This is a genomic window from Chitinivibrionales bacterium (genome assembly GCA_035516255.1).
Taxonomy (GTDB): Bacteria; Fibrobacterota; Chitinivibrionia; order Chitinivibrionales; family FEN-1185; genus FEN-1185.
Map to the genome: position 1 here is coordinate 1 of DATJAL010000010.1, position 54,195 is coordinate 54,195.

The 54,195-nt window shown below is 55.4% G+C and carries 53 protein-coding genes; 35 read left to right on the plus strand and 18 right to left on the minus strand.

Features of this window, described 5'->3' with window-relative positions:
• Window positions 1-213 precede the first annotated feature (213 nt).
• Together pyrH and frr are read left to right on the plus strand one after the other, a co-directional pair.
• On the plus strand, window positions 214-930 hold the full coding sequence (gene pyrH / locus VLX68_03625; protein ID HUI91317.1) for a UMP kinase: 717 nt from the start codon (window positions 214-216) through the stop codon (window positions 928-930).
• A 2-nt stretch (window positions 931-932) separates the two neighbouring features.
• Window positions 933-1,496, plus strand: coding sequence for a ribosome recycling factor (gene frr, locus VLX68_03630; GenBank protein HUI91318.1), 564 nt, complete (start codon window positions 933-935; stop codon window positions 1,494-1,496).
• Window positions 1,497-1,551: 55 nt separating this feature from the next.
• On the opposite strand, the gene VLX68_03635 is transcribed toward frr, so the two are convergent.
• Window positions 1,552-2,331 (minus strand): inositol monophosphatase family protein, encoded by a 780-nt coding sequence (locus tag VLX68_03635; GenBank protein ID HUI91319.1) that lies wholly within the window; start codon window positions 2,329-2,331, stop codon window positions 1,552-1,554.
• Between the two features lie 161 nt (window positions 2,332-2,492).
• On the opposite strand from VLX68_03635, the gene VLX68_03640 reads away from it, so the two are divergent.
• From VLX68_03640 to VLX68_03710, 15 genes are all read left to right on the plus strand, one after another.
• The gene (locus VLX68_03640) at window positions 2,493-3,482 is read left to right on the plus strand and encodes a sugar phosphate nucleotidyltransferase (GenBank protein HUI91320.1); all 990 of its coding nucleotides are present in this window, start codon (window positions 2,493-2,495) and stop codon (window positions 3,480-3,482) included.
• Between the two features lie 40 nt (window positions 3,483-3,522).
• Window positions 3,523-4,152, plus strand: a complete 630-nt coding sequence (locus tag VLX68_03645) for a Maf family protein (protein HUI91321.1) — start codon at window positions 3,523-3,525, stop codon at window positions 4,150-4,152.
• Window positions 4,145-5,089, plus strand: a complete 945-nt coding sequence (locus tag VLX68_03650; protein ID HUI91322.1) for a RodZ domain-containing protein — start codon at window positions 4,145-4,147, stop codon at window positions 5,087-5,089. Before VLX68_03645 ends, VLX68_03650 begins: the two co-directional genes overlap by 8 nt.
• A 66-nt stretch (window positions 5,090-5,155) precedes the next feature.
• On the plus strand, window positions 5,156-5,950 hold the full coding sequence (locus VLX68_03655) for a TatD family hydrolase (protein ID HUI91323.1): 795 nt from the start codon (window positions 5,156-5,158) through the stop codon (window positions 5,948-5,950).
• A gap of 93 nt (window positions 5,951-6,043) precedes the next feature.
• Window positions 6,044-6,352, plus strand: coding sequence for a carboxymuconolactone decarboxylase family protein (locus tag VLX68_03660; GenBank protein ID HUI91324.1), 309 nt, complete (start codon window positions 6,044-6,046; stop codon window positions 6,350-6,352).
• 110 nt (window positions 6,353-6,462) lie between these two features.
• Window positions 6,463-7,185, plus strand: a complete 723-nt coding sequence (locus VLX68_03665; protein HUI91325.1) for an MBL fold metallo-hydrolase — start codon at window positions 6,463-6,465, stop codon at window positions 7,183-7,185.
• A gap of 519 nt (window positions 7,186-7,704) precedes the next feature.
• A complete protein-coding gene (gene hisC, locus VLX68_03670; GenBank protein HUI91326.1) occupies window positions 7,705-8,787 on the plus strand; it encodes a histidinol-phosphate transaminase in 1,083 nt (360 codons plus the stop codon).
• Window positions 8,788-8,823: 36 nt separating this feature from the next.
• Window positions 8,824-9,414 (plus strand): imidazoleglycerol-phosphate dehydratase HisB, encoded by a 591-nt coding sequence (gene hisB / locus VLX68_03675; GenBank protein ID HUI91327.1) that lies wholly within the window; start codon window positions 8,824-8,826, stop codon window positions 9,412-9,414.
• A complete protein-coding gene (locus tag VLX68_03680) occupies window positions 9,414-10,556 on the plus strand; it encodes a hypothetical protein (GenBank protein ID HUI91328.1) in 1,143 nt (380 codons plus the stop codon). Before hisB ends, VLX68_03680 begins: the two co-directional genes overlap by 1 nt.
• Before the next feature lie 100 nt (window positions 10,557-10,656).
• Window positions 10,657-11,700 (plus strand): SPOR domain-containing protein, encoded by a 1,044-nt coding sequence (locus tag VLX68_03685; GenBank protein HUI91329.1) that lies wholly within the window; start codon window positions 10,657-10,659, stop codon window positions 11,698-11,700.
• Window positions 11,701-12,020: 320 nt separating this feature from the next.
• Window positions 12,021-13,313, plus strand: a complete 1,293-nt coding sequence (rimO, locus tag VLX68_03690; protein HUI91330.1) for a 30S ribosomal protein S12 methylthiotransferase RimO — start codon at window positions 12,021-12,023, stop codon at window positions 13,311-13,313.
• Between the two features lie 113 nt (window positions 13,314-13,426).
• A complete protein-coding gene (locus VLX68_03695; GenBank protein HUI91331.1) occupies window positions 13,427-13,723 on the plus strand; it encodes a zinc ribbon domain-containing protein in 297 nt (98 codons plus the stop codon).
• Between the two features lie 81 nt (window positions 13,724-13,804).
• Window positions 13,805-14,791: a GTPase ObgE gene (gene obgE / locus VLX68_03700; protein HUI91332.1), complete on the plus strand. Its 987-nt coding sequence runs from the start codon at window positions 13,805-13,807 to the stop codon at window positions 14,789-14,791.
• Window positions 14,792-14,793: 2 nt separating this feature from the next.
• Window positions 14,794-15,255 carry a ribosomal protein S18-alanine N-acetyltransferase gene (gene rimI, locus VLX68_03705; GenBank protein ID HUI91333.1) on the plus strand — a complete coding sequence of 154 codons (462 nt, stop codon included), beginning with the start codon at window positions 14,794-14,796 and terminating at the stop codon, window positions 15,253-15,255.
• Between the two features lie 193 nt (window positions 15,256-15,448).
• A complete protein-coding gene (locus tag VLX68_03710; GenBank protein HUI91334.1) occupies window positions 15,449-16,033 on the plus strand; it encodes a CDP-alcohol phosphatidyltransferase family protein in 585 nt (194 codons plus the stop codon).
• A 466-nt stretch (window positions 16,034-16,499) separates the two neighbouring features.
• Here the strand turns inward: VLX68_03710 and VLX68_03715 are convergent, their stop codons facing one another.
• The 3 genes from VLX68_03715 to VLX68_03725 all read right to left on the minus strand — a co-directional run bounded on the left by VLX68_03715 (window position 16,500) and on the right by VLX68_03725 (window position 21,390).
• Entirely contained in the window at window positions 16,500-17,399 is a 900-nt protein-coding gene (locus VLX68_03715; protein HUI91335.1) for a hypothetical protein, read from the minus strand.
• Window positions 17,400-17,883: 484 nt separating this feature from the next.
• Window positions 17,884-19,470, minus strand: coding sequence for a DegQ family serine endoprotease (locus tag VLX68_03720; GenBank protein HUI91336.1), 1,587 nt, complete (start codon window positions 19,468-19,470; stop codon window positions 17,884-17,886).
• A 384-nt stretch (window positions 19,471-19,854) separates the two neighbouring features.
• On the minus strand, window positions 19,855-21,390 hold the full coding sequence (locus VLX68_03725; GenBank protein ID HUI91337.1) for an IMP dehydrogenase: 1,536 nt from the start codon (window positions 21,388-21,390) through the stop codon (window positions 19,855-19,857).
• A gap of 886 nt (window positions 21,391-22,276) precedes the next feature.
• Here VLX68_03725 and VLX68_03730 point away from each other — a divergent pair.
• From VLX68_03730 to VLX68_03765, 8 genes are all read left to right on the plus strand, one after another.
• Window positions 22,277-23,188: a methyltransferase domain-containing protein gene (locus VLX68_03730; protein ID HUI91338.1), complete on the plus strand. Its 912-nt coding sequence runs from the start codon at window positions 22,277-22,279 to the stop codon at window positions 23,186-23,188.
• A 132-nt stretch (window positions 23,189-23,320) separates the two neighbouring features.
• Entirely contained in the window at window positions 23,321-25,486 is a 2,166-nt protein-coding gene (gene tssI, locus VLX68_03735) for a type VI secretion system tip protein TssI/VgrG (protein HUI91339.1), read from the plus strand.
• Between the two features lie 89 nt (window positions 25,487-25,575).
• Entirely contained in the window at window positions 25,576-26,619 is a 1,044-nt protein-coding gene (locus VLX68_03740) for a hypothetical protein (GenBank protein HUI91340.1), read from the plus strand.
• A 504-nt stretch (window positions 26,620-27,123) separates the two neighbouring features.
• The gene (locus VLX68_03745; protein HUI91341.1) at window positions 27,124-28,212 is read left to right on the plus strand and encodes a PAAR domain-containing protein; all 1,089 of its coding nucleotides are present in this window, start codon (window positions 27,124-27,126) and stop codon (window positions 28,210-28,212) included.
• A gap of 49 nt (window positions 28,213-28,261) precedes the next feature.
• Entirely contained in the window at window positions 28,262-28,960 is a 699-nt protein-coding gene (locus VLX68_03750; GenBank protein HUI91342.1) for a hypothetical protein, read from the plus strand.
• 172 nt (window positions 28,961-29,132) lie between these two features.
• Complete coding sequence (locus VLX68_03755) at window positions 29,133-30,317, plus strand: hypothetical protein (GenBank protein HUI91343.1); 1,185 nt, start codon at window positions 29,133-29,135, stop codon at window positions 30,315-30,317.
• Between the two features lie 136 nt (window positions 30,318-30,453).
• The gene (locus tag VLX68_03760; GenBank protein HUI91344.1) at window positions 30,454-31,644 is read left to right on the plus strand and encodes a hypothetical protein; all 1,191 of its coding nucleotides are present in this window, start codon (window positions 30,454-30,456) and stop codon (window positions 31,642-31,644) included.
• Between the two features lie 6 nt (window positions 31,645-31,650).
• Window positions 31,651-32,088 (plus strand): DcrB-related protein, encoded by a 438-nt coding sequence (locus VLX68_03765; GenBank protein ID HUI91345.1) that lies wholly within the window; start codon window positions 31,651-31,653, stop codon window positions 32,086-32,088.
• Between the two features lie 38 nt (window positions 32,089-32,126).
• On the opposite strand, the gene VLX68_03770 is transcribed toward VLX68_03765, so the two are convergent.
• The 5 genes from VLX68_03770 to VLX68_03790 form a co-directional block, all read right to left on the minus strand.
• Window positions 32,127-32,519 carry a hypothetical protein gene (locus tag VLX68_03770; protein HUI91346.1) on the minus strand — a complete coding sequence of 131 codons (393 nt, stop codon included), beginning with the start codon at window positions 32,517-32,519 and terminating at the stop codon, window positions 32,127-32,129.
• Between the two features lie 54 nt (window positions 32,520-32,573).
• The gene (locus VLX68_03775; protein HUI91347.1) at window positions 32,574-32,876 is read right to left on the minus strand and encodes a hypothetical protein; all 303 of its coding nucleotides are present in this window, start codon (window positions 32,874-32,876) and stop codon (window positions 32,574-32,576) included.
• Between the two features lie 162 nt (window positions 32,877-33,038).
• Window positions 33,039-33,818, minus strand: a complete 780-nt coding sequence (gene mazG / locus VLX68_03780; protein ID HUI91348.1) for a nucleoside triphosphate pyrophosphohydrolase — start codon at window positions 33,816-33,818, stop codon at window positions 33,039-33,041.
• 68 nt (window positions 33,819-33,886) lie between these two features.
• On the minus strand, window positions 33,887-34,495 hold the full coding sequence (locus VLX68_03785; protein HUI91349.1) for an L-threonylcarbamoyladenylate synthase: 609 nt from the start codon (window positions 34,493-34,495) through the stop codon (window positions 33,887-33,889).
• A gap of 10 nt (window positions 34,496-34,505) precedes the next feature.
• Window positions 34,506-34,739 (minus strand): SelT/SelW/SelH family (seleno)protein, encoded by a 234-nt coding sequence (locus VLX68_03790; protein ID HUI91350.1) that lies wholly within the window; start codon window positions 34,737-34,739, stop codon window positions 34,506-34,508.
• Window positions 34,740-35,008: 269 nt separating this feature from the next.
• On the opposite strand from VLX68_03790, the gene VLX68_03795 reads away from it, so the two are divergent.
• Window positions 35,009-35,188, plus strand: a complete 180-nt coding sequence (locus VLX68_03795) for a hypothetical protein (protein ID HUI91351.1) — start codon at window positions 35,009-35,011, stop codon at window positions 35,186-35,188.
• 51 nt (window positions 35,189-35,239) lie between these two features.
• On the opposite strand, the gene aroB is transcribed toward VLX68_03795, so the two are convergent.
• The 4 genes from aroB to VLX68_03815 are packed head-to-tail and all read right to left on the minus strand — an operon-like array spanning window position 35,240 to window position 39,437.
• Window positions 35,240-36,319 carry a 3-dehydroquinate synthase gene (aroB, locus tag VLX68_03800; protein ID HUI91352.1) on the minus strand — a complete coding sequence of 360 codons (1,080 nt, stop codon included), beginning with the start codon at window positions 36,317-36,319 and terminating at the stop codon, window positions 35,240-35,242.
• An 18-nt stretch (window positions 36,320-36,337) separates the two neighbouring features.
• Entirely contained in the window at window positions 36,338-37,615 is a 1,278-nt protein-coding gene (aroA, locus tag VLX68_03805; GenBank protein HUI91353.1) for a 3-phosphoshikimate 1-carboxyvinyltransferase, read from the minus strand.
• Entirely contained in the window at window positions 37,612-38,508 is an 897-nt protein-coding gene (gene aroE, locus VLX68_03810; protein HUI91354.1) for a shikimate dehydrogenase, read from the minus strand. Before aroE ends, aroA begins: the two co-directional genes overlap by 4 nt.
• Window positions 38,505-39,437 (minus strand): GGDEF domain-containing protein, encoded by a 933-nt coding sequence (locus VLX68_03815; GenBank protein ID HUI91355.1) that lies wholly within the window; start codon window positions 39,435-39,437, stop codon window positions 38,505-38,507. The genes aroE and VLX68_03815 overlap by 4 nt, the downstream gene beginning before the upstream one ends.
• A 114-nt stretch (window positions 39,438-39,551) precedes the next feature.
• On the opposite strand from VLX68_03815, the gene VLX68_03820 reads away from it, so the two are divergent.
• The 9 genes from VLX68_03820 to VLX68_03860 all read left to right on the plus strand — a co-directional run bounded on the left by VLX68_03820 (window position 39,552) and on the right by VLX68_03860 (window position 48,323).
• Window positions 39,552-40,145 carry a cupin domain-containing protein gene (locus tag VLX68_03820; GenBank protein HUI91356.1) on the plus strand — a complete coding sequence of 198 codons (594 nt, stop codon included), beginning with the start codon at window positions 39,552-39,554 and terminating at the stop codon, window positions 40,143-40,145.
• A 315-nt stretch (window positions 40,146-40,460) separates the two neighbouring features.
• Entirely contained in the window at window positions 40,461-41,759 is a 1,299-nt protein-coding gene (locus tag VLX68_03825) for a 3-isopropylmalate dehydratase large subunit (protein HUI91357.1), read from the plus strand.
• Window positions 41,760-41,761: 2 nt separating this feature from the next.
• Window positions 41,762-42,292 (plus strand): hypothetical protein, encoded by a 531-nt coding sequence (locus VLX68_03830; protein ID HUI91358.1) that lies wholly within the window; start codon window positions 41,762-41,764, stop codon window positions 42,290-42,292.
• A gap of 191 nt (window positions 42,293-42,483) precedes the next feature.
• Complete coding sequence (locus tag VLX68_03835) at window positions 42,484-43,581, plus strand: AgmX/PglI C-terminal domain-containing protein (GenBank protein ID HUI91359.1); 1,098 nt, start codon at window positions 42,484-42,486, stop codon at window positions 43,579-43,581.
• A 282-nt stretch (window positions 43,582-43,863) separates the two neighbouring features.
• Window positions 43,864-44,349: a sigma-70 family RNA polymerase sigma factor gene (locus VLX68_03840; protein ID HUI91360.1), complete on the plus strand. Its 486-nt coding sequence runs from the start codon at window positions 43,864-43,866 to the stop codon at window positions 44,347-44,349.
• Window positions 44,342-44,683: a hypothetical protein gene (locus VLX68_03845; GenBank protein ID HUI91361.1), complete on the plus strand. Its 342-nt coding sequence runs from the start codon at window positions 44,342-44,344 to the stop codon at window positions 44,681-44,683. The genes VLX68_03840 and VLX68_03845 overlap by 8 nt, the downstream gene beginning before the upstream one ends.
• A 334-nt stretch (window positions 44,684-45,017) precedes the next feature.
• On the plus strand, window positions 45,018-46,946 hold the full coding sequence (locus VLX68_03850) for an alpha-amylase/4-alpha-glucanotransferase domain-containing protein (protein ID HUI91362.1): 1,929 nt from the start codon (window positions 45,018-45,020) through the stop codon (window positions 46,944-46,946).
• Window positions 46,936-47,565 carry an STAS domain-containing protein gene (locus tag VLX68_03855; protein HUI91363.1) on the plus strand — a complete coding sequence of 210 codons (630 nt, stop codon included), beginning with the start codon at window positions 46,936-46,938 and terminating at the stop codon, window positions 47,563-47,565. The genes VLX68_03850 and VLX68_03855 overlap by 11 nt, the downstream gene beginning before the upstream one ends.
• Window positions 47,562-48,323: a transglycosylase SLT domain-containing protein gene (locus VLX68_03860; GenBank protein HUI91364.1), complete on the plus strand. Its 762-nt coding sequence runs from the start codon at window positions 47,562-47,564 to the stop codon at window positions 48,321-48,323. Before VLX68_03855 ends, VLX68_03860 begins: the two co-directional genes overlap by 4 nt.
• Window positions 48,324-48,690: 367 nt before the next feature.
• Here VLX68_03860 and VLX68_03865 read toward each other — a convergent pair whose 3' ends face one another.
• The 5 genes from VLX68_03865 to VLX68_03885 form a co-directional block, all read right to left on the minus strand.
• A complete protein-coding gene (locus VLX68_03865) occupies window positions 48,691-50,628 on the minus strand; it encodes a hypothetical protein (protein HUI91365.1) in 1,938 nt (645 codons plus the stop codon).
• Window positions 50,603-51,295, minus strand: a complete 693-nt coding sequence (gene amrA, locus VLX68_03870) for an AmmeMemoRadiSam system protein A (GenBank protein ID HUI91366.1) — start codon at window positions 51,293-51,295, stop codon at window positions 50,603-50,605. The genes VLX68_03865 and amrA overlap by 26 nt, the downstream gene beginning before the upstream one ends.
• Window positions 51,296-51,736: 441 nt before the next feature.
• The gene (gene amrB / locus VLX68_03875; GenBank protein ID HUI91367.1) at window positions 51,737-52,564 is read right to left on the minus strand and encodes an AmmeMemoRadiSam system protein B; all 828 of its coding nucleotides are present in this window, start codon (window positions 52,562-52,564) and stop codon (window positions 51,737-51,739) included.
• A gap of 290 nt (window positions 52,565-52,854) precedes the next feature.
• Window positions 52,855-53,952, minus strand: a complete 1,098-nt coding sequence (amrS, locus tag VLX68_03880; GenBank protein ID HUI91368.1) for an AmmeMemoRadiSam system radical SAM enzyme — start codon at window positions 53,950-53,952, stop codon at window positions 52,855-52,857.
• Window positions 53,953-54,084: 132 nt separating this feature from the next.
• A partial coding sequence (locus VLX68_03885) for an IS3 family transposase (protein ID HUI91369.1) occupies window positions 54,085-54,195 on the minus strand: 111 nt, incomplete at its 5' end.

Consider the following 54,195-nt stretch of genomic DNA (forward strand, 5'->3'; position numbering starts at 1 on the left):
TCTTTCCTGAGGTTGCCAACAACTGGACTGCTTCCCGTTTGAACGCATCGTCATACTTCTTACGTGACGTAGACATACACACCTCCAAGAACAAAGATAAATTTGGTTCTCGGAGTGTCCAAATTCAGGAGTACACCTCAATAAGCATAGCTCCCCATCCCCATTTGCAAGGGGGATGAGGGTCGGTTTTACCGGCAACCACGTCAACGTTCTATGCTGAAACCTGTTTACAAAAGAATACTCCTCAAACTTTCCGGTGAAGCGCTTGCCGGCACCAAGGGCTTTGGCGTTGACCAAGGCGTGATCAGCCAAATCGCAGGCGAAATCAAGGAAATCACCAAGGCCGGCGTCCAAACCGGCATTGTGATCGGCGCCGGAAACATCTTCCGCGGCGCCGCTGCCGAAGACCTCGACCGCACTGCCGCCGATACCATCGGCATGATCGCCACCATCATCAATTCCCTCTTTCTTAAGCAATATTTGGAAAAAGCAGGGCTTAGCGCCTGCGTCATGAGCGCTATTCCCATCCCCAAGGCCGCTGAATACTACGTTGCCGAGACCGCAATTCGGCACCTTGAAAACGGCAGCGTGGTGATCGTCGCGGGCGGCACCGGAAATCCTTTCTTTACAACCGACACTGCGGCCGCGTTGCGCTGCGCGGAAATAAAAGCCGACGTGCTGCTCAAGGCCACGAAAGTGGACGGCGTGTACGACAGCGATCCGGTCAAAAACAAAAAGGCGAAGAAATTCGACACCATCTCGCACGCGGAGGCGCTCGCGAAAAACCTCAAGGTCATGGATGCTGCCGCCCTGTCGCTGTGCATGGAGAACAACATCCCGATCATCGTTTTCAAACTGCTCGAACGCGGCAACCTCCGCAAATGCGTGGAGGGCTCGCCGATTGGAACCATTGTCAAAAAGGGAGAATGACCATGGGATTAAGCGCAACCATTTACGCTGAAACCGACCAACGCATGAAGAAGACCATCGAAAACCTCAAGAAGGACTTTTCGCGCATCCGCACCGGCCGCGCGAGCGCAACGCTGCTCGACGGCATCACGGTCGACTACTACGGCTCACCCATGCCCGTGAGCCAGACCGCAGCCATCTCCATCCCTGACGCGCGCATGATCATGATCCAGCCGTGGGAAAAAAGCATGCTCGGCCCGATCGAAAAGGCGATCCAGGCCTCCGACCTCGGCCTCAACCCGCTCAACGACGGCAACGTGATCCGGCTGCCCATTCCGCCGCTGTCCGAGGAGCGCAGAGCCGAGCTCTTCAAGCACTGCAAGAAAATCAGCGAGGACTGCAAAGTGGCGGTGCGCAACATCAGACGCGACTCGAACGAAAAACTCAAAAAGGCCGAGAAAGACAAGCAGGTGACGCAGGATGAGGGCAAGAAGGGGCAGGATGAAATACAGAAATTGACGGATAAGCACATTAAGTCGGTTGATGAGATGCTGGTGGTGAAGGAGAAGGAGATAATGGAGCTGTAAGGTATTTATTTGATGATTGATATATAAAAAAGGGCCCGCTGAGGCGGGCCCTTTTTTATTCCTTCCAGCTTGCTATCCGTAAGAAATCATCATGAATCCTTCCATTCGATACTATCGTACTTTTTGAGGTCAAGCTCAAATCTCTTCCATCCCTGTCGCTGCATTTTCCCCCCGCCTCCTTTATTATAAGCATGCCGGCGGCGAAATCCCACGGTGACAGTTTGTACTCGAAATGCCCGTCGAACCTTCCGCATGCCACCCAGCACAAATCGAGCGCGGCGCTGCCGAGCCGCCGTATGCCGCGAATGTCGGCTTTGAACAGCGACCGGACCGTATCAATGGTTTTTTCCATGAGGGCACCGCGGTCGTAGTAGAAACCGGTGGTGATGATGGATTCGGAAAGCCTGGCGGTGTTCGAAACGGCGATTTTTTTATCGTTGAGAAAGGCTCCTTTTCCCTTTTCCGCACAAAAAAGTTCGTTGCGCACGGGATCGTAAATCACGCCCGCCATCACCTCGCCTTTTTCCGCATAGGCGATGGAGACGCAGAAATGGGGGATGCCGTGCGCGTAGTTGTTGGTGCCGTCGAGCGGATCGACGATCCAGAGATGACCGGCAAGCGTGTCCGTGTTTTCGCGGCGCTCCTCGGCAAGCACTTGATGCAGGGGAAATTTTTTTTCAATCAGGGCGACAATCGCCTCCTCGGCCTCAAGGTCCGCTTCGGTCACAAGGTTGTTCTTCGTCTTCTCATACGAGCCGCCTTTTCCGAATTTTTTCATTATGATATCAGCAGCTGCGCTGGCGGCTTGGCCGGCAGTTGAAATGATCTCGTTCATGGAAAATACCTTTGGTAAACTTTTTATTTATTCTTGCCTAGTAACCCGTTCCCAGTCTTATTTTATTTAAATAATTGCTTTTTTTCCACATCTTCGGAAAAATCAACGTTGTTTTTATTTAACCATAATAGTATAAATCAGGCATCAAATCAAGGACAGGTATGAAAGTTGTCATTCCGGTAGCAGGCATGGGAACGCGGCTCCAACCGCATACGTTCAGCACTCCCAAGTCCCTGATGCACGTGGCGGGAAAACCGATTCTGGGGCATATCCTTGACAGCATCAAGGGCGTCGCCGCAGAGGAAGTCATATTCGTAACGGGCCCGATGGGCAACAAGATACGCTCTTATGTCAAGGCCCATTACAATTTGAAAACCAAGTTCATTGACCAGAAGGAGCCTTTGGGACTGGGACATGCCATCAGCTGCGCCGCGCCGTTTTTCGGCCCCTCTGCCGTGCTCATCGTGCTCGGCGACACCATTCTCGATTTTGACATCAAAAAATTCGTGAACTCGGAAACGTCGGTGCTCGGCGTGAAATACGTTGAAAGCGGTGCCCGGCAGTTCGGCATCGCGTTCACGGCGAAAAACGGGGTGGTGAAAAAGCTCGTTGAAAAACCGGATCTGGAATCCGGGCTTGCGGTCGTGGGGCTGTACTTCGTGCGCGACGGCAGGCTCCTTGCCGCCACCCTCGCCACCATGGTGAAAAACGGCGAAAAGACGACGGCGGAATACCAGCTCACCGACGCGCTCCAGCGCATGATTGACAAAGGGCATATTTTCTCGACGGCCGAGATCCAGGGATGGTTCGACTGCGGCGGCATGAAGGCGCTTCTGGCCACCAACCGGTACCTGCTCCCCCGCAACTCGAACGCCCAGACGCCCCGCCGCGTGCTCAACAGCAACATCGTGGTGCCGCCGGTCAACATCCATGAATCTTGCGAGATCGACCAGTCCATCATCGGGCCGTTCGTGACCATCGCCGAAGGCGCGAAAATCAACCGCTGCCAGATCGCGGACAGCATCATCGAGAGCAACGCGTCGGTGAGCCAGTGCGTCCTCGAAAACTCGATCATCGGCGCCAACGCGGTGCTCAAGGGAAAAAAGATCAACCTCAATCTCGGCGATTCCTCGATCGTCGAGCTCGGGTGAGCCGCCGGCGCGGCGTGCGGGACGTTGCAGGGCTCGGCGAATGACAAGTATATTTACCTCCGTGTGGAGAAACCCTGACCGGCCCGTTATTCTCGCCTCGCAATCTCCCCGGCGGCGCGACATCATGTCCCTCATGGGGTTCGACTTTGAGGTGATGGCGCCCTCGGTGGAAGACGAGAATGTTTTTTTCAACGGCGGGACCATCGGGGAATCGCTGGAGGCGCTCGCGGCCGCAAAGGCGCAGTCGGTTTCCGTGAAAAAGCCCTCGGCGCTGGTGCTCGGCGCCGACACCATAGTGTGCGTTGAAAAGGCGGTGCTCGGAAAACCCGCAGGCAAGGCGGAAGCCGCGGAAATGCTCGGACGGTTGTCGGGCAGGACGCATTCCGTGTACACCTCGGTGGCGCTGCTGTGCGCCCAATGCGGTTTTAGCGCCCGGGCAACCGGGGAGACAAAAGTGGTGTTCTGCAAACTGTCGGCCAGCGACATCGACGACTACCTGGCCCGCGAAGAGTACCGCGACAAGGCCGGCGCCTACGCCATCCAGGGCAGGGCCCTGGTGTTTATTGACAGAATAGAAGGATGCTATTACAACGTGGTGGGGCTGCCGGTGCAAAAGACCATCGCGCTCTTTACCGCCTATATGACCCGAAAGGACGCTCATCATGCCTGACGAACCCGGCGCAGCCGAACAGCAAAAACCAGAGCCGCAGCAGCCCGAGCTGGTGGGAGACCTGCTCCGTAAAGAGCGAATCGCCCGGCGCGTCGCGCTCGAGACCATTGCCAAGGACCTCAAGCTCGACGTGAAATACGTGCGGGCGCTTGAATCAAACGACTACAACAACCTGCCCTCCGCGCCCTACATCCGCGTGTACCTCCGTTCGGTGGCCAAATACCTCCAGCTCGATCCCGAGGCCATTCTTAAAAAATTCTATGAAGAGCGCGGCATCCACGATGAAAAATTCCGCAAGGGCAGCGACACGCAGATCGTGATCACCATGGTCGACAAAGGCAACAAAAGAGAAGTGAAGCCGTGGATGGTCATTCTTGCCGTGATTGTCGCGCTGGCCATCATCGTCGTTCTTGCAAAGAAAATGGGCACTGTTACCCCAGAGACACCGGCGCCCAAACCCGCCGCCGCCAAGCCGGACACGCAGCACGTTGCGCATGCCAAGCCACCCGCGCCAGACTCCAGCCTCGACAGCCTTATCGGAAGGCTCATTCCGCACGACACCGCCGCTGCAAAAGCGGCCGCTGCTGCGGACACCCAGAACAAACCGCTTGCCGTGGCAAAGGACACGCTCGCGCAGACCAAGCGCACCCTGAGCTTTGAACTGAAGGCGACCAAGGATTCAGTATGGGTGCAGGTCTTTTCCGACGGCGTTTCGTGGAAAAACTGGCTCAAACCGGGCCAGACCAAGCGGTGCTTTGCGCGCGACAGCTTCAACGTACACGTGGGGAACAACAGCTGTATCGAGTACACCTTTAACGGCAAGAAGTTCGGGATCGAGGCAAAAGACGTTGCCATTTTCAAGCTCGGCCGGGGCATGCTGCTGCCCGAAATCTGGACCCTGGCCAGATGGAATACCGTTTTTAAAAACCGCACTTAATTTTTGTTCAAGGTTTTTTTCTGTTTTCTCTGCGTCTCTAGTGTAATTTTTTTGGGTTGATTCCTCATGCCTGTTTGGACAGACTCCCACGCTCATCTTTACGATTGCGACACAGCTGCGCTCGACGCGCTGATTGCCTCGGCGAAAAAAAACGGCGTTCACCGCGTTCTTAACGCCGCAACGTCGCTTGCCGCAAGCCGCACCGTTGTTTCGCAATGCGCAGGCCGGCCCGCGCTTCTTTGCGGCGTGGGCATTTCGCCGTTTGACGTGAAAAACAATCCCAACACATGGGAAACGCAGCTTGCTGACCTGGCCGCAAGGCCCGGTGTTGTCGCTATAGGCGAGACCGGTATTGACGCGACAAATCCTTCTTATCCTGATCTTAGTCTTCAGATTGCGTTTTTTGAAAAACACCTTTCGCTTGCAATACGGCTCGGCCTTCCCGCCATCATCCATTCGCGCGGGTGCGAGCAAAAGGCGCTTGACATTTGCGTGTCTTCCGGAGTAACTCGTGCCGTTTTTCATTGCTACACCGGCGACGAGGACACGATGAAGAAAATTATTGGTGCGGGATATTATATCTCTTTTTCCGGCATCGTCACCTTTACCAATTCACCTCTTGGCTCTCTTGTTAAAACCGCATCGCTTGATTTCATGCTCATAGAAACAGATTCGCCGTATTTGGCGCCAGTGCCATATCGGGGAAAAACCAATCAGCCCGCGTGGGTGGCGCTGGTGGGAAAAAAGGTGGCGGAAATGAGAGGGATGGATGAGGAGGAACTTTCAGGTACGCTGGAAAGAAATTTTGGCAGATTGTTCTTAAAGAATAAAACAGCCCCGCTGCCAACGATATTTTTATGAATATGCCGTTTATTTCATCATCCTGCGGTCACGATCAAATGTCGATTATGAGCTACAAAGTTTTCACCTGAAACCTTTTTCCAAGGAGCTTTTATGCCACCCAATCCATTGTCCGTCATTTACAAACTCGACCCGGACCTTCAGTCCCACGTTGAGGCCGTAAACAAATTCGTCTATTCCGACGGAGCATTGCCGAAAAAGTACAAGCTCATCATGGCGCTCGCGTTCGATGCCGCACACGGCGCGGTGCCGGGCGTGCGCTCGCTCGCGTCCTCGGCCCTACAGGCCGGCGCGACCAAGGAGGAGATCGTCGAGGCCGTGCGCGTCGCGTACCTGCTCACCGGCGTGCCCGCGCTGTTCACCGCGTCGCAGGGATTGGCGGAGATGGCAGAAGAGAAATAAATAACGGCACCGAATAAAATTGATGACAAAATTGTTGCAAAGAGGCTGAAAGGTACTGGCTTTGATTTACTGTAAGGAAACGCATTTCTAAGAAGTTAGGTGATTCAGTCATGAAATTCATCTTCTCCTGCATTCTTCTCATTATACTTAATGAATATGCATTTCCCAACCTTCAAAAAATCCACCGCATCAGCATTCTCGGCTCAAACGTTTTCATTCTTGAATCAGATTCCTCGCTCGTTATGATCGACGCGGGATATGCGGGGCACGAGAAATCCATTCTTGACACAATAGTAACGCTGAAGAAACCGTTAAAGCTGATATTCATCACCCATGGCCATTTCGACCATTACGGGTGCGCAAAGGCGGTGCATGATAAAACCGGCGCGCCGATCGGTGTGCACCGCCTGGATGAGAAGTATCTGTGCGAGGGCAGAACGCCGATTGACAAGGTAAACTTCGCGGGCTTTTTCGGAAGGCTCTTGCTTCCCCTGGCAGAAATGATTTGGAGACCGCCCAGGCAATGCCCGGACATCGTTTTCAACGACAACGACTCGCTTGACCGGTTCGGGCTACGCGCGAAAATCGTTCACACGCCGGGCCATACTCCTGGCTCGTGCTCCGTCATCGTTCAAGACAGCATCGCCTTTGTGGGGGACCTGCTCACCAATTCCCCGAAATTCGACAAGCAACGATTTTACGGCACCGATTGGAGGCAGATAGATTCTAGTTTGGTAAAACTCTGCCGGTATAAATTCAGCATGGTGTATATCGGACATAAAAGCAAGACAACTGACAAAGCGGAATTGTTGAGACTGATAAAGGAGAAATAAATATAAAAATTATCTTGTTGGGGGAAGTTCAGTCTGTCTCATACCTTCCTAAATAATCATGGCGCCTGCCGGTCACGGCACCGGTTCTCCCTCCGGTCTCGCCTTCGGCTCGGGCTGCCACAGCGCGAGACCGCTTTGCGGCGGCGTCCGGGCAGCACCGCGCTCTAGCGACGGCCTCCGGTCGCCCCTGGCGCGGAAAGTCAGCCTGTTTTTTTCTGGCAATATTATTGTCTTTTTTCCGCAGAATAATAGCTCTCGCTGCCGCCGTCGTATCGCCAGCCACTAAGTCTCTCCGCGAATCACGGGAGTATCGGCGCCAAAGAGGGGGTGTGCCCCGCAATGTAGAGATGCAGCTCGCTGCGTCTCTACATGTGGGGCCAGGGGGAGACTTCCCCCTCCAGATACTTTTTATTTGTATTCCTTTTCCACTCTATCCCATTAGCTGCCCTCATCCGAATTAATTTATATTGTTATATTGTAAACGATTAAATTCCATGGTCGAATTTTAAGAAAATCATTATGGACCTGAACGATTCTCTCTCCCTTATCAACGAGCGCATCCGCACGCTCAAGCGGTATCATCTTGAGCCCGAAGAGACGGACATCAAGCTCAACCAGAATGAAAACCCGTACGACGTTCCTGACGACCTCAAGAAGGAGATCGCCGCATTCTGCCTCAAGCGGCCCATCAACCGGTACCCGAACTTCGTGCCGGACGGGCTCAAGGCAAAGCTGTCGAAATTCTCGGGTGTGCCGGCGGACGGCATCATCGTGGGCAACGGCTCAAACGAGATGCTGCTCGTGCTGCTTTTGTCGCTGACGCGGCAGGACGGCGACGTGATATTGTGCCAGCCCACGTTCACCCTGTACCGGCTTCTCGCAACCGGCATCGGCGCTGTCGAGCGCACCGTCATGCTCAAAAACGACCTGACCTTTGACGTGAAGAAAATCTGCGAAGCAGCGGAAAAGTTCCCGCGCTCGCTCATGATCCTGTGCTCGCCCAATAATCCCACCGGGTGTACGCTGAGCGAACCTGACATTAAAAACGTTCTTGCGGCGCACACCGGTTTTCTGGTGCTCGACCAGGCATACGTGGAATTCGGCGGCTTCAGCGCGATCCCGCTTTTGAAAAGCAACCCGAACCTCATCGTAACGCGGACCTTTTCCAAGGCGTTTTCGGGCGCGGGGCTGCGCTTGGGCTATATGCTGGGCGCGCCCGGCGTGATCCAGGAGATAAACAAGATAAAGCTCCCGTACAATATCAACTTTTTCTCCGAGCATGTTGCCGGGGTGCTTCTTGACAACGCGGAAGCGCTCAAGCCGCGGGTGCAGGAGCTTTCGGCGCGCAGGGATTCGCTGTTTGCGTTCCTGAAAACCATGCCGTTTGACGCGGTGTATCCGAGCGCGGCGAATTTCATACAGTTCAGAACCAAGCGCAAAGACGAGCTGTTTTCGTTCCTGAAGAAAAAAAGCATCCTTATCCGCGACATATCGCAGTATCCCCTGTGCGAGAACTGCCTGCGGGTCAACGTGGGCTCAAACGACGAGACGCTGGCGTTTCAGAACGCAGTAAAGGAGTTTTTCAAGCCCGACGCCGCGTAAACTGACGTTATGACTGATACCATGAAAGGACCAGCCATGCTGCGAAAAGCAAAAATAACGAGAAAGACCAAGGAAACGGACATCGGCTGCGAGCTCGCCGTTGACGGCAACGGATCCGCATCAGTCAAGAGCGGGAACTCGTTTTTCGACCACATGCTCACGCTGCTGGCCAAGCACGGCCTGTTCACCCTCACCGTGCGCTGCAAGGGCGACACCGACGTTGACTTCCACCACAGCGCCGAGGACATCGGCATTTGCCTGGGCCAGGCGCTGCACCAGGCGCTGGGAAACCACGCGGGCATCACGCGCTTCGGCACGGCCTACGTGCCCATGGACGAGTCGCTCGCCCGCGTGTGCATCGACATCAGCGGAAGGCCGAACCTTGTTTACAACGTGCGGCTCACCACCTCGCACGTCAACGACTTCGAATGCGACCTGGCGCAGGACTTTTTCAAGGCCTTCACCGACCACGGCCGCATCACCATGCACGTCGACCTGTTGCGCGGCAGGAACAGCCATCATTCGCTCGAGGCCGTCTTCAAGGCGTTTTCCCGAGCGCTCGCGCAGGCCTGCGCCATAAACCCGAAGGCTGCGAAGGCCATTCCGTCGTCAAAGGGTATTTTATAGTGCGCAGGAGCACGTCATCTGTTTTTTCCCCGCGCGCCGGGATCGTTGCGGCGCTTGCGTGCCTTGCCTTGTGGTGCGGCCAGGGCATGTGCAAAAAACCAGACCTGCCGTTGCCGTATCTTATTTTGCGCAGCGTGCAGACGCCGCGCGAGCTGGTGTTTCCGCATTTTCCCGCCCAGTACACCGTGCCCATTGCCCTGTCGGGCTCCATTGCGGACGAAATGGCGAAAACGCTGCAGGCCGCGGGCCTCGAAACGCCCTACTACGAGGAGGCCCTTGACAAATCGCAACAGTTCCGCCTTGTCGTGGCGAACAAAAACTATTCGCTCGAGACGCGCGACCTGCTTTCCGGCGTTCTCAACCCGGTTGAGATGATCGACATCGTGGTGTCGTCTGCGCTCAAATACCGGCAGGACGAGCAGTTCGGCGCCATCGCCAACGAGACCAGCGCAACGATGACGTCGCGGCGGGTCCAGGGCAGGACCATGCTCACCATCACGCTGGTTCCCCGTGGAAAATATTTCGCCTACGCCTATGAGGACCTCGGCGCGTACATCCGTGAATCGTGGATGAGCGTCGCCACCTGCGTCATGGATTCGGCCTCGCGCTGCGTGTACGAGCTCTCCCTGCAGAAAAAAAGCCGAACCTTTGCGTCCGACCAGACCCAGAAACCGCCCGTTGACAGCTCGACGCTCCGCTACGCCTTTTCGTATGCCGCGATCGGCGGCGCGCTCATGCCCACGGCGCTTTTCCTCTCTGTCAATGGCGAACCTTCGCTTGTCCTCGAGGCGTCCTACCGCAGGGAGGGAAAATTCCTCGTGTTTGACACGAGGAAAATCTGCTGCATGACCCCCAAGGCGGCGGGCCGCGATTCGTCGTGCCTTTTGATGACCTACGGCGCCTACGCGGCGAACCGCGCGCCGCAGCCGCCAAAACAGGAAGCGGCGCCGCAGGCCTATGTGCAGAGCATGGAAAAGGCGGCAGCGATTTCGCGAAAGGCGCTCTCCTGCATCAGAGACGGCAGGCTCGATGACGCCGTGGCAATGCTCAAAAAAGTCGTTGCCGACTTCCCTGAAACGCCGCAAGCCGTTGAGGCGCGCAAGCTTCTGACCGGCCTTCCGGGCGGCGCCGCCCCGCGCTGAACGCACGCCCCGGTAAAAAAGTATGGATTTTTCGCTGCAAGTATTGTAGTTTTTGTTATAGTGCAGTGCCTTTAGTCAATTTTCTCATGAAGGAGGAACTATGCACGGAAAAACACTCCTGGGACTTGCAACCGCCATCGCTCTCACGCTGTTCCTATGTTTTTCGATTGCAGGGTGCGCGAAAAAGAAACCGGCGGAGGCCAAGATGCCCCAGACGACGCAGCTCTCCAAGCAAATACCGGGCGCCGACACCTCCGACGTGTTCAAGGAATTTTATTCCGAGGACACGGCGAAAAAGAAGGCCGCGGCCGCACCAAAGAAATCCGCAAAACAGGAAACGTTCTCCACGGCTTCCGCCGCGGAATTTTCCGAGAACGGCCGCTACACGGTGCAGGTGTCCTGCGTCAAGTCGCAGTCGTTTGCCAATTCGATGGTTTCAAAACTGAAGGACAAGGGATATCCGGCCTACGTGGCTGAGGTCCAGAACCCGACGCCGAACCTGAGCGGCACCTTTTACCGCGTGCGCATCGGCGGATTTGACAAGGTGGCAAATGCAAAATCGTTCGGCGAAAACACCCTGATCGCCAACGGCTACGAATACTGGGTCGACAAGAAATCAAACGACAACGTGGGCATGGAAGGCTACGGGCTCGGCTCGGGAAGCGCGGGCAGCAGCGCGGCGGGCAGCTACAACGCCGCCAGTCCCCCAACGCAGCCCTCGACACAACCCTCCTCGAGTTTCGGATCGTCAAGCTCAACGGAAAGCTCGTTCGGCTCCTCTACGTCTTCGGGCACATCGGGGTCGAGCTCGTTCGGGAGCTCGTCGCCGGGCACCACAGGCTCGAGTTCATTCGAGAGCTCGCCGTCGTCGGGCACGGGCACAACGGGCTCGAGCTCCTTCGGAAGCTCCTCGTCGTCGTTCGAAAGCAGCGGATCCTCGTCAACCACGCCGTCGTCATCGGGCACCACGAGCGGCTCCTCGACCTCGAGCGGATTCGGAAGTTCCGGTTCGTCAACTTCCTCTACGCCGTCGTCCTCTTCTTCCTCGACGCCGTCATCGTCGGGAAGCTCGTTCGGCTCGACCCCCTCGAGCAGCGGCACCGGCGCCACGGGCGGCGCAAAGGACACGTCGGGCGGCTGGTAACCCGGCGGATCGTTAATTTGACAAAGGCCGGCAAATGCCGGCCTTTTTTTATTTGTTCATCAAGTATTTTTTACGGCAGATTAAGGTTGCATTTTACTGATGACCTACATCACGAGATACAACGCCGTTCGTGCTGAGCCTATCAAAGCATGAACGTTCACCCTTCGATACGCTCAAGGCGAACGGCTGTCAAGCATACCTTACTCCTTTCGATAGCAATGGAATAATCAATCGTGCAATGCCGCTTTTTCGAGATATCCAAGAAAAATCATGAATGATCAAATCAAAGTGTCATGCTATCAATCATAAAAGGATTTCCTGTGCCCACAGTCGCCCTTCACAATCTCGGCTGCAGCAAGAACCAGATCGACGGCGAGCGGATGCTCGGCGCGCTCGTCAAGGCCGGGTTTTCCGCAACCGATGATTTTTCCAAGGCCGACGTCATCATCGTCAACACCTGCGCGTTTATCCGGGAAGCGATACAGGAAGCGATCGACGCCATCCTTGACATGGCGCGCTATAAAAAAACAGCGGCATGCAAAACGCTCGCGGTCGCGGGCTGTTTTTCCGAGCGTTTCAGAAACGAGGCGCGCAACCGCCTTCCGGAGGTGGATGTCTGGCTCGGTGTGCACGACTGGGCCGCGCGGCTTAAAAAGATGTTTCACACCGGCAGTGCTTCAACCGCCGGCCGCATTCTGTTTCCGCCCATTGCCACGCAATACCTGAAAATCGCCGAAGGATGCTCCCGGCGCTGCAGCTTCTGCGTGATCCCCGCGGTCCGCGGTCCGCACAAAAGCCGGCCGGAAAGGGAAATCATCACTGAGGCGCAGTGGCTCTATTCCGAGGGCGTCCGGGAATGCATTCTTGTTTCGCAAGACACTTCAAACTATGGAAAAGACAGCGGCGGCTCGCTTGTACACTTGCTCGAACACCTCCTCGCGAAAACGAAATTCCCCTGGATACGGCTCATGTACCTGCATCCGCAATGCGTGGGTGAAGGCTTGCTGCACCTTGTCGCACAGGAAAAGCGGCTGCTCCCCTATTTCGACATTCCGTTGCAGCACATCTGCGACGAAATCCTGGCTTCCATGAAGCGGCGGCCGCTTTCAAAAGGCATATACCGGCTTCTCGACCGCATCCGGGCCATGGTGCCTGACGCCGCGATACGCACCACGCTCATCGCGGGATATCCGGGCGAGACAAACCGGCATTTTGATGAACTGCTTGCGTTTGTGGAAAAAGCGCGTTTCGAGCACCTCGGCGTTTTCCCCTATTCGCCGGAAAAAGGCACGGCCGCTTTCCGGATGCGAAAACGGCCGCCGGCCGATACGGCCAACCGGCGCTGCGAACAGATCATGGCGCTGCAGCGCGAGATCAACGCCGCACGCTGCGCGTCACTCAAGGGCAAAACCATTGACGTCATTGTTGACGGACCGGCGCAGGACAACAGGCATGCTACCGGCGCGCAGGAGGGAAGAACAAAATGGGACGCGCCCGAGGTTGACGACACGGTGATCATTCCCGGCGGCGGCGCTCCAGCCGGTGCCATTGTGCCTATGACCGTTTTTTCTTCCGGCGATTACGAGCTTTTTGCGCGGCTTGCGTCGCGTTGACTGATTTCTCCTGCATGATGTATCTTTGACCTCTGATTTTTATAATTTCAATGATTTACTTGATTTTAAATAGAGAATAAGATTTTTTTAATAGCCGGAGTGCAATAAAAACAATGCCTACCTACGATTACGAATGCGAAAAATGTGGACTGGTGTTCGAGGAGTTCCAGCGCATCACCGAGCCGCCGCTCACCGTGTGTAAGAGGCCGGGCTGCGGCGGAACGGTCAAGCGCCTCATCTCGCCCGGCGCGGGGTTCCTGTTCAAGGGAAGCGGGTTTTACAGCACGGATTACCGGTCGGAATCGTATAAGAAGCAAGCGAAAAGTGATACAAGTTCTTCGACCACCGATTTGAAATCTGGGAATGCAGGAAAAAAGAGCCAAGATAAAAAAAGCTCAGGCGATAAATAGACTGAGGATACAATAAAACAGCTTTGATCTTTTCAAATATATCAATCTCGACTCCCAACTCATCATTATTGACTATCCTCCATGTTCATCGATGAATCCCTCATCACGGTCAAAGGCGGCAGCGGCGGCAACGGGTGCTTTGCCTATCTGCGGGAAAAGTACCGTCCCCGCGGCGGGCCCAGCGGCGGCAGCGGCGGAAAGGGCGGCAGCGTTTTTCTTCAGGGCTCGCACGACCTCCACACGCTCGCCGACCTCGAGTTCCGGCGGCACTACGCCGCGGGCGGCGGCGCGAGCGGCAGGGGCGGCAACAAGGACGGCAGGGACGGCCAGGACATCATCATCCATGTGCCGCTCGGAACCGTGGTGAGCGACGCGGATTCGGGCGAGCAACTTTTCGACGCGGTTGACGGTTCGGAAACATTCTGCGCCGCGCGCGGCGGCGCCGGCGGAAGGGGAAACGCGGAGCTCAGGACGCGGAAAAACCCGCTCCCCGACCATGCCGAACCGGGGGAGCCGGGCGAGGAAAAGCGGCTCAGGCTCGAGCTCAAGCTGCTCGCGGACGTGGGGCTCGTGGGCAGGCCCAATGCGGGAAAATCAACGTTTCTGTCCTGCATCTCGGCGGCAAAGCCGAAAATCGCTGACTATCCCTTCACCACAACGCGGCCGTTTCTCGGCATCGTGGCCGTCGAGGGGTTTCAATCATTCGTGGTGGCGGACATACCGGGTCTTATCCAGAATTCGCATTTGGGAAAGGGACTCGGCATAAAATTCCTCAGGCACATCGAGCGGACGCGCGTTCTTGCATTGCTGATTCCCGCCGATTCCGAGGACCCTCTTGCCGAGGCGGCGCTTCTGACGCACGAGCTTGAGGCGTACAGCCCGCTGCTTGCCCGGAAACCGAAATGCTTCATTATGTCGAAGAGCGATCTTTGCGCCGAGCGTCTCCGGCCACCCAGGGGATGGCTTGCCATGTCGTCAATCACGGGCCGCGGCGTGAAGCCGGTGCTTAAGAAGCTCAAGGCAATGCTTGAAGCCGCCGGCGGCGCGGGCGCGGCGGAAGGGGCATGAGCATGGAGCGCTGCCCCGTTTTCATCAGGCCCGCGGCGGGAAACGACCTTGCCGCGATTCTTGACATAGAGAAATACTGCTGCACCGTGACGTGGAACCTCTCGTCGTTCAGGAGCGAGCTATCGGGTGAAAACCGCATCAACCTCGTGGCGCAGGCCTACGACGGCCCGCTCTGCGGTTTTATTTTTTCCATGCTTGCCGCCGACGAGCTCGAAATCAACACCCTTGCCGTGGGTCCAACCTATCAGCGGCTCGGGATCGCGCAGAAGCTCCTGGCCGCGGCGGCGCAGGCCGGTTTCAGCCGCGGCGCGGAAACCATGCACCTTGAGGTGCGCTCCCGCAACAGGCCCGCGGTCTGCCTCTACGAAAAGCTGGGCTTCGAGGTGCGATGGATCCGGAAGAAGTATTATTCCGACAACGGCGACGACGCCATCGTGATGTCGAAATCCATCGAAGTGCTTTAACCCGAAAAAAATCACCACGGAGGCACGGAGAGCACGGAGAATTCTAGATACACAATAAATCAAAAATGAATCCTTCTGTTTATTACCTCTTGTCATCAACCTAACGTTTGTATATTTTTTTATGGTGCGGCGGCTGCCGTTTCCTGCCGGCCGTTTCCCGGCCCGCGCTTTTCATTCATCGCCAGAAATCGTTATGCCGTTGACCTTGGCAAACAGAATCACCATTCTGCGGATCTTCGCCGTTCCGCTGTTTGTGGCCGCGCTGCTGTATTACACCACCGGCGTCGCCAAGGGCGCGCCGGAAATCGTGCTGCGGTGGGTTGCCACGGGAATCTTTCTGGGGATTTTTCTTTTCGACGCTGTTGACGGCTACCTCGCGCGCATACGCAGGGAAATCACCGCCTTGGGCACCCTGCTCGATCCGCTCGCCGATAAGGCGGTACTGGTGTCCGCCCTCATTCTTCTTTCCGACCCCGCGGCCGAAAAGGCGTTTTCGCCCCATCTGCCGATTTGGTTCATGATCGCCGCGGTGAGCCGCGACGCCATTCTCGTGATCGGCGGACTCATCATCCAGAGCATCATGGGCAGCGTGAGGGTGCAGCCGCGCATCACCGGAAAAATCACCACCTTTTTCCAGGGGACGATAATCTTCTGGGTACTTGTGGGCCTGCCCGCTTCCCCGTTTCTGTGGCTACTGTACATAGCCGCGTTCTTCACGGCCGTTTCTGCGGTGCAATACCTGCTTGATGGGATTAGGCAGTTGGAAAAAGCAAAATAGGCCTTCGGCTCGGGCTGCCACGGCGCGAGGACGCTTCGCGGCGGCGGAGATTATCACCTTGTAAAGCAGCAGTGACGCCAGCGAAAGCAATCAGCGGCTATTCCTTTTTCATCTCGCAGAAAAATTGTGCAACAATAATTGATCCATTAAGAAGTCATTAACAAATCGGGAAAAGGTTGGAGCCACCAAATATGGCAGACTAATCAAAAACTCCGCCGACGCGCCAGTGTGGACTGGAGTGGTGCGCTGGAGCGCATTGCCGGCCGACCCACGCCGAAGGCGACTCGGGCGGTCCGGCAACTAGGCCGAATGGCCGAGCCCGGAAGGAGACACGGAGCCTTCCGACCGCAATGTCAATAGCGGTTGGAAGGCAGGCGCCCTGCTCATTATTATTATTCAAAAACAGAGGCACTCTCGTTTATCAAAAGAAAGTGCCTCTTAAAATCAAAATAAAATTGCCATGTAATTAAAACTTCTTCTCCTGCTTGAAATCTTCAGACATTCCATACTCTCCCGAGAACGGAATCCACCGGTCCTGGCTGTGGTCGGTGACGGTGGAATCGTAGGTCTTTTCCACCTTTTTTTCCCAAATCTTCTTGTTGTCCTTCTCGGTCATGGTCTCGAAGTTCTGGCGGACGCATTTGAACCGGTCCACGGCGATCATGACGGTGTCCCCCAGGCAGTCCCACGTGCCGTACGACTCGAATGCCCAGTCTTCCTTGAGGTTTTTCGCGCTCTGCCCCTTCTTGGTCTCCACCAGTTTGACTTTGCCGTCCTTGAAAAAATCAAAGACCTTTTTCTCCACCGCGTTGATTGACTTGTCCGTCTCACTCTTCGTGGGGTTCACGCACACCCATTCGCCGGGAAGCCGATCCTTGAGCTCCTTTGCACGAGCTTCGTTGAACCGCAACACCGGCAGCAGGTTTAGGGTCTTATTACAATTGTCCTCGATTTGGTAAATAAACGACTTCTGCACAAAGGTGTTGATCACGGCCATGGCACTGTCGAGCTTCTTGAGCTGCATGCCCGTGAATTCCGTTTTCGCCTTGTTGAGCACCGCCATTACCGAATCGGTGTAGGCCTTCATGCGGCCGGAATTTTCCGAATACAGCGCCTCGGCCTGCGCGATGAGTATCCGCGCCGAATCAAGGCACTTCCTGGCCCTGGTTTTCTCATCCTTCTGTTTGGAATAGCTGGCACCGTACAGGTACTTTACCGCGTCGGAAAGCGAGCTGTCCGGTACACCCTTTGCCTTTAACTCGTTGACACGTGCTTGAGCGTCGTCAATGGCCTGCTGACTGACGCTGCATCCTCCCAGCAGTATAACGCTTAAGGCCAGGGGAACCATGAAAACCAGTTTCTTCATATTTTTTCCTCCTACAAAAGGGCTGACAATTATACAATGGGCTTTCACGCCTATAGAAATAAGATATGTAGGCTTGGTATGTCAAGAATATTTAGGCGGGGGATTAATAATTATTGAGTCTTGAAAATAGTTTAAGAAAGGCTGGGCGTTCCCCTGCTTCGCAGGGCCGGCCGTCCTTCCGGTCCACCCCTTCGGGTGCTTCTCCCTCGTCAGGGATTTCCAAGGGTCACAAGGGTCGTCGTCCTTCGGCTCGGGCTGCCACGGCCCCTCTATGCCTTCGGCGAGTGCCGGGCAGCACCGCGCTCCAGCGCGGCCTCCAGTCCTGCCTGGGCATAAGTAAACTGCCATTCCTGTAATTACTCCCCTCTCCGATTCGGAGAGGGGCAGGGGGTGAGGTCTCAACGAAAAAAAGAAAAACCTTTCCAAATAATAAGAATGCCGCTTTTTTCAAAGCGGCATTCTTATCATCCATCAATAATCAATTTTATTTCCCCCGCAGGGTAAATGCCACGAACATCGAGTTCTGGCCCCTGCGGATGAGGAGCAGCACCGAAGTTCCCGGCTTGATCGATTTTGCGACCTTGGTGAACTCCTTTACCGACGAAACAGGCTGACGGTTTATTTCCTGCACCACGTCGCCCGGCTGCACGCCCTCGCCCGCGGCCTGCGACGCCTGGTCCACGTCGGTGACCACCACGCCGGTAACGTCGCTCGCGATGCTGAACTGCTGTCTTGTCTCTTCCGTCAAGTTCGTCACGCTCAGACCGAGCTGAGAACCGGTGTCGGCGCCGCCCTCGGGCTGCTTTTCGCCGCCCGACGACAGTTTGTTCACCGCGGCCTCGTCGCGCTCGTTAAGCACCACGTTCACGGTGATTTCCTTTCCGCCCCTGAAAACGACGACCGGGATTTTCTTGCCGGGCTGGATGCCGGCCACGGTGTTTTTCAGCTCGTTTGAGGTCTCCACCGCTTTCCCGTCCACCGACAGCACCACGTCGCCGCGCTTGATGCCGGCCCTGTCGGCCGGCTGGCCCTTGAACACGTCGCCGATGAGCACGCCCTTGCGGTTGCCCAGGCCCAGCGCGCTGCGCATCGCGTCATTGATGTCCTGGATCTGCACGCCGAGCCAGCCGCGCGTCACCTTGCCGTTGTAAATGATGTCTTCCATGACGCGGCGCGCCATGTTGATGGGGATGGCCATGCCGATGCCCATGAACCCGCCCGAGGTGGTGTAGATCATGGTGTTGATGCCGATGAGCTCGCCGTCAAGATTGACAAGCGCGCCTCCCGAGTTCCCCGGGTTGATGGCGGCGTCGGTTTGGATGTAGTTCTGGTACTGCGTGGGGTTCTTGTCGTCGCGCCTGCCGAGCGCCGACACGATGCCCTGCGTCACGGTCGAGGTGAGGGCGAACGGGTTGCCCACGGCCATCACCCACTCACCCACGCGCAGCTTGTCCGAGTCGCCGATGTACGCGACCGTAAGGTCCTTCGCCTCGCCCTTGATCTTGATCACCGCGACATCGGACAGCGAGTCGACGCCCACGATGGAGGCCTGGAAGGTGCGCTTGTCGGCCGTTCTCACCTCGATCTCGTCCGCGCCGTGCACCACGTGGTAATTCGTGAGAATGTATCCGTCCTTCGAAACGATCACGCCGGAGCCGAGCCCCTGCTGGCGCCGGAACTGTTTCTTGGGCTGCTGCTGGGGCTGCCGCTTCTGGTTACCGTGGCCGCGCGGCACGTTGAAGAACTGGTCAAAGGGGAACCCCGGGTCCTCGTCCCCGAAAAACTGGTAAAAGGGGTTGTTGTTGAACACCACGGTGTCGATCTGCGTGGGTATCACGCTCACCACCGACGGGATCACCTTGTCCGCGATGTCGGCGAAAATCGTCTTGAACGACTGGAAATCGGGCGTGGTCTTTACTTCTGGCTTTTCCTTTGCGCCGAAGGTGATTGAGCCCTTGTCGGGCCGCTTGCCGCTGTCGGCGAACGAGAATTTGCATTCAGCGACAAAAAGGCTGAACGCAAGAAGAAGAAACATGGTAATGGGAAGCGTGCGTTTGATAAAAGGTGCCATGGGAAACATCCTTTCTTGATGGCAAAAAGGAGAATTTTTCAGTTTATTTTCGCTCACAATATTTCGATTCTGTTCGGAAAAAATTGTTTGAAAGCTCTGCGCTTTCCCCTTCCTTTTTCAATTGGACTTTTGTCAAAGGACTAATGTCACTCCCGCGAAAGCGGGAGTCCATCTTCTCTGGTGAAATTTCAACCATGGATTCCCGCTTTCGCGGGAATGACACGTGGAGCGAAGCGGATATATGTACCGATTACCTATAATATTTGTTAACAACGTGCGGTGAATTTTACCAAACTTAAATAGTTAAGGAACCACCGCTTCAAAGTCATATCAAGATTGGATTTAACTTTTACGGGAACGGCCCGAGAATCAAACAACTTTATTTTACTTTAAAATTTCCTGGTCCATGGTCTTGACATTCGACGTGCCGCCCTCCACGAACGACTGCTCCGAAACGCGCGTAAGCACCGCGGTCTTCCTGAACTCCGCGAGGGTGAGCGCGCCCGCGTTGCACATGGTGGATTTGAGCTTTGCGAGGGTGACGCCGAGCACGTCGGCAAGCGAGCCCACCACCGGCACATAGCCGTCAACGCCCTCCTCGAACGAAAATTCCGCCTCGCTCTCGCCGCTGTAGCGCTGCCAGTTGCGGGCGCGGTTTGAGCCCTCGCCCCAATACGGTTTGTAAAGCCTTCCGCCGATGGACACCTTGGGCGTCGGGCTCTCGTTGGTCATGGCGAAATACCTTCCCATCATCACGAAATCGGCGCCCATGGCCAGCGCGATGATGATCTGCGTGTCGTTGGCAAGCCCGCCGTCTGAGCACACCGGGACATATATGCCAGTTTCCTTAAAGTAGGCGTCGCGTGCGGCCACAACGTCCATGAGCGCCGACGCCTGGCCCCGCCCGATGCCCTTCTGCTCGCGCGTGATGCAGATGGAGCCGCCGCCGATGCCGACCTTGACAAAGTCAACTTTGGCCTCGCGGGCGAGGTAGAGGAAGCCGGCCGCGTCCACCACGTTGCCGCCGCCCACCACCACGCGGGTGCCGTAGTTCTTTTGCACCCACAGGGCCGCGTCGCGCTGGAACTCGGTGTAACCGTCCGACGAATCGAAGCAGAGCACGTCGGCGCCGGCCGCGATGAGCTCCGGCACCCGCTGCTTGAAGTCGTGCGTGTTGACCCCGCATCCCACGGCGAGCCGCTTCTTCTCGTCGAGCATTTCAAAGGGGTTCTTGATGTGGTCGATGTAGTCCTTTTTAAATACCAGCGACTGGAGGCGTCCCTTTTTGTCAAGCACGGGCAAGCACTCCTTCTTGCACTTGCGGAGTATCTTGTTCGCCTCGTGGAGCGATATCCCCGCCTCGCCGAACACCACATTTTTCTTCGAGGTCATGAATTTCGACACGGGCGCGTTCAGGTCGTCCTCGAATTCCCAGAAATCCTTGTCCGTGAGGATGCCGAGGAACTTTCCGTTCTTCGACCCGTCGTCGGTCACCGGCATGGTGGAATGCCCCGTTCGCCTGCTGATGGCAACGGCCTCCGACAACTTGCTGCCGGGCCTGAGGTTCGAATCGCTCGGCACGAACCCGGCCTTGTGCTGCTTGACGCGCGCGACCATCTCCGCCTGGCTCTCGATGGACTGCGAGCAGAAGATGAAGGCAAGGCCGCCCTTGCGGGCAAGGCCGATGGCGAGGTCGGCGCCCGACACGGCCTGCATGCTCGCCGACACGAACGGCACGTTGAGCATGAAGGGGCTGTTTGAGCCCTTCTTGAATTTGGCGACCGGAGTCTTCAGGTCCACGTTGGCCGGAACGTTTTTGGTGGTGGTGAGCCCCGGGATGATGAGGAACTCGGAAAAGGTGCGGGAAATTTCGTCAAGGATTTTCGCCACGGTGACCTCGCTTTGTTCTTGATAAAACAAAAACGCACCTCCGGCCTGCCGGAAGCGCGTTTGAATGTTGGAAGGTATCCATGATTAAAAATATATCAAAAAAGGGGTGGGAGGCAAAATCTGATAAATAGAAAAAAGATTTCAAGAAAAATTAAAAAGCTGGTAGGGCCTCACCGGCCCTAAAACCCGGCAGGGAAAATGCTCATTATAACAACCCCCGAACCCCCTTGGAAAGGGGGAAATAGATCTTTAACAAAAATTCTAATTGTAAAAACCAAATATCCCACCAATAACAGACATGATCCCCAATAACATGCCTAGTCCACCAGCTTGTAATGAACCTTTCTTGCCCATTTTCAGCCTGATAAATGATAAGATTTTCGATTTACCGGCAAAATCATAAAGAGCGCTTATAAAGAAAAAAGACGGCAATAAGTAACATGTCAATTGTTTTTTGTAAACACTTCATTTCTTTTCACTCCCGTGAATATTTTACATTAACATTTTGATCTTGCCTTATTTATCATAAATTCCTATACTGATGAAAATGTTTGCCACGACTGCTAATACAATCAAAATTAAAGAAAAATGATGCCATAAATATTTTTTGCAGAATGCGAAATAACCATTCTCCTAGTCTCAACAACAACTTTTACCAAGCAATAAAGCAAGGCAAGGAATGGAAAAAAGGCGAGATAGGGATATGCCCGGTCAATCAATGGAATATTGAACAATGCAAAAACTTATCCAAAGGGATAAATAATTGACAATATACTTATAACAAATATTTTTCGCATGGATTTCTCCATCCACGGATAGTTTCGCATTACCCCCATCATCTTGAAACTGCTTGCGTCTAATGTTTATAATCTAAATCATTCCCTCCCCGCCATGCCTTCACCTATCTTTTGTAATCATGGCCGGCACCTTTTTCATCAATCTCCGCAACACACTCTTCAAACCCCAGAAGCTCTGGTATGTCCTTTTGCGCTGGTACAAAACCAATTTTCTCTGGCAGCGCCGTTTCAACAGCCTTCGCGAGCCGAAAGTCTCGGCGGAAATCATAGACACGCCCGAAACCTATACAAGAATCATTTCCGACCTGGGCGCCGCGGGCATCCCGGTGAAGACGGTGTCCATTGACAAAGACGAATACGAACGGTATTGCGCTGCCGCGCGGTATCGGCGGTTCCCGGAATACCTCAAGGGCGGCCGCACCCCGGAATTTCCCAAAAAATCACTGGAGCATTTTCTTGCCGCAAAGCTTCTTGGGCTAAATGCCCACGACCGCTACATCGACGTGGCGAACAACAATTCGCCGGTGCCGGAGATGTATTCGGAGCTGTACGGCTGCACCAGTTACCGGCAGGACCTCGCGTTTGAATCTGCGTTGACGGACCACGTGATCGGCGGCAACGCGGATAACATGCCTGTTGCCAATGACTTTGCGAGCGCCATGGCGCTTCACTGCTCCTTCGAACATTTCGAAGGCGGCTCAGATACCGGTTTTATCCGCGAGGCGCAGCGGGTGCTTTCGCCGGGCGGCAGGGTGGTCATTGTCCCGCTGTACCTTTTCACGCATTACGCCGTTATCACCGACCCGTCGGTGCTGCCGAAGGAAGGCATTTTCTTCGAGCCCGACGCTACCCTGCATTGCCTCAAGGGTTATGGGAACCGCCACGGCAGGATTTACGACGTACCGCATTTTGTCAATAGAATCTATCACCACCGCGGACAGATGAACATGCAGCTGTTTTATTTTGAAAACACCATGGACATCGATCCTTCCGGCTGCGTCCGGTTTGCGGCGCTCCTGCAAAAGCCGTGACGTTTGGCCTGTGACACCTGTCACAAATCCCGCGTTCCCCCTATTATATATTTCTGTAGGCATCCGCCTGCTGTCGAATGCCATTTCCTAAAAGCGGAAATTCTTCCCTGACAATTACAAGGAGGCTCCTCCATGCCAGCCAAAAAAGCAAACCAACCGCAATTCTATTTTTTCAGCGGCAGCCTTGCCAAGGAAACCTTTGAGGTCATCAATTTTTCCGGCACCGACGCGGTATCATCGGTGTATTCGTTCGGCATCGAGCTCATCTCGCAAAAGGACGATATTTCCGCCGACGACGTCATCAACAAGGCGGCGACGCTGTATGTATTTCGTGACGGCGAATACTACCCTTATTCGGGCATCGTGTCCGAATTCCGGTTTTTGGGCAGGGGATACGGCCGCGCGAACTACAGCGTGACCCTGGTGCCGCGGCTGTGGCTCCTTTCCCTCAACATGCAGACCCGCATTTTCCAGAAGAAAAAAGTGAACCAGATCGTCAAGCAGGTGCTCGACGACGCGAACCTGTCCGATTCGTACGCGTTTCAGGTTGACGAAGGAAAATATCCCGAACTTGAGTACGTAGTACAATATCAGGAATCAGACCTCGATTTCATCTCGAGGCTCATGGAGGCGGCGGGCATCTGGTACTTCTTCAAGGAAAATCCCATTCTTGCCGAAGAGCTCGACGGCTGCGGCGCCGAACAGATGGTGATCACCGACAAGGCGTCGTCGTTCGAATTCATTTCCTCCGCGTCCGACCTCCTGTTCAGGTCGGCCTCGGGCATGGCGGAGCAGATTGACACAAGCGACAAGGAATCGGTGGACGCCATCGAGCTGCACCGCAGGATCATCCCGAAGGAAGTGCTGCTCAAGGATTTCAACTACCGCACGCCGGAAATAGACCTCAAGGGCCGCAAGCCGGTGAAGTCCGGCGACGCCGGCACGGTGTACCGCTACGGCGGCCATTTCAAGAACACCACCGAGGCTGACCGCTGCGCCGAGATCGAGGCCAACCGGCTCGCGTCGCAGAAGGTGCGCATGGAGGGCAACAGCAACTGCCGCGGCATGCGCGCCGGAAAGCGCTTCACCCTGCAGGAGCATTTCCTCGACAGCCTGAACGGCAAGTACGTGCTCACGCGGGTGGCGCACCGCGGCACCCACACCACCGAAGGCGACGGTACCTACACCTACGCCAACAGCTTCGTCTGCATCCCGGCGTCGCAGGCCGAACTGTTCCGGCCGCCGCTTGCGACCCCTGTTCCGCGCGTGAGCGGCATCATGACCGCGGCCGTGGAGGCCAACGGATCGAGCTACGCGGGCCTTGACGACATGGGCCGGTACAAGGTGCGCATGCCCTTTGACTTGTCAAACGCGAAAAACTATGAAGCGTCGCGCTACCTCCGCCTCGCGCAGCCGTATGCGGGCTCCAATTACGGCATGCACTTCCCGTCCCACGAGGGCGCAGAGATGGTCTGGGCCTGCATCGACGGCGACCCCAACCGCCCGCTGGGCCTCTCCATGGTGCCCAACGCCAACACCGTTTCGCCGGTGGTGAGCGCAAACAAGCAGCAGAACATCATCCGCACCGCCGGCGGCAACGAGTTCCTCCTTGACGACGACGACGGCAAGCAGATGGCGCGGCTCACCACCAAATCGCAGCACACGCTCGAAATGGACGACGACCAGAAATGCGTTTTTCTCCAGACCAAGGACAAAAACAAACTTCTCCTCGATGACAAAAACGAATGCGTTTCGTGGAACGCCAAGGACCACTCCATCACCATGACCTACAAGAGCGGCAGCGAGGGCATCGTGATCACCACCAAGGAAGGCCACGTGATAAACATCGACGACAAGAACAAGAAATTGACAATCCAGACAAAGGCCGGCAACCTCATGGAAATGGACGACGACGGAAAGAAGATCGGCCTCACCGATTCGGCGGGCAAGAACAAGGTGACGCTCGACGGAAACGGCGGCAAGCTGCTGCTCGACTCGCAGGGCGAGATCACGATAAGCGCGTCGAAGGACCTCACGATCACTGCGGCCAACATCAAGATGACGTCGCAGGGGAAAATCGAGGAAAAGGCCACTGGCGATTACACCGTCAAGGCGATGAAGATAAGCCAGAGTGCGGACATGGACGTTGAGGCCAAGGCAGGCATGAACTTCTCGGCGGAGGGCCAGATGAACGCGACGCTCAAGGGCGGCATGCAGACCAAGATCGACGGCATGATGACCGAAGTGGGCGGCAGCGCCATGGCAAAGGTAAAAGGCGGGATCGTGATGATCAACTGAACGGATTGCCGGTCTTTCGTGCATTCGGGCAGTGGAATATGGCATTTTATGAATGACCCAACCCATAAAAACCAAACAAAGGATCACTTATGATTATCAAAATCAACCGGCTCTTCTCGCTTTCCCTCACGCTGATGTTCTCCGCCCTGCTTTCTCAAAGCTTTGCCATTGTCTACATCGTGACCGACACGCTAACCGTGCTGGGAAAAACCGCGATCGTGCGCGCGTCATCGGAATATATGGGCGCCAGGAACGCGCCGAGCATCAACAAACTTCCCAACATTTTCGACAATGACTCAACCACCTACTGGCAGCAAGCCGGCGAGGTGACCGGCGAGCAGCAATGGATCGACATTAAATTCTCCGAGAAACGGCAATTCAAAGGCATGATCTTCGGCGCCGGGTGCAGAAAAGATTACATATGCCTTGAAGACAACACCGTGCCCACCAAAATGAAAATCAAGCTCGACGAAAAGCCCGCCTTCGAATACACCTGCGACTGGGACGCCAAGGCCGAACCACCCACGACCCTGACGCGCGAAGAAGTGAACATGCGGAAAGGTTTCATCTGGTTCGACTGCGACACGCCCTTCACCACGGCGCTCATTCAGATAAAATTCGAGGATACCCGGAAAGGCGCGCGGTATGACCTGCTCTGCATGTCGGATTTCGAGCTTCTGGACCCGACCGACAACCGGTTCGACCTCTTCGACATCCTTTCGAAGCTTACCATAAACCCCAACGATCTCGGCGTCATCAAATCGCCGGCGCTGACGATCGGCGACGACGACCCCTGGCGGATAAAAACATACATCGACAGTCTTTACAGCAGCGAACCATCGGCGGCATGGAAGCAGGACTCTGCGAAAATAGAAAAAGGCCTGAACACCGGCATGCGCGCCATCAGCGACGGCGAACAAGTCACGAAGCTCATCGCGGTCCTCAAGACGCTTTTGATTAAAAACGGCAAAATGGTCCGGTTCCGGCAGGACGGCCGCACCACCTATTATATGATGCAGTCGGGCACCATTTTTCTCGGCGGTAAGCAATGGGACATCTGGCGGTACATTTCAACCATCCCCACGTCGAAAGGGATCGAAGTGACGATCAGATATGTTCCGTTTGCTAATTAGGAATATAAAATTGCCACAGAGACACAGAGAACACAGAAAAAATGAGAGTGAATGATAATGCAATAACTGAAAAGGCGATTGGAGGTGCCATTGAAGTACATAAAGCGTCTCAAGCAAGCCAGGGCCAAGTGCGATTTATGAAGAGGCTCTATGCCATGAATTTGTCCTGAATAAAATCACACATGAGAGACAAGTGCCACTGCCTGTTAGTTATAAAGGAAAGATTCTAGGAAATTTCCGTCTGGATCTAATGGTTGAAAACCAGGTTATTGTTGAACTAAACGCCGTCGACCGGTTTGACAAAATTTTTGAAGCTCAACTGTTATCGTACTTGAAAATGACGGGAAAGAAAACTGGATTGATAATAAATTTTAACGTATCATCTTTACGTGACGGAATCAAACGAATGGTTCTGTAATAACAATTCATTTTTTCTTTTTTGATTCTATTTGTCTCTGTGCCCTCTAGGTCTCTGTGGCTATTTTATCTTTTTAGGACCTATCAATGGGAAAACCCGCAGCACGCCTTGGCGACATGACCGCGCACGGCGGCACCATCACGGGGCCTGGCTGCCCCACGGTGCTCATCGGCGGCATGCCGGCGGCCACGCTCGGAGACATGCATGTATGTCCCATGGCGACTCCCGGAACCCCGCCTATCCCGCATGTCGGAGGGCCGATTTCTCTCGGGAGCACCGGCGTATTGATCGGCGGCAAGCCCGCGGCGCGCATGGGCGACATGGCCGTGTGCGTGGGCCCGCCGAGCTCCATCATCCTCGGGTGCATGACCGTTCTTATCGGTGAAGCAGGCGGCGGCGCAGGGGGCGGCGGCGCGGGCGCGGGAGCCGGCGGCGCGGGCGGCACCGGCACGGCGGGCGCGCTGCACAGCGCTGCGGTCGCGGGGCAATCGCCCCAAACGGACGAAACAAAAGATCATTACCTTGACCTGAGCTTTGTCGACGGCGCGAACCTTCCCGTGGGCGGCGTGCGGTATGTCATGTCATGTCCGGACAATGCCAAGCGCGCCGGCGTGCTGGGCGGCAGCATCAAACTCACCGGCATTGACGAAGGCGACTACACCGTAACCCTGCGCGCCATCACCGGCGCCAAGTGGTCGGCACGGGAATCAGACGTGGGCAAAGCGGTCACCATGCAGATCGACACCATGGGCGTTGAAGACGGCGAAAAGGCCATCATCGACATTTACGTGCGCGACGGAAACTACACCGACCACCTGCTTGACACAATGGAAGCAGGCTTCAGCGGCGGCCAGATACAAAAACAGTGGGCCATGCAGGTGGACGAGAAATACCTGGCCATTTGCGACGCAAAGGAAAAGCATAAAAAGTATTCAAGGCCGTTTTTCTTTTTTAGGGTGAAGATCGGGGAAATGGAAGAACAGTCGGGGGCGCTGTATTTGAAGGATTGGGTAGAGATTACGGTAAAGGATAAAAAAGGAAATCCGATGAAAAACAAACAATACAAGGCTTTGCTACCATCAGGAGAAATCGGGCAGGGGACCCTTGACAACCAAGGAAATATTCGGATTAAAAATATTCAACCCGGCAAATTAGGCTTCATCATTATTAAATAATATACCGGTTTTTCAGATAGTACCAATTTAAAAACAGGCTAAACATCTTATGGAACCCGGCGGCAATTTTGAAATCCAAACCAACAAAAAGCATAATCTTGTCCTTCATGAGGACGATGAAATAACAGAAAAAGGAAACAAAGTTTATTTTTTATGGGCATTTGAATTGAAACTTGGTATTCCCGATTACGAAAATTACCCAGACGTTGCCAATCCTCCTACCCGTGATGAAAAAGAAAAAAAGATTTATGAGACTGCCAAGCAATTGTTTCATTCCTGGGAAGATGATATTACGCGAGCCAAGAAAAAACATGGGGAAGAAAATGTTTATGTCAGGGGAATAGAAAATGTTGCTGTTTACAAGGATTTTCAAAAGGCATTCACCGACAGGGAAGCCATTATAATTGTCGTGGCCGCCCATGGCTGGCCGGAAGGGGGTTTTGAGATGGTTCACGGAAGCACTCCCTTTTATCCAAACTATGCAAAGCAATTGAAAAATCTGAAATTGCTCGTTTTGGAATCATGCTTCCAGGGAATAAAGGCAAATCGAAGGCTTTGGTCACAATATACAAATGTAATAATGGAAAATATTATTGGATGGGTTGGCCTAAACAGGGAACTTATCTTGCAAACGGCAATAGATTGGAATAAGGGAAAGGGTATAAGTCCTGACATTACAAATGATAAATTCCATAGCCTGAGGGAGGCAATAGAAAAAGCCGAAACCCAAGTAATAAACAATCCATAGTAAACATTTATATATTTTCCGCCTCTTTGATATGACCATATTAAATTCAAATTTTATTCTGCGCATTTTTCTTTGCCTATTCTCTTTTCTGATCTCATTTTCTTTTGCAAAATCCCCAGTTAATTTTCAATCTATTACAAGCGTCGTCATTTCAATCTATGGTATTGACACAATGTTGCATCCCGACGGAACGCATGGACGGAGTGGAAGACCTGTAATAAAAATAGGATCGCTTACCACCAGAGATTCTTTAATCATTGCCGAGTTCAGAAGAATCCGGCATTGGGAGAATTCACCGGTAAACCTTTGTGCGATTTCCAACAGAATCGATCTTTATGCCGGAGACTCGCTGCTTCTGACCTTGGCTGGGGTTATTGCGGATGGTTGTGGTTTCATTGCATGCTGTCGCCAGTTGAACTGTGATGAAAACAAGCATTTCCCAAAAAGCATAAAGGATAAATTGCTGGAACTTTGCGATGCTGCGCCTGTTAAAGAAGGCTGCATTTCTTTTTCGAAGATACGCACCAAACTGCATGACATGCCGCCGGCGCAGGTAGATTCTATTCAAAAAAAATATTCTGGAAGATTCAAATCGGTTTTTTATTCATTCTCTTTGCCGATACTCCTCAATACCTTGAAAAAATATTACCAATGGTCTACCTTTCCGACAATCAACCGATCCTGGGAAAACCACTTGGCGTTGGTTTTACAGCAGATTCACGATCCGCTGTTTGAATATTTATTCTATGAAGCGTACGGCGATCGCGCAGGTTTCGAGGCATTTTTTGACAAAGAGGAGTGGTTCTGCCAGAAATGCAAAGATACCGAACAGGTCCAATGGTTTATTCATGATAAGCATGTTAGAAATCCCGATTCGATCAGGCAGATTAAAGATAATTGTCTTCATTACGACACATTGCGTAGAGCTATTGACGCCATTACCTCGGTCATGACTTCATATGATAGCCTGACGCTTAAAGCCGCTCCGCATATGTTGGTTCAGCTTTCATTCGACATTCCGGTTAACGTCATCATAAATGTCGATACACTACGGTGGTTTATTCGTTTTAGAATATCGGCCTTGGATGGCGAGGCTTATTTCAAGGCTGTTTCGCTCTCGGCCGGAGGTTTATCTTCCGCATGCAAAAAAGGGATTGATGATATTAAAAAAATTGGCGGCGTTTCCTTTGATGATACTATCATTTTACCTTCCAATTACACATCATCCAAAATAAAAACCATCGCGGTCAATCTTGGAAATGTTTCCTCTAAAAATATCAACTATACAATAGAATTTTCGAATAGAGAAAAGTTCTCCTACACCAAAGACCAGCTTTGCGGGGAATGGTATCAGTAATATCAATGGATCGACAGATTACCGGCAAGTTTCGCGCGGAGCTTGTTGACTGGGGAAAGCCTTGAAGGTAAACTATTCATGTAACTGCAGGTTTCGGTGTCTCATGGTTCCTATGGTGGACGTCAGGAAAGATTAGATGATGATTCTGATAAGAGGTATAATCCTTGTCACAGCACTTTCACTGACAACCGCTTTTGGAAAAACCGCTCACGTGCGCACGCCCTCAACCGCACCCGCGCCCGAGCCCTTTTGTGCGCCCGCCGTCATTCCCTTCACCGAAACCGTTCACGGCGCCTTCACCCTCCCCCTTCCCTGCCGCGTCGGCATAGAAGCAGTCGTCAGCTCGTTCGAGTCCAGGTTCGCAATTGTCACTTTTTCCGGCCAGAGCATCATCGGCGTCGACACCGTTTCGGCCGAGGAATACAAGGGCGGGACACGGAGCGTGCTCGGTTCCGAGGACGAGCACAACCTTGTGCTGCTTTCGGCCGCAGAGGTTGCGGTACTTGACAGGCCGGAAAACAGGGTGTCGGTCGAATACACCACCGCCTCGCCGCGAGCCGATTTTCAGACCAAGTATTTCCAGGGAAAAATCGCGGGCAGCGACCGGCTGCTCATCATCGCCGAGGTGTCGCCCTCGGTCGGCGAGGAGGGCGTTGTCGACGCCACGCTGCATTCGTTGGTGTATGATGATGTCCGGGTGAGAAAAACCCTGTCACGCATCGTTATCGAGCATCCTCTGAACGAGCAGCCGCCTGTGTTTTTCAGCAAAGACGTCGTCATCTACCGCAACAAGCGCAAAGATGCTTCCGAGCCGTGGAAGGCGCTCGACAACACGCTTTCGCCAATAAGCCATCCACTGTGCGCTTTGCTCGACCGGGAATTCAGGCAGTTTTTGATTTACGGGCTGGTGATGTCCGACCGGCACAGGCATGCCGTTGTTTCAGCCACCAATGCCGACACCAAAATGCCCGCGATCAATTATATTTCCTGGAAGTCAAGCAAAGTTTCGTCAATCGCCATGCCGGCGGGCATGTTTTTGGGTCAGAAAAACCTCATGATGTCGCCGTCCGGCAAATGGGTGTTTTTCACCGCGACCATAGACAACGAGGGCAAACGCGCCATGAATCATGTGCTGGTATATCTCGACCCCGACCTTCCCAGCGGGTTTCTCCCTCCGTTCGTCGTTGCCGAAGGGAAAAACGAGGACCGCGCCGCGTGGATAACCGAGCCCGAGGGGCTTGTTGTTTTCGGCAAGGGGCAAGTTTCGTTGTGGGACCTCTCGAAATTCGTTCCAAAAAAACCAAAAACAAAACCAAAAAAAAGGTAGCTTCCCATGGCTGGCTTCAACCATCAGTTCCAGATCGCCCTGCCTGACGGCTGGGAGGACAAGACAGTTTTCACGTATCAGGGCCCGCTCGACAGCGGCGTCCAGCACAACATCGTGCTCCTCGTTGACGCGACGGTGGGTAAAAAAACCGAATTGGCCGACTACGTGAAAAGCCAGATGGCAACGTCAAAAGAGGCGCTGCCCGGGTTCCAGATGATCAAAGAAGGGGAAAAAACGCTGCCGTCAGGAATCAAGGCGCATGAAGTCGTCTACAAATACATGCCGACCGACCAGCAGGCGCTGTACCAGAAGCAGCTTTACCTGATAATTGACGGAAAGGCATACGCGTTCACGTCCACCTTTTCAAAGAAAACACTGCAGACGATCGCCGCCGAGGTGGACCAGATCGTTGCGGGCTTCAGGCCGCTTCAGGCGCAGGAATAAATCCGGCAATCGCGGAAAAGAACATTTCCATTAGGGTCCTATCGCGGAATATTCCCCACGAAAATCATCATCGCCGCGACGATCAGGGCGAATTGTCCGATGCGAAACAGAATGTACTCGCTCTGACCGCCGGTGCCGCCGGTCACGATCCCCAGCGCCAGCAGCATGCCGGCGCACAGGTTTGAGACAATTTTGGCCGTGTGCTCCCGCTGGCCCGACAATGCGAGCACTATTACGAGAATTCCGAGAAAGATGAGCGTAAGCCCCTGCCAGATGAGCGCCATGGAAAGGACGCGCTGCAATCCTTTGATGATGACTTTAAAATCCCTGACTATTGCGCCTGACCTGACAAGATATGCAAGCCCGAGAATGATGGTGACAGCGCCGGCCGCGACATTGAGCCAGAGGGGCGGGACGGAGAGGATGGACATTGGGGAATTTCTCCCGGTCTGCTATTTTCTTGTTCGCCGAACGGTCTTCCTTGCTTAGTTCGACTCATGCGCCGGTTGATGTTTCCGCACCTTTTCCTTTAACAACTTTATCGAGTTGTACAAGTATTGTATCGAGGTTATGATTCCGAGCAGCCCTATTACCAGCGCAAGAATTCCGTAAATATTCTCGGGTCTTTCTTGACCGATGGTGAAGTTCCTGAACAGGTGCAGGGCGCGAACCGTCAGCGGGACAACAATGCCGGACGCGAATAAAAGCGAAAAGCCTGTTATCTTGATGACGAACCGTTTAAATACCAATGCTTTAATTTTATTAGATTTTTCGGCAATATCATCCATAAATCATGATCTTTCGCTCTTCATCGCCTCAAAATAATCAGAGCAAAAACAGATTGATAAATGTCACTCCCGCACACGCGGGAGTCCAGTCAACAATCAAACATTGATTCCCGCTTTCGCGGGAATGACACCTACGGCAAAGGTCATCTAATTATTAATTGATTAATAACTCTTCACCGCCTTCTTGCTTTCCTCCCAGAATTTGTCCATCTCCTCAAGCGGCGCCTTGTGGATGTCTTTGCCGAGTTTCTTGTACCGGTCCTCGATGTACCGGAACCGCTTGGCGAACTTGTTCACCGTCACGCGCAGCGCGTCTTCGGCGGAGATGCGCTTGTGCCGGGCGACGTTGACAAGGGCGAATATGATGTCGCCGAGCTCCTCCTCGGCGTTTTTCTGGTCGCCTTTTTCGAGCGCCTGCCTGAATTCGCCGAACTCCTCCTCCACCTTGTCAAGCACCGGCTTCAGGTCTTTCCAGTCGAAGCCCACCTTTGCCACGCGGCGCTGGATCTTCTCGGCCTTGAACAGCGCCGGCAGGGCGTCGGGAATGTCGTCCACGAGGTATTTGCGGTGCTCCTTCTCGTCCTTCTTGATGCGCTCCCAGTTATGGATCACCTCTTTTGACGACCCCACTGTTGCATTGCCGAACACGTGCGGATGGCGCCTGATGAGCTTGTCGGAAATCTCCCGCGCCACGTCCTCGAGGTCGAACCTTCCCTCGTCCTTCGCGATCTGCGCGTGCAGCACCACCTGCAGCAGGAGGTCGCCGAGCTCCTCGCACATCTTATGGTTGTCGTTTTCGTCAACCGCCTCGAAGAACTCGTACGCCTCGTCGAGCAGGCAGCTCAAGATGCTCTTGTTGTTCTGCTCGCGGTCCCACGGGCAGCCGCCGGGCCCGCGCAGCGTTTTTACGATTTCAACAAACCGGTCGAGTTCTTTTCCCATGATATTCATTGTTCCTTGTCTTATTATTTTATTTTCTCTGTGTTCTCCGTGTCTCTGTGGTGATTTTTCTATCCCTTCCACTCCCCTTTGCCCATCCTCACGACGACCGGCTCGGGACCGGTCAGGTCAACAATGGTCGAGCTTACCGGATTGTCAAGCCTGCCCATGTCGAGAAAAATGTCCACGTTGTGTATGATGGCCGGCGCGATGGCCTCGGGCTCTCCGCGCAGGTCATCCTTCATTCTGATGGATGCGTTCGCCAGCGGCTCGCCGAGCATGTGCACCAGGTCCAGACATACTCTGTTGTCGGGCACGCGTATGCCCACGGTGCGCCGCTTGGGGCTCACCTTTTTCGGCACATATGATGTGGCGGGAAGGATGAACGTGTACGGGCCGGGCAGGTAATGCTTCATGAGCTTGAAATGAGCGTTGTCGATTTGCACATACCTGCTCATCTGGGAAAAATCCGAGCAGATGAACGAGAACAGCCGCGCCTTGTCCTTCTCGACGACGGCGCTGACCCTGTCGAGCGCTTTGGGGTTTGTCGCGCACGCGCCGATGCCGTACACCGTGTCGGTGGGATACACGCAGATGCCGTCATCGTGCGTAAGAGAATAAACGGTCTTTTCGAGTATCCGGCGCTGCGGATTTTCAGGATGCACTTTATAATGGATCATTGTTCGGCATTCATTTCTTCGAGAGCTTTGCCTTCACCAGCGTTTCGATTTCGCCTTCATCCGGGAACCTGTCGAGTCTTTTCTTTGAGAATAGCAGGCTTCTGTCAAGCTCGACCTCAAATACCCCGCCGCGCGATTCGACAAGAACGCTTTCTGCCCCGAATTTCCTTTTCAGTTCGTCCGCCAGACCGGCGGCCCGCGGTCGGTAATTTCACATGCCGCAGTAGGTGATGGTAAATTTCATGATTAATCCTCCTTCTCGGATTTATAAAATTTTTCGATTTAACATCTTAAATTCCGGAATCAACCAGTTAAATGGCCGTTTCAACAGGCATGACTCTGTGTCGCATCTTCAAATAATAAAATATTTGATTTGTTGTGCATATTATCAAATTTTTACGCCGCATTGTTCGTAGTAAGGATGTATTTTTTTGTTGATTTTAACCGCAAAAATTAAACTTGTTGCTCTTTTTTGACGACTATTAAGAAGAGGGCTTTGTGAAGGGAAATTGTATGGAAAGAAAGACATCGAGCCAGAAAAAAGAAACTGTTCAATCTTCCGTCAAACGGCGCATTCCCTTTCTTTGTGGAAGGCCCAGGCGCGAAACCGCCATCGACCATGATGACAGCTTGAACCTCGAGATTGCGCTTCACACCTGCAAAACAGTTGATGAGCTGCTGAAGCAGTTGTAACGTTTCCCGGGCCGCGGGCGTCCCGTCCGCTTTCCATTGTAAAATTTGATTTTATCCGAGGACGCCGCGCAGCGTTTCAAGCACCAGTTTTTCCGGCACACCACGGTACAGCGCCGACACACCCGGTTTCCGCGGCAGAACGAACACCAGCTTGCCGCCGGACATCTTCTTGTCTGTAAACATGGCGCGGTAAAGGCCCCCGGCATCGGGGGTGGAGGGAAGCCTTATCGTAGGAAGTTTGGACAGCAGGGAGCTGTAAGGACCGCGCGATGGTGCCGGGATTGATCCGAAACGCATTCCCAGATCGCAAGCACACCGCATGCCGGCAAATACGGCCTCGCCGTGCAAGACCGTTCTGAAATGATAGAACCGCTCGATCGCATGGGCGAACGTATGCCCGAAATTGAGGAGCGCACGCCGGCCGCTCACCTCTTTTTCGTCGCTTTCAACAACGGCGGCTTTTATTTCCAGCGAGCGTTTGATGCCCGAAAACAGCGCCTGCGTATCACCCGCAATCATTTTCTCATGGTTGTTAAGCACGAAAGCGAACATTTCCCTGCCGCCGATGAATGCGTATTTGAAAAGCTCTGCGTAGCCCGCCAGAAATTCCCTGCACGGCAGCGTTGTGAGAAACGCGGTGTCGAGCCACACCAGCGACGGCTGGTGGAACGCGCCGATCAGGTTTTTTCCGAGCGCATGGTCCACCGCCGTTTTTCCGCCCACGCTTGAGTCCACCATGGCAAGGAGCGTTGTCGGGACCTGCACATACGCCACGCCGCGCAAAAACGATGCCGCCGCAAACCCGGCCACATCTCCCACCACGCCGCCGCCCAGGGCGATCACCACCGATTTTCTGTCGAGCCGTGATTTCAACAGGAAATCGAGAACGGACTGCCATGTTGCAACGGTTTTATATTTTTCTCCATCAGGAATGGCAAGGGCCTCGCATGAGAGTTTCTTTTTCCATGATGAAATCACCGGTCGGTACAGTCGGGCAAGAGTGACGTTTGTGACGAGCGCGAATCTGGAATCCGGAAACAGTTTTTTTACTCGCGCCGGAAAATCATTAAAGGCGCCATGATCCAGGACGATTGGATATGACCTTGGTCCGAGATGAACGGTTATCTCCATGATTTGTTTCCCGTCGTTTTATTCAACAATCTCAATGTTCGCACCCAGAGCCCTGAAATCCTCAAGGAACGTCGGATAGGTCACCGCCGCGGCTTCCGCCGTGTCAACCACCGTCTCCCCGTCCGCGGCCATGCCCGCGAGCGCCAGCGCCATGACCACCCGGTGATCGCCGCGGCCGTTTACCTGCGCGCCCTTAAGCCGGCAGCGCTTTACCGTCAAGCCGTCTTTTTCTTCTTTTATATCCGCGCCCATTTTTTTAAGCTCTTCGGCCATCACCGCGATGCGGTCGGTCTCCTTGATCCTTGCCTGCGCCACGTTCTCGATTTTCGTTTCTCCTTTGGCAACGCATCCGAGCACGCAGAAAGCGGGCAGGGCATCGGGCATCGCGTTGAGGTCTATTTCCATGCCGCGCAGGTCTCCGGTTGTCCCGACAACGGCGCCGCCCGGCTCCCTGCTCACCGCCGCGCCCATGGCGCCGAGCACGTCGAACACGCCCTTGTCGCCCTGCGAGTCGCTGAAGTCAAGTCCCTGCAGCGCTATGCGCGAGCCGGTGAGCGGGGCGGCAACGGCGGCAAAGGTCGCGGAGGAAAAATCGCCGGGCACGGTGTAATGGAGCGCCTTGTACGCCTGGCCGCCGAAGACGCGGAGATGCGAAAGATCGGACGATGCCTCGTACCGGATCCCCTGGCGGTCGAGCCAGCGCATGGTCATCTCGACATAGGGACGCTCGTGCAGGTTCTCGACGCTTATGTCGGAGTCTTTCGGCGCGCACGGGCACGCAAACAGCAGGCTCGAAACAAACTGGGAGGAAAAACCGTTCACCGTTGTTTTCCCGCCACGGATCGGGCCGCGCACCCAAAACGGAAGATCGCTTCCCCGGCGCTCCAACCCGAATTCCGCGCCGAGTCCCTTCAGGGCCTCGAGTACCGGCATAAACGGACGCGAGCGCAGCGACTCGTCTCCGTCAAACCTGCGCAGTCTGCTTCCCAGGGCGGCGACGGACGCGAACAGGTTGGTGCTCGTGCCGGAATTCTCCATTGCAAACGTGTCGGATCCGCGGTTAAAATCGTTCCCCACACCGGTGACCCGCAGGTTTTTCCCGGCGATTTCAATTTCAGCGCCCATGCTTTTCGCAGCGGCAATCGCGGACGCGCCGTCGCCGGTGGCGAGGATGTTGGAAAGCTGCGAAACGCCTTTTGACAGCGTGGCGATCACCAGCGCGCGGATGGTGTGCGATTTTGACGGCGGTATGGCGATGGCGCCCGAAAGGGTCGATTTTCTCACGCGCCACTTCATGCGTCCGCTCCGGGCCGCGTGGGCGATTCGACCAGCGCCCCGAGTTCCGCCATGTCAACAATCGTTTCGTCCACGGCGCGGCCGATCCAATAGGCGCACGACGCAAGCGCCTGATGGACCAACATGGACAATCCTCCCTGGCTTACGCAGCCGGCTTTTTCCGCCCGTTTGCACAACGTTGTCTTTGCCGGATTGTAAATCACGTCGAATACCGCCATTCCCTTGTGCAAATAGTCGCCTTCAAGCGGCGAATTTTCACTGTCGGGGAACATTCCCACCGGCGTACAGTTGACGCACAAGGAACAATCATCCATGACGCGTTTCAGATCACCGGATGAAAAAAGCGCCGTTGCGACCGGAAAATTCGTCTTAACGGTCACCTCCTCGGCAAGGCGCGAAATTTTTTTGACGTCCCTGCCCACCAGGGTGAGTTTCGACGGGATTTTCTGCGATGCAAGCGCGAACGCGAAGGTGCGCGCCGTGCCGCCGTTGCCGAGAATCACGATGTTGCCCTTTTTCGCGTCGATGCCCGCTTTTTTAAGCGCCCGTTCAAAGCCCTCCCAGTCCGTGGTCGTGCCGTGCAGAACGTTATCCTTAAAGTAAAGCGTATTGACCGTGCAGGTGAGCGCGGACAGCGGCGACACAACGTCGCAGTACGGCACCACGGCCTGCTTGTGCGGGATGGTGACGTTCGCGCCCGCAAACCCCGCGGCCCGCAGCGACAGCACCGCGGCATGGAGCTCGTGTGGCCGCACCGCGAGCGGCACATAGGCAAGCGGAAGGCCCAAGGCCGCGAAGATGTGGTTGTGAATGACGGGCGAAAGCGAATGCGCCACCGGAGTGCCGAGCAGCCCGACAAGGCGCGTTGCGCCGGTAATGCGCTGAAGCTTCATGGCTGCTGTTCCTGAGCGCCGCTCAGAAACGCCTTCACCTGGTTACGGCCGGCGTTTTTGGCTTGGTACAGCGCCGAGTCCGCCTCCTCGATCATGGCGACGGTGGATTTGATCTCGCCCCTAAACGCGGTGACGCCGAGCGACGCGGTGAGGCGCTTGTTGGGCAGCTGCTGCTCATTGACAAACCGGTAATCGAAGATGGCGGCGCGAATGTTCTCCGCGGTGCGCAGCGCGTGGTTGAGCGGCTGCGACGGCAGCAGGATGGCGAATTCCTCGCCGCCGTACCGCGCCACGGTGTCGTCCGGGCTGCACACGGCGTGCAGGATCCTCACCGTCTCGATGAGCGCGAGGTCGCCCTGGATGTGGCCGTTGAGGTCGTTGTAGATCTTGAAATGGTCGAGGTCGAGCATGATGAGCGAGAACACCGTTCCCGTCTGCGTCGCCGCCGCGAAAAGCCGCTTGAACTCCTCGTCGAAGAAATGGCGGTTGTACGCCTTTGTCAAGTCATCGACGAGGGCGCGGCTCGCGGTGTCGACGTAGTCGCGCGCGTCAACGATCTTGGGGTTCACCAGCTTGCGCTTGATGTTGGTGTAGTAGTCGAGCGACGCGACGTGGATGCCCACGTTGCGGCCCAGCTTTTCGCTGATGAGGAACTTGTGCTTGAGGATCTCCTTCCAGTCGCGCTGCGCCTCCTCCTCGGGGAGCCGGATCTGGATGAGCGCGAAGATGATGTCCCGGTAGTAGGTGCCGGGCTTCTTGCCGATCATGTCGAGCGCGCTCTCGTCGTCCTGGATGTGGCGCTCCACGTCGCCGCTCGCGATCTCGATCCAGCGGAGGTCGGTGAGCTTCTTGAGATTGTCAAGGTCCTCTATGTGCATGGCGCCGCCGCCGCCCTGCGGGGCGGTTTTCTTGTCTTCATTGTTCTGCATATATTCTCCTGAAACGATTTCCGTTAAACAATAAAAAAATAATATCCCGTCGCCTCAACCATGGCGCAAATAAAGTGCTTGCTTTTGGTCCGGAAATGTTTTATAATTACTGTAATGAATAAAGTATTACTTAAATCCGTTCTTCCGGAAATCGGCACCATTCTCAGGGTGTTCCGCCAGAAAATCCATAAAAACCAGGGCGAAGTCGCCCGGCGGGCCGGCATTTCAACAAGCATGCTCTCCCAGATCGAGCGGGGCGCGGTGTCGCCGTCCATCGACACGCTGGTGGCGGTGTGCGTGGCGCTGGAGATGGACGTGGCCGACCTGTTCAGGAGGATCTCGCCCGACGCGCCGGTGCGCGTGCACCACCGGGGAAAGCGGCTGTCAACGCAGACCCGCGGCGTCAGGTTCGAGCAGCTCGCCACGAGCGGCGACGCGGGCCATCCCGCCGAAATGCTGCTGTTGGAAATCGCGCCGGGCAAAGAGGCCGGCATATCGGGCAACGGCCATGAAGGAGTGGAAATGGGGTATGTGCTGGAAGGAAACGCCGCGCTCATGGTACAGGGGCAGGAATTTGAGATCGGCCCGGGCGACAGCGTTTCATACAACTCGCACCTGCCCCATAAACTTATGAATAAAAGCACCAGAATTTTCAGGGCGGTGTGGAACGCCCTGCCGCCGCATAAGGATTATTTGGAGGAGAAATAGATTTTTGGTGGGGGAAGTTTCCCCCTCCTGGGTGCGGCCGGGTACCGGCAGCGGCAAGATTCATTCATCCGCTGGGCGCACCCGCGAGCGATAGTAGTAAAGGTTAAATGTTATACGTGGTTGAAATTTCACGTTGGCTCCGGTTGGAGTCACTGGCGATTGTAAAGAAACGGTAGACTCTCGACGCGTTAGGTGGACCGGAGGGTAAGCAAGAGCAAATTGCCGGCCGAGCCCGAAGGGAGACCGACCCGAGCCTGAGTTTTAACGAAGGCGAGGGGAACGCCAACATTTTTAAAAGAAAGGAAGAAAAGCAATATGGGAAAGACTATCACCGAAAAAATATTCGACGCGCATGTCAAGGACGAGCCGTTTCCCGGCACCACAGTGCTGGCCATCGACGTGGTCATGTGCCACGAGATCACCACGCCCATCGCGATCATGGACCTTGTGGCCCGCGGCAAGGACCGCGTGTTCGACGCCTCGAAGATCAAGGCGGTCATCGATCACGTGACGCCGCCCAAGGACAGCAAGAGCGCGACGCAGGCCAAAACGCTGCGCGACTGGGCCGCGCGGCACAAGATCCGCGACTTCTTCGACATCGGTTACAACGGCGTGTGCCATGCCCTGTTTCCGGAAAAAGGGTTCATACGTCCCGGCAACACCGTGATCATGGGCGACAGCCACACGTGCACGCACGGCGCGTTCGGCGCGTTTGCCGCGGGCGTGGGCACCACCGACCTCGAGGTCGGGATCCTCAAGGGCGTCTGTGCGTTCAGGGCGCCGAAGGCCATCCGCATTGACATTACGGGAAAACTGCCGAAAGGCGTGTTCGCGAAAGACGTGATCCTCGAGGTGATCCGCACGCTCACGGTGAACGGCGCCACCGACCGCGTGATCGAGTTTGCCGGCCCGGTGGTTGACGCAATGATCATGGACGAGCGCATGACGCTGTGCAACATGGCGGTGGAGGCGGGCGCCACGAGCGGCATCTGCATGCCGGACAGGCAGACCGTCGACTATCTGTGGCCGTTCATTTCGAAACAGTACCGCAACAGCAAAGCGGCCGCGCTCGCCGATTTTATAAAATGGCATTCCGACCCGGACGCGGTTTACGAAAAAAGAATCACGCTCAACGTGTCGAGGCTCGAACCGGTTGCCACGGTAGGGTACAAGCCCGACCAGGTGAAAAAGCTCAAGGAGCTCTCCGATGTCAAGATCGACCAGGTGTACATCGGCTCGTGCACCAACGGTAGGCTGTCGGACCTGCGCGCCGCCGCGTCCGTAGTAAAAGGCACGCGGCTCGCGCCCGGCGTGCGCGGCATTTTAAGCCCGGCGACGCGCGACATTTTCGCCAAGGCCATGAAGCTTGGAATCATCAAGACGTTCATGGACGCCGGCTACTGCGTGACCAACCCGACCTGCGGGGCGTGCCTTGGCATGAGCAACGGCGTTCTCGCCGAGGGCGAGGTGTGCGCGTCAACCACGAACCGGAATTTTTACGGCCGCATGGGAAAGGGCGGCATGGTGCACCTGATGAGCCCGGCAAGCGCGGCGGCGAGCGGGATCACGGGAAAATTGACTGATCCCAGAAAATTTATCAAGGAAAGGAAGTAACCATGAAAACTTTTGGTGGACCGGTATTATTCCTGGACAGATCAGATATAAATACTGATGAGATAATTCCTGCAAAATATTTAAACGAAGTGACCAAAGAGGCTCTAGGCCCTCACCTGCTCGAAGACCTGAAGCTCGAAGGGTTTGATCCGAAAAAACTGGCGTCAAAAAATTGCCGTGTCATTATTGCACGCGCTAATTTCGGGTGCGGCTCGTCGCGCGAGCATGCGCCGTGGGCGCTCGAGGTGAACGGCATCACCGCGGTGGTCGCCGAGAGTTTCGCCCGCATCTTCCGGCAGAACATGTTCAACTGCGGCATGCTGGCCATCGAGCTGCCGAAAGCAGAACTCGACGGCCTTTTCGCGGACTGCGATAAAAACGGCACCATGTGCGACGTTGACCTTTCGGAGAAAACCATGATTTTCTCATGGGCCCGCGACAAGAGCCGCTCGGTGAGCTTTTCACTCAACCCGTTTGACGAGGCGCTGGTAAAGGCCGGCGGGTGGGTAGAGTTTGCGGATGCGAAGTATTAATTTCGGGTATTATTGATGATCCCAAGGGCAAGCCAATCCTGGCTTGCCCTTTTTTTCCCCGCCATTCATCATCCCCTGTAACATTCCCCTCCCTCACAGCGTTATAACTTATGAAGAGGAGAAAAGGTCTTTACTGAACCTTGACACACATCCTGGCCAGTAAAGACCGCCCAAGTGCAAAGGAGGCACCTATGAGTGCAGATAAAAGAGTGCTCGACGGCTCGCCGCGGGTTGATAGTGACGATGAAGAGCAGGAGCCGGAACCCGGCAGGATAATTCCGCTCAAAGATTTCCTGGAAAAATTAAAAGGCCGCAAGGACATATTCACCATTGACAAGGAATCGCGGCTGTCCAGGATTGAGACCGCGTGCCTCGCGCTTGCCTTTATCACCGGCGCCGTGTTCGCAACGATCCACGTGGTGCGCGTGCCGCCGGATTTCATCGGCCCTGCTTTTAAGACCGGTGATCAGGGAACCGTCATTGTTTCACCGCAGGTGGTTGAGCTTACGCCCACCAGCTACTTTACCAGCATGCCCAAGCCGCCCGCGAAAATAAAAGTATTAAAACCAACCGGTAAATACTATGGAAACGGGCAGCCTCATGGCGGCGTGGGAAGCCCTGCCTCCCGCATAGCGCGCATGAAGGCGTTCTGGATGAAGGCGAACCGCCTGATAGGAGTTGCTTCAACGGGCGTTGACCAGGGTGGAGCATCAACCGGCATTGACAAGGGCATTGATGTATGCCTTGTCGGCAAGAGGCCGCTTAAGAACGGCGGAGGACCTGGAACTGGGCGGCGGCTCGAGCCGGGAATCGGCGTAGGCACCGGAATAGGCCCGAGCGGTGTGCAGCCCGGCGTCGGTACCGGCCTTGACGACCCGCTTGCCAACCTCCTTGCACCCGACGGCGCGCCGCTGGACCCCAAGCCGAGGCAGCACGACAACGCTCTTGACAGAATCAACAAAGCTGCAAATGAGATCAACCATGCCATTCTCACCGGCGGAAGAACCAAGTCGAGCATCCTGCACACGGTCCAGGAAAACCTCATTACCATCAGGTATGCATACAACAAATGGCTGCGCCAGCATCCCAACACGGCGGGAAAAATCACGGTGAAGTTCGCGATCGACGAATTCGGCAACGTGATCTTCTGCGACGTGCTCACCGCGACCCTGCAGGGTTCCGATCTGTCGGACCAGGTGATCGCCATTGTCAAGAAGTGGAACTTCGGTAAGATAGACAAGCCGGGGGACATAACAGAGGCTGTTTATCCTCTGGTGTTTTCAATGTGAAGTTGGATGTCGGAAGTTTGAAGTTGAATGTTGAAAGCAAAATGCATATCAAAGAATAGAAATACGGAGGATAAACAAATGCGAGCAGGCAGGACTGGAGGCCGCGCTGAAGCGCGGTGCTGCCCGGCGCCCCGCGAAGCGGCCTCGCGCCGTGGCAGCCCGAGGGCAAGCCCGAGACCGGAAGGAGGGCCGACCCCACGCCGAGCTTTTGCGAGGCGGAGGGAAACGCCATTTTATTTTTAATTGACATAATCAGTTTCCCTTTAGTAAAATCTGATATTCATGAACAACGAAGCCTTCAACGCCTTGTACAGCATCCACGCCAAAAGCCTGTACAACTATATTCTATGGATGACCAGGAACACCGAGGCGAGCAAGGACATCCTCCAGACCATTTTCATACGGCTGTGGAAAAGCGATTCGGCGCCGGATGACGAGGTTGGCATCAGGCGCTGGCTGTACACCATGGCCAAGAACGCCTGCTACGACACGTTCCGCGCTCATTCGCGCTTTTCTCGGTTGCGCGCGCATTACACCGCCGATTTCCAGAGCACCGACACCGACCCGCACGACGGATTTTTCTGGGACATGCTCGAGGAGCTTTCTGAAACCGAGCGGTGCATATTGTATCTTCATCTCAAGGCCGGGTATTCGTATGCCGAGATAGGCCGCATCGTGGACCTCACCGAAAGCAACGTGCGCGTGAAGATGTGCCGGGCGATCAAGCGGCTGAGGGACGTATGCGCAAGGAGCAAGACGCATGGATAGCAAGCAGGTGCATGTGCCGGACGAAGAGGCGCTCATCGAGAAGGTGATGTCCGGCAAGACCGACGAGCTTCTCCCCCACCTCCGGGAATGCCCGGACTGCGCCCGCTTTGTCAAGGAAATCCAGGAGGTCAAGACCGGCCTCTCGTCCATCGAGGACGAGGAACCGCCGCCGCTGCGCCTTGACAAAGCAAAAAAGAAGTCACCGCTCCCGCTTGTCACACCGTGGATACAGGACCTACCGCACGAATGGTACCGGAATCCGTTTATTTTGAGTTTCGGTTTTCTTATGGTGGTATTGGTTCTGTATGTGTTGGTAGTTTTTGTTTTTAAATGAAAAATATCCGGGCGAGAGGTCGCGCCGGGGGCGGCCGCAGGCCGTCGCTGAAAGCGCGGTGCTGCCCGGACGCCGCCGCGAAGCGGCCTCGCGCCGTGGCAGCCCGAGCCGTAGGCGAGACCGGAGGGACGACCCTTGTGACCCTTGGAAATCCCTGACGAGGGAGAAGTGCCCGAAGGGGTAGAACCGGTGCCGTGACCGGCAGGCGCCATGATTATTTAGGTAGTTATGAAACAGGCCGGACTTCCCCCGCCAGAATTTTTACATATTTAATAATAATTTCTATTCATTACCCGTTGTCTCACTCCCCCGGCCATTATATACTTTAACTATTATGAAGCGCCATTCCATCGCCTTTCTCATCCATCCGTTTAAAAATTCCCTGATCCCAAAAAACAAGTTCAGGGAGGCGGTGAACGCGTTTGCCGAGACGGTGATCGAGATCGGCTCCGCATACCAGAACATCAGGCTCAACCTCGTGATGCCCGGCTATTTTCTCGAGGCGATTGACCCTATGCTTCTTTTACAGCTGCGTGAGATGCACAAGAAAGGCTCCATCGAATGGTTGACAACAGGGTATACCGAGCCGTTTTTGAGCTTTTCGCCGCAGTGGCTCCTCAACGAAAACCTCAAGCACGGCATGACCTTGTTCCAAGAATACGCGGGTACCCGGCCGACCGGCTTTGTGCCGCCCTTTTCGAATTGGGAGCCATCGTACATCGACACGCTGGCCGAAAACGGCATCCAGCACATCGTGCTGTCGCGCTCCCTGCTCGCAAGCCAGTACCGGCCGCGGCTCGGCTACTGGATCACCGAGTTCGCCGGCTCCGCGACCGTGCTGTTCCCGGTGCATTCGGTGTATCCATCGGCCGTGGCGCGGAACATGGAGGCGTGGATTCAGGAGCAGTTCAGCGCCGACACCAGCGACATTGCGCCTGTCAAGCTTTTATGCATAGACTTCCTGTGCCCGCTCCTGTCGCAGGACGTGAACATCGCCCAGGACGGGCTCAAGCAGACCGCCGCAGCGTTCGAGAGGCTGCTGCTTACCTATCAGCCGATCCGCTTCACGGAATTCCTTTCGTCGAACCCTCCGCTGGGGCTCATGTACCTTCCGCAGAGCCTGGTGATCCGGCGCGACGACGCCGACCCCGCGCCGCATTTCCTCAACTACCTGCATTCGTTCGACCAGATCGGCATCGTGCAGCGCAAGCTCATGGACATCGCCGACGCCATCGAGCTCCGCAAGGACGCCAAGCACACCGAGCCGGTGCGCAAGACGCTCTTCTTTGTCCAGGACATCAACCGATACCTTCCCTCCACCACGAGCGGTTTCACGCGGCTGCGCGACCGCATGTGGTGCTTTGACCGGCTCATCGAGCTCGAGCGCGCGCTGCGGGAGCGCGACGACATCGCCGGCGGCCAAATCCGCATCGCCGACTTTTTGCGCAACGGCGGCAAATGCATCATCATGACAAACAAGAATATTGCCGTGTACCTCGACCATAAGAACGGCGGCGGCGTGTTCGAGCTGGACTTCAGGCGCAGGCGCGTGAACGTGTGCGCGGGCTATAACCCGTCGCGCCACGCGCTGCCCATGGTGATCGAGCCCGGGCTTTCCTACACGCTTTTCGTGGACCGCTTCGTGGACGCCGCGACCCAGGCCGAGCAGTACCGGTCGAGGAACGCGGCCGAGCTCGGCGATTTTTATTCCGGCGCCTACGATTACAAGATCAAGAAGACCGACGCGAGCATCAAGGCCTCCCTGTACCGGCAGGGTTCGCTGCTGCAGGGCGACAAGAACTGCCCGCTTTCCATGGAAAAGGTGCTGGGCCTTGAAAAAGACCAGCCCGCGCTCCCGTTTGTCTATCAGATCACCAACAATTCGCTCACGCCCTATTTATTCAGGATCGCCGTCGAGCTCACGTTTTCCCTGCCCGGCATCGCGGACAACACCGCGTACCTCATGTACGGAAAAGAAAAACGCGCCGCGCTCAAGGACGGCCTGGCCGAGCTTTCACAGGTGTCGCAATGGCTGCTGTGCGACCCGGCGTGCGGGGTGATGATTCACTGCACGCTGCAGAAGCCCGTGGACGTCTGGTGCTTTCCCGCGGTGCCGCCCGGCGTCGACCCGCAGCAGGCCGAGGCCATCACCCTCGTGCTCACCGCGCCGGTCACGCTTGACGGAAGCGGAATGTGGTCGCTTCTCGGCAAGCTGCGGTTCAGGCGCATGGCCCTTACAAGGAAACCCGCCGATGAGATCTGAGGCGCTCGATATCACGTTGGAGGGCAGGGGACGCACCCTCTGGCTGTTTCTGTCCGGCCCGTTCCACCAGGAGCAGGTGCCAAGCATGCGCGAGAAAATCGCCGGCCTCATCGACGACGGCAACCGGCATCTCGTGATAGACCTCGAAAACGTTATTGACATAGACGAATCGGCGACGCAGATGTTCCTTTCCCTGCTCAACATGATGCGCAGCAAGGGCGGCGACATCTGGTTCATTTTCAAAAACGAGAACGTGTCCAAGGCGTTCGGGCCGTTCAAGACCATTTTTCCGGTGTATCCCGACGCGCAGTCGCTTCCGGCCGGCGGGTTTCTGTCGTCGCTGCGCCGCAGCAGCAGGATGCTCTCACGGAAAACCGGGATACGGCTGTCGCGGCCCATCGCCCTCACCCTGCTGGTCACGCTGTTCGGGTGGATCCTTACCCTCATGGTCATCATCTATGTCCAGAGCCAGCAGATCCACCGGCAGGAGACGCAGATCAGAACATTGACTGAATGGAACAGCGCCGCCGGCGCGGAACTCAAGGAGCTCCGCGAGCGCATCAAGCCGCTCGAGCAGCTCGGCGTCCTCAAGGACAGCGCGCCCAAGAAAAAGCCATGAGCACCACGCCTTCAGCGCAGGCACTGCGCCTCGGCCTTCTTGTCCACGGGAACAAGATCTGGATCTCCGAGTTTCTCAGCATTTTCCTTGTGTCAAGCGTCCTGCTCGTGTTCTTCGCCCTCACCCTGCTCATCATCATCAATGAGACGCTGCTCCACGCAAACGAGCAGCGCATCGCCACGCTGTCGTCGCAGAAGCAGGCCATGGTAAAAATGCTCGCCGACGTTTCGTCCACCGTGAAAATCATGGAGTCCATGCGCGCCGTCCTGGGCGCCAGGGTGCCTTCCCAGACCTGCGCCCAGCTCGCCGGCCTCGTCAAGGAGAGCAGTTCCGCCTTCGGCTACGATCCGCTGCTGCTGCTCGCCGTGATCGAGGTGGAGAGCAAGTTTTCGGCGCGCGCATCGGGAAAGTACAGAAGCGGCATCGCAAGCGGCGCGTTCGGTCTCATGCAGCTCAAGCTCGAGACGGCGCAGGAAATCGCGGCGAGCCTCGGCATGAAGGTGAGCAGCGCCCGCGACCTGTACCGGCCCGAGGTGAACGTGGCCCTCGGCGTGGCATACCTCACGCAGCTCATTGCCCAGTTCAAAAGCTTCAAGCTCGGACTGCTGGCCTACAACCAGGGCCCGGGCGTGATCCTCGAGCAGCTCGCCTCCCAGCAACCGCTGTCGATTGACTATTACCACAGGGTGTTGAGAAAGTATTACAAGTTCAGGGCGGTGACGGACAGTCTGGAACTGGCGGGGATTAATAATAAATAAATAAAATGGGCGTTTCCCGAGATCAGGACGTTAGTTTCCCGCCCTGATCTCGGGTCGGCCCTCACTCCGGTCTCGGGCTCGCCCTCGGGCCGTGGCAGCGCCGCGCGCAGACATTTTCTACCGCGAATTCTTTCCCCCTTATCAAGGTGGATACCGCCGGAGGCGGAGGGGGATGGTCCAAGAGGGTTGAGTTGCGAAGGGGCGACGCCTCGCGAGCGTAATGCGAGCGACCTCGCGCGCCCCCTTTGCTGGAGGGGGTGTGCCCCCGGATTACCCCCGCCTTCCTGGTGTACATTTCCATTTTAGCAAGGAAGGCGGCGGAAGCCGGGGCCCGGGGGAAACGCGAAGCGGTGCCCCCACCAAACTATTAATTTCTCACATTGACAATTTCAACAATAACTTTCATTACACAGATCCCCATTGCAACCGGCAATATCCCGAACAGAGGCACCAACACCGTCGAACACAGCGCCATCCCCATTGCCCCGCCGAAAACATCGGCGGCGTAGAGCGGCCCGATGCCGGTTGACTGGCGCGACACGATCTGGCCGCCGCCGAGAACGCCCATGCCCGCGTGAAGGAGATAAAACAGAAACGCGGGCGGGCAGGGAATGGCCCACAACAGCGCAAGGCTTCCGGCACAGTACAGGCCTATTGCCGAATCGGAAAACGGGAGTTTCTTGACGAGCGCGCCGAGTGCGAAGCCGGCGGTGAGCGCGACGAGCAGCAGGGAGACGCGCGAATATAGCGCGCCGTAGGTCGCCTGGTACATGAGCAGAAGGCTTACGGAATACAGGCCGATCGCGAGCCCGCTCGTCGCTACCGAAAGCCCTTCACGCGTTTTGGGGAGAAACCAGATGACCGCAGCGCATACTACAAAAAGAAAGACCGCAAGGAGCACGACGCTGTTCTTGAAGAGCTCCAGCCAGGTCTGCAGGCCCAGAAACAGCGTTAAAGGCCGGTCCTTGGTGTTGATCAATTCGTTTGACGGCTTTTTGTTAGCCTCGGCCAGCCGTTCTTCAGACAGGCCCGGGATAATCGTTGATGAGAGGTACTCGGTGCCAACAGGCACCTTCCATGTTTTTGCGAGGGACGCATCCGACGCCATGAAGGTATATCCTTCGCCGGGAAACACCAGCACGTTTTTAAACACGGCGCCGAGAGTGGCATGCAAGGCGTCATACATTTTCTTTTCCGGAGGGCTCATATAATTTTCGGAAAACGCCAGGGTGAAGGTCACGATGCCGGAATCAGCCAACAGTGACTTGACATGGCGGAAAAACGATTCCGTATAAAACCGGTTTTCCACGGCGCTGCGCGGAACGCCCGCCCCGATGAACACGATGCCGAACTTCTCCGCCGGTAAAAATGTCTCGGGCGATACAAGAAGGCTTCCCTTGCGCGCAAGCTTTGGCTCCGTCTCGATGTCGGTCACCGCAAGGCTTGAATACTTGGCCAGCTCGGCGCAATGCCCCCGGTCAAGGATCACGAGTGCTTGTTTTTCAGAAGGCCGTTGCGCCATGGGAATGTGCACCGCCTGCTCAAGCGCCGGCTTTTGCAGGTTCGATTTGTACACCACGCCGTTCTGTAGAAACGTGGTGTCTTTCCCGGAAACGACAGGCACTATTTCGCCTTCATGGCCGTACAGTATCCGGTTGACCGGAACGTTGTATTTCCACTGTATCGAAGGGCCGTCAAGGGCCCACAAAGCAACAAGGGCCGCGGCCGCAACGGCAAACTGCCATGGGCTTCCCAAACAGAGCCACAGCAGCGGCAGCGCCGCAAAGACAACGATGAAACTGTTATGGACAAACAGGAGTATGCAGGCGTACACGCACAGCGCGCCGGCAACGCCGCCCGAGTTTTCCCATCCGTAAAGTTGCCTGGAGTTTTGCCCGGAGGAAAACAACCTGCCCAGCACATAGCCGTTGATAACGGTCACCGGCGCCTCGCTCGCCATGAGAATGCCGAGCATGGCAAGCGGCGAAACCGTCTGTCCCTGTAAAAGCGGCAGGCGGCCTGCCCTGACGAGAAACATGCCCGCAATTGCGGCAATGATAAGGAGCGCTGCCGGCGTTCGCGCGTTGAAAGACCGCGTTTTTTCCGCGCGGGCACGCGCGGCGAGCGCGGTGCCGAGGCCGGTGCACGCAAGCCACACGCTCAGAATCATGCCGATGGAAATTTCGTTGCCGGAAAACACGGAAAGGCATTCGCGGAAATACACGCTCTGCACGGCGGCGGAAAAAACGCCCGCGGAAAAAATCAGCAGGGCCGGGCTGCTACTGCTCCTCGAAATGCACGGCACGGTAGCGCTTCACTTCTGCTGTTTTCCACCCGTCCGGCGGCATGCCGCCCTTCAGGGAAAGGTGCTCGAGGAAATCGACCTTGTCCGGGAGCTGGCCCCACACCTGCGGTAGAAAGGTTGACTGATGGTAACCCTTGGTGAGGATGATGCCGTCCTCGCCGGGCACGAGCCGGGCGAGGAGGTCGTCGGGATCTTTGTACGTTAACGGCACGGGTTTGGTCAGCACCGAAACCTCCACCTTGATGTCGCCGAGCTCGGCCGGCCTCACCGGCGGAAAACGCGGGTCTTCGAGCGCGGCGTTCCTGGCGTTGTCCATCACTGCCTCGAACAGCGGCTTGATGCCCTCGATGTACCCGATGCAGCCGCGCAGCTCGCCTTTCTTCGTGAGCGTCACAAAGCAGCCGCGGAATTCCTTGGTCATGCTCGGCGTGTCGGACGGCGCGACCGGCGCCTGGTCCTTTACCGCGGCCTCGAGGTTCCGGCGCGCGAGCTTGAGCAAAAACGCCTTGACATCCGGCGATAATTCGTCGGGCGAGGACGCCTGTTTTTTTGCATCGACGGCTTGTTTTTTCCCGTCCGGCTTGGGCGAAGCGTCGCAATTGATGGAGTTCATAAGCAGTGCTCCGAGGATAAGGACAATGGAAGGAATTATTGCAAAGGGTTTCATTTATTGCTCCTTGAGGAGCTGGGATTTGACGGATGCTGTACTTGTCACAAGTAATTTAGATGAAATTTCTGACTGTTGAAAGCCCCCCGAATAAGCATTTTGTCAATTCATTTCCGAAGGGCAGGGTTGTGGTGCTTCGCACCCTCCATTATGTCATTTGCCCTTTCCTTGCCGGGGTTAAGCTCAATCTGAGCTGCGCCAGCTCGCTCTTCGGGCGAGGCCCTTCCATGTCTTGAATTTGATTTTTATCCGCCCAACTATATTGAAGAACCCCGCCCCAAGTGGCGGGGATTCTTCCTTGGCTATGGAATTAGAATATTTTATAGTCGCCCGCTAACCCCGCGCCAAGTCGCGGGGAATGCGCGGGCCGTGCCATTCAACTTGTGTCAATGACCAGGCATCTCACCCGCCAGCGGACCGGGCCGCGTGACAGACTTACTTCTATTTCTTTACTGCCCCGTTTTTCTTTACATACGCGATCGACGCGTATCCCACCACCCGGTCTGGCGGTCCGTACTGCGGCGCGGTGTCGTAGGAGTTGCGCGCGTCAAGAAGCACCGGCGACAACGACAACATCTTGGCGAGCCGCATCACCACGCGGATGGGCATCTTGCCGCACGCGTCGATGTCGCCCTTGTCGTCTCCGGAAAGGATGGCGTCGACGGTCTTCTTGTCTATCGCCTTGGCCTCGGGACTGCTGTGGTAATGCGAGAGGTCGGAAGAGGCGATCACCGCGGTCGATTCGTCGATGAGGGGGAAAATCGCGTCGGCCGCCTTCTGCGGGTCTATGTCGTTGACCAGCAGCGGCACGATCTTGAACGACGAAAGCACCACCTGCAAAAACGGCACCTGAACCTCGATGCTGTGCTCGGGCTCATGGGCATTGGGGTCTTCGTACGCGAGCTTCGCCGACAAGAGCTTGTTCACACGGGCCGTGTCGACCGCCACCCGGCCGAGCGGCGTCTGGAACCAGTCCGCCCCCGCCGAAGCGATGCCCCGCACGTAAACGTGGTGGGGCGGGCCCAGTATGATCACGGTTTTTATGCTCTTGTCAAGCGCAGCGTACCCGAAACCGGCCACCGGCCCGGAAAAAATGTATCCGGCGTGCGGGGATATGAGCACTCTCGACGGCGAAGCGGGCTTTTTCGCCTTTGAGAGATAGGATTCGATGTCGCGCTTGAGCTCGGTGGGATCATCGGGGTAAAACTGGCCCGCCACCGCGGGTTGGCGGACTTTTTCATTCTCACCCGCATCACTTTTAGGCGCCATAATCAGCACTCCTGTTATAATGAAAAGAAGTGTGAAGTATGATTCGGATAATAATCTGTTTTTAAGTGTGAGAATTTCTTTCATAGATAAGAATAAATATACTACTATTTTAATTGTGATACCCAGTTGAAAAGCTTTTCACCACTATCCTAGAAAACGCATTCCGCCATTGTCCGATCATCAGTCAACCCACTCATACTATGAGGTTAAAAATTGCAAAGTAAAGATTTGTTCAGGTTGATCTTGTGAAACGATTCCCCAGGAGATCAGATCGCTGAAAGCTCCGGGCGCTACGCCCAAATCCCCTTGATCACCGCCCCGCAATAGGAACATTTGCCGCCTTTGATGGCGTTCTTCTTTATCGTGTACCCCTCGCGCTCCACAACGGCCTTCTTGCATGAGGGACAATAGGTATTGGAGTCGATTTCCGCGACATTACCAACGTACACGTACCTGACCCCCTCGTCGCGGGCGATCTTCTGCGCTTTTTGGAGGGAATCGGTGGGCGTGGGAAAGAGATTTTCCAGCTTGTAAAGCGGGAAAAAGCGCAGGAAATGCAGCGGCACCTCGGCGCCGAGGTTCTGCTTGTGCCAGGCGCACATCTTGCGGATCGTGTCGTAATCGTCGGTCCATGTTGGCACCACGAGGTTCGACACTTCGACCCATATCCCGAATTTAACGGCGTTGGCGATCGCGTCAAGTATAGGTCCCAGCTTCGCGGAATTCAGCTTGAGATAGGTCTCGTTCTTGAACCCTTTCAAATCGATGGTCGCCGCGTCCATGAACTCTGAAAGCTCTTTGAGAGGAGCCTCGTTGATGTAGCCGGCAGTGACAAGGATGTTTTTAAGGCCAGCCTTTTTCGCGAGCTTCGACGTTTCCAGCACGTATTCGTACCACACGATCGGTTCCGAATAAGTGTAGGCGATCGATGAGCATTGTTCGCGTTTCGCCTCTTCGATGACTTTTTCCGGCGGCAGATACATGTTCTCGGTGTCTTTCGGGAACTGCTGGCTTATGGTGTAATTCTGGCAGTTGAGGCAGCGCAGGTTGCAGCCCGCTATGGCCAGCGAATATGCCTTTGTGCCGGGCAGAAAATGGTACACGGGCTTTTTCTCGACCGGATCAACATGGATGGCGCAGGGGTTTGCATAGCCGTTGTTGACGAGCGTGCCCTTCACGTTCTCGCGCGTGCGGCAGAGCCCGGTTTTTCCGTCCTGAAGAATGCATTGGTGCGGGCACAGCTCGCAGGCAACGGCGTTATCCCCCATCGCACTCCAGTACAAGGCGGTCTTGCGCTGGGGTGCGGTCTTGGCAAAACATACGGAAGCACTACACATGCCCGCGAGGCATGCGGCGGAGGATTTGAGCATTTCACGGCGGGTGATCATGGTAATTTAATAGACCTCTTGTTTTGAAAAATAATTATCCCCTACCGGATTGAATATACCGTTCTTTATTCGTTTTTGGGAGGTATGAAATTTTTATAAAATTGATCTTGCCCCGAAACTGTGGACACTAATTTAAGGTGTCAAAGATACGTTTTCGAACTCAACCGGACTTTTATATCCCAGAGTCGAATGCAATCGCTGACGGTTATAAAAAGATTCAATATACTCGAAAATATGCTGTCT

Coding starts and splice junctions, on each gene's coding strand:
- VLX68_03730 (HUI91338.1), top strand. CDS start 22,277: ATGGCCGGCACCTTTTTCATCAATCTCCGCAACACACTCTTCAAACCC.
- VLX68_03745 (HUI91341.1), top strand. CDS start 27,124: ATGGGAAAACCCGCAGCACGCCTTGGCGACATGACCGCGCACGGCGGC.
- VLX68_03635 (HUI91319.1), bottom strand. CDS start 2,331: ATGAACGAGATCATTTCAACTGCCGGCCAAGCCGCCAGCGCAGCTGCT.
- hisB (HUI91327.1), top strand. CDS start 8,824: ATGCTGCGAAAAGCAAAAATAACGAGAAAGACCAAGGAAACGGACATC.
- VLX68_03820 (HUI91356.1), top strand. CDS start 39,552: ATGAATAAAGTATTACTTAAATCCGTTCTTCCGGAAATCGGCACCATT.
- VLX68_03825 (HUI91357.1), top strand. CDS start 40,461: ATGGGAAAGACTATCACCGAAAAAATATTCGACGCGCATGTCAAGGAC.
- VLX68_03750 (HUI91342.1), top strand. CDS start 28,262: ATGGAACCCGGCGGCAATTTTGAAATCCAAACCAACAAAAAGCATAAT.
- VLX68_03835 (HUI91359.1), top strand. CDS start 42,484: ATGAGTGCAGATAAAAGAGTGCTCGACGGCTCGCCGCGGGTTGATAGT.
- amrS (HUI91368.1), bottom strand. CDS start 53,952: ATGATCACCCGCCGTGAAATGCTCAAATCCTCCGCCGCATGCCTCGCG.
- VLX68_03860 (HUI91364.1), top strand. CDS start 47,562: ATGAGCACCACGCCTTCAGCGCAGGCACTGCGCCTCGGCCTTCTTGTC.
- rimI (HUI91333.1), top strand. CDS start 14,794: ATGGAGCGCTGCCCCGTTTTCATCAGGCCCGCGGCGGGAAACGACCTT.
- VLX68_03755 (HUI91343.1), top strand. CDS start 29,133: ATGTTGCATCCCGACGGAACGCATGGACGGAGTGGAAGACCTGTAATA.
- VLX68_03855 (HUI91363.1), top strand. CDS start 46,936: ATGAGATCTGAGGCGCTCGATATCACGTTGGAGGGCAGGGGACGCACC.
- VLX68_03815 (HUI91355.1), bottom strand. CDS start 39,437: ATGCAGAACAATGAAGACAAGAAAACCGCCCCGCAGGGCGGCGGCGGC.
- VLX68_03650 (HUI91322.1), top strand. CDS start 4,145: ATGCCTGACGAACCCGGCGCAGCCGAACAGCAAAAACCAGAGCCGCAG.
- amrA (HUI91366.1), bottom strand. CDS start 51,295: ATGAAACCCTTTGCAATAATTCCTTCCATTGTCCTTATCCTCGGAGCA.
- VLX68_03785 (HUI91349.1), bottom strand. CDS start 34,495: ATGATCCATTATAAAGTGCATCCTGAAAATCCGCAGCGCCGGATACTC.
- VLX68_03850 (HUI91362.1), top strand. CDS start 45,018: ATGAAGCGCCATTCCATCGCCTTTCTCATCCATCCGTTTAAAAATTCC.
- VLX68_03665 (HUI91325.1), top strand. CDS start 6,463: ATGAAATTCATCTTCTCCTGCATTCTTCTCATTATACTTAATGAATAT.
- VLX68_03765 (HUI91345.1), top strand. CDS start 31,651: ATGGCTGGCTTCAACCATCAGTTCCAGATCGCCCTGCCTGACGGCTGG.
- VLX68_03840 (HUI91360.1), top strand. CDS start 43,864: ATGAACAACGAAGCCTTCAACGCCTTGTACAGCATCCACGCCAAAAGC.
- mazG (HUI91348.1), bottom strand. CDS start 33,818: ATGGGAAAAGAACTCGACCGGTTTGTTGAAATCGTAAAAACGCTGCGC.
- VLX68_03770 (HUI91346.1), bottom strand. CDS start 32,519: ATGTCCATCCTCTCCGTCCCGCCCCTCTGGCTCAATGTCGCGGCCGGC.
- aroE (HUI91354.1), bottom strand. CDS start 38,508: ATGAAGCTTCAGCGCATTACCGGCGCAACGCGCCTTGTCGGGCTGCTC.
- VLX68_03830 (HUI91358.1), top strand. CDS start 41,762: ATGAAAACTTTTGGTGGACCGGTATTATTCCTGGACAGATCAGATATA.
- VLX68_03695 (HUI91331.1), top strand. CDS start 13,427: ATGCCTACCTACGATTACGAATGCGAAAAATGTGGACTGGTGTTCGAG.
- VLX68_03720 (HUI91336.1), bottom strand. CDS start 19,470: ATGGCACCTTTTATCAAACGCACGCTTCCCATTACCATGTTTCTTCTT.
- frr (HUI91318.1), top strand. CDS start 933: ATGGGATTAAGCGCAACCATTTACGCTGAAACCGACCAACGCATGAAG.
- aroA (HUI91353.1), bottom strand. CDS start 37,615: ATGAAGTGGCGCGTGAGAAAATCGACCCTTTCGGGCGCCATCGCCATA.
- obgE (HUI91332.1), top strand. CDS start 13,805: ATGTTCATCGATGAATCCCTCATCACGGTCAAAGGCGGCAGCGGCGGC.
- VLX68_03710 (HUI91334.1), top strand. CDS start 15,449: ATGCCGTTGACCTTGGCAAACAGAATCACCATTCTGCGGATCTTCGCC.
- VLX68_03655 (HUI91323.1), top strand. CDS start 5,156: ATGCCTGTTTGGACAGACTCCCACGCTCATCTTTACGATTGCGACACA.
- hisC (HUI91326.1), top strand. CDS start 7,705: ATGGACCTGAACGATTCTCTCTCCCTTATCAACGAGCGCATCCGCACG.
- VLX68_03775 (HUI91347.1), bottom strand. CDS start 32,876: ATGGATGATATTGCCGAAAAATCTAATAAAATTAAAGCATTGGTATTT.
- amrB (HUI91367.1), bottom strand. CDS start 52,564: ATGGCGCCTAAAAGTGATGCGGGTGAGAATGAAAAAGTCCGCCAACCC.
- VLX68_03760 (HUI91344.1), top strand. CDS start 30,454: ATGATGATTCTGATAAGAGGTATAATCCTTGTCACAGCACTTTCACTG.
- VLX68_03640 (HUI91320.1), top strand. CDS start 2,493: ATGAAAGTTGTCATTCCGGTAGCAGGCATGGGAACGCGGCTCCAACCG.
- VLX68_03795 (HUI91351.1), top strand. CDS start 35,009: ATGGAAAGAAAGACATCGAGCCAGAAAAAAGAAACTGTTCAATCTTCC.
- VLX68_03845 (HUI91361.1), top strand. CDS start 44,342: ATGGATAGCAAGCAGGTGCATGTGCCGGACGAAGAGGCGCTCATCGAG.
- VLX68_03660 (HUI91324.1), top strand. CDS start 6,044: ATGCCACCCAATCCATTGTCCGTCATTTACAAACTCGACCCGGACCTT.
- VLX68_03740 (HUI91340.1), top strand. CDS start 25,576: ATGATTATCAAAATCAACCGGCTCTTCTCGCTTTCCCTCACGCTGATG.
- VLX68_03645 (HUI91321.1), top strand. CDS start 3,523: ATGACAAGTATATTTACCTCCGTGTGGAGAAACCCTGACCGGCCCGTT.
- tssI (HUI91339.1), top strand. CDS start 23,321: ATGCCAGCCAAAAAAGCAAACCAACCGCAATTCTATTTTTTCAGCGGC.
- pyrH (HUI91317.1), top strand. CDS start 214: ATGCTGAAACCTGTTTACAAAAGAATACTCCTCAAACTTTCCGGTGAA.
- VLX68_03685 (HUI91329.1), top strand. CDS start 10,657: ATGCACGGAAAAACACTCCTGGGACTTGCAACCGCCATCGCTCTCACG.
- aroB (HUI91352.1), bottom strand. CDS start 36,319: ATGGAGATAACCGTTCATCTCGGACCAAGGTCATATCCAATCGTCCTG.
- VLX68_03715 (HUI91335.1), bottom strand. CDS start 17,399: ATGAAGAAACTGGTTTTCATGGTTCCCCTGGCCTTAAGCGTTATACTG.